A 57,671-nucleotide genomic window follows, 5' to 3' on the forward strand; every position below is an offset into this window, starting at 1 on the left:
CTGGTATCAAAGACTTCCGTAAGATGCTGGCACACTGTGAATCTGTCACGCCTATCCGTCGTACCGTTACCACAGAAGACGTGGGTAATGCTGCTGCATTCTTGTGCTCTAATCTGGCTGGCGGTATTACTGGTGAGATCCTGCATGTTGATGGTGGGTTTAGCATCGCAGCCATGAATGAACTGGAATTGAAATAATTTCGGTAATTTGTTGATATAAAGAAATAAGTTCAGAGGGGGTATTATCTCTGAACTTATCTCTTCTTTCCTATTACTACAGCCGCAAGGAGAAATATTCTATTATAGTTTCCGTATGAGGGTACTATAATATCAATCAACAAATTGTTGTCATGATCAACCCTTCTATTGACTTCCTGCTGCAATATATTCTGTCATTATTGTATGATTCACAGCATATTTTGTCTGCCATGCTTTCGGATTGATCAAATAATGTTGCCGGAAACGTTTAGAAAAATGGCTTGGACTGGAATAACCTACCGCTGTAGCAACTTCAATAACACTCATCCCTTTTTTCAATAAATCTTCTGCTGTGGTCATACGAACATTTTCCAGATATTGATGGAAGGTACGAAAAACAACCGCTCGGAACCCCTCTTTTAATTTCCGCTCATTCAAACCTACTGCTCTTGATAATGATTTTATTGTCCAGGGATAATGATAATCGCTATTAATTATTTTTATTGCATTGTAAACAGCACGACGCTGTAAGTTGTTAATTGCATTATATTGGCAATCATAAACTTGAGCCGTCACACACGCGAGAATTTCTAACGCTTTTGCCTTTAAATAAACCTTGCGGACGTTACCATTTAATTGACATTCTTCTATTTGATTGACTATCTGCATAAATGGCGGATGAATAGGACCAGCCATCATTAATACGTTACTATAACTAACATTTTTTTCAAAACTAGTGGCTAATTTGGTAAAAGATGGCAATTCCTGAGATTCAATTTCGTTCAGAGAAAAACGAATGTCGAGAATATGCCATTTTCCACTACCAAAGAAATTCATACCTCGTGTTTTTTTAGGTGAATAGAAAAATATCATTGTTCCCGGATTAATATCTAAAATATCCCCGTTTTCAATCGCCATTTTTCCCTTCCCACTTAGAATAAAAGCAATTGATACCGTTGGCGGTCCTTCACAATATTCTGTTAAATCTTTGTTAAGGTCGAGACGAATACGGTTTATATGAATTCCGTCAGATAATTCCTCCGTGAGTAATGGAGGATTTATATTATTTTCCACCATCGGTGGATGTGTGTAATTGCAATGACCAGCAGTGAAAATGCACAATTTCTCGCTATAAATCGTCTTCATGAGATCCCCTGTAAAATTAGCATCAGATTCCATTTCAAAAGCTATTTCCACAATAAAAACAGTATATTGTGCGTGCTAAATTCATTATACTTTTATTTTATATATACACATAATGTAAATATCACGCAATTTATCATTAATGATAATTATTATCAATAGTACTTATCGCGCTACTTTTGTCCCTATCCCGTTAGCCCTATTTCTCTACTCCCGTTAGTCTCCCTGATAAACTTTTTCGTTTTACCATACCTGATTTTTGTAAAACATGATTTGAAAGGGCATAACGAGTACTTATATGAAAAAAAAATATGCTAAAGCGTCTGTCTTATGTTGCTTAATTACACCCGTAGCCTGGGCGGAACATGCTTCTGAAGCGAAAAAAGATATTTTGATCGTGACGGCTAACAAACAGAAAGAAGCATTAAATAAAATTAATGGCAGCATTTTGGTTAAAACTGGCGAAGAACTTGAGCAAGCGGGAATTACCCAAGTGCAGGATCTTGAACGTGCTTTCCCTGGTTTACAAATTCGATCTCGCGGTAACCGAACCTATTCGGCAACAACAATTCGGGGTATCAGTTCACCTGATTATTATTCACCTTCTGTTCGAATTTATGTTGATGGTGTGCCGCAGGATCACCAATTCCTAACTCAAGAATTAATTAATGTAGAACGCGTAGAATTATTACGTGGACCTCAAGGCACTTTATACGGAGGAAACGCCCAAGCGGGAGTTATCAATATTGTTACCCGTTCCCCTAAAGAAGGCCCCTGGCTTAACTTGTCTGGTCATTATTCTAAATTGAAGCAAGGTGGTTCATTCAGCGGATCAACGCCCCTTATCGAAGGCATTCTTTATGGCAGTACGAGCCTACGCTGGGTAAAAGAACCAGGGCAAATTGATGCACCAAATCGTAAAAGCATTGACTCCAGTAAAACTTGGTTAGGTAAAGGCCAACTGACATTCGCACCAGATGATTCACCTTTCAGTGCTGAACTTAGCTTTGCTCACGAAGATCTCAATTCACATGAAGAGCTTTATTTAACCGACGAGCAATTCTGCCGGAAAGAGTACAATGACCCTATTCCTGATTTAAAACGGCGAGTCAACAGTTATGCACTGAAGGCTGAATATGATTTCGGTAACAGTACATTAACCAGTGTCACTTCCTATCAGGATCGCGATATTTTCCGTAATTTCATCGGAGGGAAATGGAAAGAGAAACACCATGCCACCATCCAAGAATTGCGTTTAAATTCCAGCTATTCAAATGGAATAACCAGTGTTCTTGGCGGTTGGTTCTCAGATGAAAGTAGTAAACATCTGGTTGGTGCTTATCCTGGCTACTATAGCGATTCCCTAAACACAATTAAGACAAAATCACTGGCGCTGTTTAGTGAGGTTAAATTACCGCTGGCTTCTCAATGGGATCTGACCCTTGGCGGGCGTTTATCACATGAAAAATCGCAGATAACCTATTCAGGTCGTTCTGGCACGATGACAATCGACGCTTTTGATAATCAAGTTTCCAACAATGAATTTACACCTAAAGCGGCTTTGGGCTGGCAATTTACACCTGATACCCGTTTCTATGTTTCTGCCACTAAAGGTTATAAACCCGGCGGCTTCAATAACATTATTTCCTCTGCCGAGGATAGAAAACCTTACGATACCGAAATTTCAGACAATTATGAATTCGGCTGGAATAGCGCATTCTTTGATGATGCCGTGACATTAAACAGCGCGATTTATTATATCTATTCAAAAGACAAACAGATTTATGTTGGGCCCATTGGCATGCAATCTATTCGCAATGCCGGAAAAGCAGAAAGTAAAGGTATTGAACTGAGTAGCCAAATCAAGCCAATGCAGGGGCTCAGATTTTCTCTTGGTGGTAGCGTTGGTAAATCAAATTTCACTCATGCAACCGATACAATAACTGGCGTAAGTTACAATGGCAAACGTCTGCCTTATGCTCCAGATGTCATGCTTAATGCAGGTATCGACTATCTGATTAAACAGACATTCTTGCCAGGAAATCTCTATGTCAATGCTGGTGCCCGTCACTATTCAAAAAGCTACTTTGATGAAGCGAATACCCTTGAACAAAGGGCATATACTCTCTATGACGCCTCATTAAGTTTAGAGATGGCTCATGGTGTCAATATTAAACTTTATGGCGAAAACCTGGGCAATAAAAAGTACCGTGTTTCTAGTTTCTCGAAAGGTCATACGCTCAGTATGATGAGTAAGGGCTTGAATGTTGGGCTGGATGTGAGCATTGCATTATGACGCACAATATTTCAAATTCCCGTCATGTCTCGTTACTGCTTCTGACTTTGGCTGGTGTTTACACCATCCAAAGTACCATTGGTATGTTAACGTTACAAAGCATGCCTGCATTTCTGCGCAGTCATGGTGTAACACCGGATAAAATAGGATTACTTTATCTGCTAATGTTACCTTGGGCATGCAAATTCCTTTGGGCACCAATTGTAGAGCGTTACCGTAAATCAGGTTCAGGGGATACCAATCCCCGCCGCATCATGCTCTGCGGTAATATTTTAATTTTTCTTCTTTTCAGCTTAATGTCATTGGCAAAACCTGCCGAACATATGCCGTTAATTATCGCGGTACTATTTCTGATAACATTTTGCCTGACTGTCGTAGATACCACCACAGATGGTCAAGCCATTGATCGATTATCACCACAGCATCGCCCCTGGTGCAATGTGATGCAGGTTGGCGGCGGTTACCTGGGAGCCATTATCGGTAGTGGCCTGTTCTTATATCTGACCTCACTGTATGGATGGCACATTGGTGCAGGCGTATTAGCCATGGTGATTCTCTTGATGTCACTGCCTATTTTGTTTATCCGAAAAACGCAGGGGAAGAGAGAATCAGATGTTTCAAAGGCTACCGTTCCTCCATCCCTCAAGGGTGCATTTCGCCGTACTCCGGTTAAACAGGCACTGATTTTAATCCTGTTATGTATGATTGGTACACGCTTGTCACTCAGTATGCTCTCCCCATTCTTGGTCGATCGTGGAGTCGATTTAACTCAACTGGGCATTATTGCCGCCAGCGGTGGTGCATTAGCCGGATTATCAGGTGTCCTGTTTGGCGGTGTTCTGGTACGTAAATTAGGCGCCATGCAAACGCTACTGAGCTTTATGCTGCTTGAATGTATGGTGCTGATGGGGATTTTCTGGCTTGCCCAACAACCAGAATCCTCCGTATCTTTGCTTTCAGCCGCATATGTCTTCATCACGTTAATCACTGCGGCCAAATTTGTTGCCTTATACACTCAGATGATGTCTCTGGCAGCAAGCACTCAATCTGGTGTGGATTTTGCTTTGATGCAATCGGCAGACATGGGCATTGCGATCATCTGTTCAGTGGTCGGTGGGCTGATTGTTACCAAAGCGGGCTATTCTTCCCTTTTCGCTCTCGCATCGCTCTTCACCCTCGCTGGCCTATTCTGGACATTACGCAAATGCCACGATTTCCAAAAGGAAAACACCTATGTTCAGTAACGACTCATCTGTCCAGAATTCGCCAGAGCAACGTGCCGCTGATGCCGGTGTTCTTAAAGCATTGTGGAATATGATGCGCCCATACCGTGCTCTGAGTTATGTAGCTATTGCACTTGCCATTGTTTCCGCTGGCCTGCAAATTTTGCCGGCGGCGGTTGCCGGGTTAATTACTCAATCCATCTATGACGGGCAATATGACGCACTCCTGAGTTACGGCGTCATATTATTAAGCTCTACTTTTGCCGCAATGCTGACTTTCAGCGCTTCAACGTTTGTTTCTCATTTAATCGCCGCCGACGTTCAGGCTGATGTTCGGCGTAAGATCAGTAATAAATTGAAGTCCGTTCCTCTGGGCTTCTTTATGCTAACTGACAGTACTGAAATCAAAAAGATGATGTTAGATGACGTCGAACAGCTCGAAGATGGGATTGCTCACATTATTCCAGAAATGTCAGCAACCTTGTTCGGCCCGCTGATCGCGTTGAGCGTCATGTTGACTATCGATTGGCGACTGGCATTGGCTGCATTCGCTCCAACTCTAGGCGCTTGTCTACTGTTCATCTATATTCAGATGAAAGTTCAAACCACAACTCAGCGCTTTTACGCAGCCCAAAATCGCATTGCATCAACGATGGGAGAGGTTATCAATGCAATCCCCGTGGTAAAAACTTATTCAAGCGGCAATATTGCGCTACAGCGTGCCGAAGAAGCATTTACCGCTCTGACACGTATTATTGATGTTTGGGTCGAAAAAGTGCAGGTCAAATCCAGCCGTTTTTTTGTCCTATCCAGTGCCAATTTACTGTTTGTACTCCCTTTGGCAATCTGGTTATTTAACCAACAAGAAATCTCGATATTTGAATTTACCTTCTTTATTCTGGCTGCCATGGCGTTCGGCAATATTGCTTCCTCCATGTTCGCTGTAATGACCCGCTTGCAACAACAAGAAGCATTAATCACACGTTATCACTGGTTAATAAACCAACCTGAACTAGCACCATGTTCTCAAAGCCATCCACCTGTTGATAACAGTGTGACTTTGCATAATGTCAGTTTCTCCTATCAAAATGGGCAGGACAATGCCTTAAATAACATCTCCTTTTCCGTACCAGCTGGAAGCTCAATGGCTCTGGTAGGCGCCAGTGGTTCTGGTAAATCCACAGTAGCCAGTTTGATTGCTCGTCTTTGGGATCCACAACAAGGCAAAATTACTGTTGGTGGTGTTGATGTTCGCAATATGGATGAACTCACCCTGCGCAATAACATCTCTTTTGTTTTCCAGCGGGTATTCCTGTTCAACGATACGGTAGCTAATAACATACGTTTGGCCCGTCCTAATGCTTCCCAGGCTGAGGTTGAAGCCGCAGCTATCGCAGCTCAAGCACACCAATTTATTCAACAGTTACCACAGGGTTACAACACAGTACTGAACAACGGTATCAGCTTGTCTGTGGGAGAAAAGCAGCGTATCGCCGTTGCCGCCGCTATCCTGAAAAATGCGCCAATTCTTGTCTTGGATGAAGCGACCGCCTATGCCGATCCAGAGTGTGAAAAAGAGATGCAACAAGCACTCAATGCACTATGTCATACACAAACAGGGCAGAATAAGACAGTAATTGTTATTGCCCATCGCCTGCCAACCATTCGCCATCTTGATCAAATCGTGGTTTTGGATAAAGGACAAATCATTGAACAAGGCACCCATGATGAATTGATCACACAGCAAGGTGCCTATGCCAAACAGTGGGCTGCTTGGCGGGGAGAAAATACCGGAACAGGAGTAAATTATCATGGGGTTATTTAATCGTCTCCAGCAACATCTGTCCCCGAAACTGCAACGGGTTTGGTTCATTGGCTTGTTATATAAACAGCTTGATACCATTGCAATCATTGCTCAACTTGCCATCGCAGCTTGGGCTATCACACATCTGGGGGATCGTCATCTGAAAGAAAGTGACACTGATATGCTGCCGCTTATCACTCTAGTGTTATCGATTATTTTACTGTTGTTGCGGTTCACGTTTATGTCCCGCGCACTGCGTAAACTCACCATTGCCGCTTATGGATTGGGTATCGAGATCCGGCGCGCTCTGTTACAACGGCTTGTGAATATGTCGGTCGCGACAGTTCGAGGTTTAAGTGCCGGAAAAATAGCGCTGACATTATCCGAAGATGTGCAATGGCAAGAAAATCAGTCAGCCTATACTACCCCACAAATTACCTGTCAGATTATGATGCTGGCGCTCATTTATCTGGCTTTATTTTGGTTCGATTGGGTTGTAGCTGGCAGTACGCTGTTGGTATTGATGGTTGGATTACTTATTCTGGTCGCGATCCGTCAAAAACTCAATGAAATCTTGCGACGACGGGCCGCTATGATGGCTGGCGTATCTGAAGCGATTGTAGAATATGCACAAGGTATGGCCTTTATCCGTGCAGCGGCGGTGACCACAACAGTAGAACAACGCTTTAACCAAGAAATTGAACAATTGCGTATTGCATTCCGCCGAGGAGTCTTCAAAAGCATACCACTATTGAGTCTGTTCTACATCGTCATTGATACCAGTGTAGTTATAGGGATACTGGCTGGAGCCCTGCGCTTCCACGCGCCGGAAACGCTCACCCTTTCCGAAATGCTCATCACAATCCTACTGCTGTTTGCCACGATAACCCCCTTGCGCGGGATTATTCCCCTGCTCAATGTAACTGCATTAACACAAGTGGGAGAAACACATATTGTCGAGATCGAAGCGGTTGCAACGCAAGTTTCTGGGCTATTAGCCGCTCCTGCTCAATATGATGTTGAAGTTAACAACATCTCATTTAGTTATCCGGGTACTAGTCAACCCGCTATCCAAAACGTTTCATTCCATGCACCACAAGGCAGTATGACCGCCATTGTGGGACCTAGCGGCAGCGGTAAATCTACGCTGGCTTATTTATTGCTCTCTTTCTATCAGCTAGACAAAGGTGAAATTCGTCTGGGTGGAAATCTCATCCATCATTACCAGACTCAGGCACTGTATGACACTGTCACAATGGTATTTCAGGAAACCGCACTATTTCAGGATACTGTCGCAAATAATCTCCGTTTAGGGGATCCAAATGCCACTCAGTTGGAATTGGAGCAAGCGGCTCGTCTTGCCAATATTCACGACACAATTATGGCTCTGCCACAAGGATACGACACCCTTTTAGGTGTAGATGGCGGTACATTATCCGGCGGTGAACGCCAGCGTCTTGCCATTGCTCGCGCTATCTTAAAACAGTCTCCTGTTTTATTCCTGGATGAAGCAACCGCTTCACTAGATCCTGAAAATGAGCGATTGATACAAAAAGCATTTTATTCTCTTACCGAGAATAAAACTGTCTTTGTTATCGCTCATCGGCTAAGCACGATAACTCGTGCTGATCAGATATTGGTCATGGATCATGGAGCCCTGTGTGATAGTGGAACCCATAACGAATTACTACAACGTTGTCCCCTTTATCAATCTCTCTGGAAAAATCATCTTGGTTCAGAAGAGCATTGGCATTTACAGCCAAAACATTTATCCGAGACATCCATCTAGAAATATTCATTCCAATAAATTGGAACTCCGTTTATTGATTTATTAGGTAACTGCCATTTTTATAGGATTTCTTCATGCACATGGACTTTCCCTCCCCAGATTCACTGCGCCAGCTTATTTCTGATCTGTTTAACCAAAAAAATATTTTGGTGGATGATAACGACAATTTAATTCGCAACGGACTGGATTCAATGCAAATAATGGCATTGCTAAACCAATTCAGACGTCAAGGATATCACGTCACTCTGCGTGAGCTTTACCAAAATCCAACACTGCATACCTGGAGCCAGCTTCTGCGAAGCCATGCACCAGTCCCTCAAACCGTTTCTCAGGATACAATGCCACTGCCACAGATTGCAGATGCTCATCCATTCTCATTAACGGCAGTACAACACGCTTATTTTGTTGGGCGTTCACCAGAACAAACGTTAGGAGGAGTTGGTTGCCATTTGTATCACGAATTTGATGGTATTGGGCTGAAACCTGAACAACTGGAAGCAGCAATTCATGCTCTGATCCAGCGGCATCCAATGTTGCGTGTACAATTTTTGCCAGATGGTCGCCAACAAGGAGTGGCTCATGCGTACTGGCAAAAATTAACAGTTCACGATCTACGTAACCTAACAGCCAATGAACAGCAACAAGCTCTGACTAACATACGTGAACAACTAAGCCATCGGGTATTACAAGTTGAAAAAGGAGAAACTTTTGATATTCAACTTAGCCTATTCGGTGATAATCAGCATCGTCTGCATGCGAATATCGATTTGCTAATCATGGATGCCGCCAGTTTCAGCCTGTTCTTTACTGAACTGGCGGCATTAATTGCCAAACGTAATTTGCCAGATATATCCTCTGACTATGATTTTTGCAGTTATCTAACGCAATATCAGGCTCAATTTAAGCAAGCCAGACAAGAAGCCGAAGCATTCTGGCGTAATCGGTTAGATACCTTACCACTTGCACCTCAGCTTCCTCTGGCCAAAGATCCTGCTCTAATAAAAAATGTTCGGGTTCAGCGCAGACATTTCTGTTTATCACCTGAGCATTGGGAACATTTTAAATACCTCGCGCAGCAAAATGGCGTGACACCAACCATGGCATTGGCAACCGCATTTGCTGCTTTATTGTGTCGCTGGAGCAGTACGATACAAAACAGCACAACACAAGATAAGGCAACACAAGATAGCACCACGCACTTATTATTTAACCTAACGCTATTTGACAGAGCTCCGCTGCACCCTGCAGTTGATAACATCTTGGCAGATTTTACCAACATTCTATTGTTGGATATTCCCGGTGATAATTTACCGTTTTGCCAACTAGCTCAGAATGCACAAGCAACATTTGCTGAAGCATACGAACACCGTCATTGGTCTGGTGTAGAAGTACTGCGTGAGCTTAAAAAACGCGGCAACCACCCACACGGCGCACCAATTGTGTTCACCAGCAATTTAGGCCGACCTTTATATGGTGAGAATACCCACAATGTCCTGGGAAAACCAAGTTGGGGAATCTCACAGACACCTCAGGTATGGTTAGATTTTGTTGCTTTTGAACATGAAAGCACACTGAACATTCAGTGGGACAGTAATGATGAACTCTTTCCTGACGGTTTAATGGATACTTTATTCACTGTCTATCAAGGGCTTATTGAGAACCTGGCGGAAAACGCCGCACAGTGGAGCGAGAAACTCCCGGATTTGATGCCTGAGTCGCAATATCAGCTACGACATAAAATCAACAATACGGTTGAACCGCTACCAAACGCCTTGTTGCATGAAGGTGTGTTTACCCAAGCAGAGCGCACTCCCCATGCTGTTGCGTTGGTGACCCATCATAATGAAAAAATCAGTTATGGCGAACTCAGTCTGGCAGCCCGCCGATTAGCGGCCGTACTGCAAAAAATGTCGGTGATGCCGGGAGATCAGATTGCTATTAGCATGGAAAAAGGCATCGGACAAATCGTTGCTGTATTAGCTATCCTTTATGTTGGAGGTGTTTATGTTCCAATTCCGGTGGATCAACCATTAAACCGACGTCGTGCTATCTGCGAAAGTGCCGGCATCACTATCGTTGTCATTGATCCTAAACAACAACATCCAGATTGGTCACAAAATATATGCTGTATTTCCTGGCACCAAAATGACTCATTATTACCTTTGACTCACATGGCTAAACGTGCCGTAACCGATCCGGCCTATATCATTTATACCTCCGGTTCAACGGGTATACCCAAAGGGGTCGTCATCAGTCATCAAAGTGCATTAAATACCTGTCTGGACATCAACCGCCGTCACCAAGTTCAAAATTGTGATCGATTGCTGGCACTCTCCGCACTGCACTTCGACCTCTCTGTTTACGATATTTTTGGCATTCTCAGTGCCGGAGGAGCACTGGTACTCATTAATGAAGCACAACGCCGCGATCCATCAACCTGGGAAATGTTGATCGAACAACACAATATTACGTTGTGGAACAGTGTACCGGCACTGTTTGATATGTTGCTGACCTATTGTGAAGGAATGGAAGTCGATGCACCGAAAACGCTTCGTACCGTGATGCTATCCGGAGATTGGATCGGCTTGTCACTGCCTGAACGTTACCATGCATTCAATCCTGCAGGTGTACTCAGTGCCATGGGTGGAGCAACAGAAGCAGCGATCTGGTCAAATGAATATATCGTCAAAAAAGTTGATACACAGTGGTGTTCGATTCCTTATGGCTATCCCCTGGCTAACCAGCGTTACCGTGTCGTGGGTGAAGATGGCCGAGATTGTCCTGACTGGGTTGTCGGTGAACTTTGGATTGGTGGAGCCGGTGTCGCACTAGGCTATTTTAATGATGAAGAACGTACTATCGCTCAATTCGTCATCGATCAGGGAGAACGCTGGTATCGAACTGGTGATCTGGGTTGTTATCATCCCGAAGGCTGGCTGGAATTTATGGGACGCCGCGACAACCAGGTCAAAATTGGGGGATATCGCATTGAGCTAGGAGAAGTTGATGCTGCCCTTAATCAAGTAACCGGTATTCGTAAAGGCGTTGCTTTAACCAGTGGTGAAAAAGAAAAATCACTGGTGGCGTTCCTTGAATTGGAAGGCGATAGCTTATACCAACGCATAAATCGTGCCTCACAGTTACCGACAACCTACCGTGATCTGTTTCCTGCAATGCAGGCTATTATCGATAAAACAGATACAACTGATGACAACAGTGAACCTCAAGTTGCAACATTTTTGCTTGAACATCTGTCTCGTTACGGTATTACGTTTACTTCCCCCCAATCTCTCGCCAATTGCCTGAAAGATTACCAGCCCCAATCAGAATATCATGATTGGTTTGCCCGTATGCTGGCGTATCTTTGCCAATGCAATCTATTGGTTGAATCTGCACATCACGTATATCAGACTGAATTATTAACCTCAATATTCAATAACAAAGCTGAAACAGGATGTATTCCTGAGCGCTGGCATTCTACACTGCGTAGTATTCTGACCGGACAGCAAACCGCAGTCACATTGCTTGATGATCCGCAGTTCGCGCCGGAACAACAGCTCTTTGTATTGTCCGAAACTCAACAATGGTTGGCAGGTTTAAAACAGGTTATCGTTGCCCTTTCCCAACGGTTACAACGCCCTGTGACCGTGATGGAGTTCGATGCCCGCAGTGGTCTCTGTGCCCAGTGGCTGGCAGAACAGATTACCGATCAACATCTGTCCTATATCGGCTTTGAACGTTCTCAGGCACTCATTAACCAAATGCAAACTCGGTTAAGTGCTCACACGCATGTATCAGTGAAACGCTGGCCTGAGCAAATTCCTGAGTCGTTACAGCATCAGGCAGATATTATCTTGTTAAACAATGTATTACATCGAGAAAAAGATCCTGCAAACTGTATCAAGGCGTTGATGCCTTTAGCACAACCCGGTGCGTTGGTATTGGCAATAGAGTTGCACCACGCTTCATCTATCTCTCTGATTACCACTGAGTTACTCTCACCTCACGGTATTCAGCTACGCACTGCGTCACAATGGTTATCTCTTCTGCCACTACAGACAGAAACGCCAATTACCCTTGGCAACCTTAATGTGTTATTAATGCAAGCAAGTGACAACGTCTCCATACCTGATCGGGAAAAAATTAAGTCCATATTGGCACAATATTTGCCAAAATACATGATCCCACAACGCTTGCTTGTTATTCCTCATCTGCCTCTTACACCTAACGGAAAAATCGACCGTAACGCTCTGGCACAAAGCTTGCTGTCCACCACAAAAACCGAAACCGAGCCGCACCAGAATGACATGATTCTGTTGAATGCAGAGGAACAAACTGTTGCAGCCATTTGGCAACGTTTGTTGAATACTGAGCAGCCAGGCCGTAACAGCGACTTTTTCCAACTTGGCGGTGATAGCCTTTTGGCTACACGTCTGATCGGTGAATTGGCACAACAAGGCTTAAAAGGTGAACTAAGCCACCTTTTCCGTAACCCGCAATTAGCGGCATTTGCCGCGACACTTTCTCCTCTACTGGCTCCTCTGTCTGACATTTCATCAGATACCTATTTGATACCCAAAGAGCAAGATGAAGATAAATACCAACCTTTCCCACTGACCGAAGTTCAGCAGGCTTACCTGGTTGGGCGTCACCCTGGTTTTGCCCTGAGCGGTGTTGGTGCACATTTCTTTATTGAATACCGGATAGAACAACTAGATGTTCAACGCCTGAACCGAGTATTAAATCGCCTGATCCAGCGTCATCCGGTACTTAGAACGGTAGTTATTAATGGGCAACAACAAATATTGAAAGATGTCCCTTTCTTCTCAGTTAAACAGCACCAATTCACTGATATTACTGAAGCGGATTCATTACGTGAACGTTTGTCACATCAGGTATTAGATGCCGGACACTGGCCAGTGTTCGATTTTCAACTTGCGCAAGACAACAGCCCTGCATCCCGATTATTTGTCAGCCTGGATAATTTGCTATTAGATGGATTAAGCATGCAGATATTGCTGGCCGAATTAGAACAGCTATATCTCAACGAACAACACGAATTGCCACCATTGAACATCACATTCCGAGATTGTGTGTTACGTCAGCAACAAACGCCAGTGCATCAAAGTTCACTGCAATATTGGCAAGAACAGGTGAAAACATTACCACTGGCGCCACAATTGCCATTGCGTATTGTACCGGAAAACGTGCAATCCCCACATTTTGTACGTTATAGCGATCGGTTATCTGCACATGAATGGAAGCAATTGAAGCAATATGCTGCCCCACATCAGATAACACCTTCCGCGCTCTTGATTGCAGCTTATGCAACTGTTCTCTCGGCATTCAGCACCAGAGCGGCATTAACGCTTAATCTTACCCTGTTCGATCGTCCACACTGGCATGAGGACATCAATCGTATTCTGGGTGATTTTACTTCACTGTCACTTCTCGCCTGGTATCCAGAGAAAAATTGGTTATCAAGTGCACGGAGGGTACAACAACAGTTATGGCAGGATCTGGATCACCGCCATATTTCGGCGATCAGAGTAATGCGTGAGCTGGCACAAAATCGTGGCCCGGATGCAGCCACCATGCCTGTTGTTTTCACCAGTGCATTAGGAACTCATGAAGGGCAATTCCTTTCACGTTCATCATGGATGAAACCCGTTTGGGGCATCTCGCAAACGCCACAAATCTGGCTGGATAATCAGGTTTACGAATCTGACGATGAGCTTTGCCTGAATTGGGATGCGGTCGAAGCGTTATTTGAGCCACATCAGTTGCAAACCATGTTTAACAGCTATATTACGCTATTACGCACCCTCGCGGCACAACCAGAAAGCTGGCATTTAACGTTAGAACAACTGATGCCACGCCAGCAATGCCTGATGGTTGAAGATAACGCATCTGTTGTTATTGCATCATCACGCTCAGAAGGATGTGATCCACAGATATGCAATGAAATTCAACGTCTGTTTTTATCGGTAACCAATCACGCCATCAACGTTCAACAGAACTTTTTTGATGCCGGAGCCAATTCACTACAGCTAATTCAATTGCACGGCAAGTTACAACATGCAGGTTTTCACCATCTTGCTGTTACTGATTTATTCGCTTATCCAACTCCAGAAGCGCTCAGCTTACATTGCCGAAAAGATACTCAAGACGGAAATCAACCGTCGATTACTCTTCGTCAGCGTCAACAAAAAAAGCGTCTGCAACAACGGGAAAAACGTCATAAAGGAGCCGCACAATGACTGATTTAAAGCCTCACTACGATAATTGTGATCCCATCGCAGTGATTGGCCTTGCCTGCCGCTTTCCACAAGCACCAGATAGCGATACTTTCTGGCATAATCTGCAACAAGGGATTGAGTGTACTACCACACTTTCCCGCCAAACATTATTGGATGCAGGCATTCCACCTGAAGTTATTGATAGTGAAAACTTTGTCAATCAGGCAGCGATATTAGAGGGTGCAGAACAATTTGACGCCACACTGTTTGGCTATTCGCGTCAGGAAGCAGAAATGCTCGATCCTCAGCAACGCCTGTTTCTGCAAACAGCCTGGCATGCGCTTGAACATGCCGGCTATTCACCACGTAATGTGCGCCTGAAAACAGGCGTTTTCGCCAGTAGCCGAGTCAGCACCTGGCCTTCATGGTCACAATTCACTATGACCGATATCGGCAAAGTGAAAGGGCTACAGGCGCTAATGAGCAACGATAAAGATTATCTTGCAACGCGTACCGCCTATAAATTAAATCTGAAAGGTCCCGCACTGACAGTACAAACAGCCTGTTCAAGTTCACTGGTTGCCGTGCATATGGCTTGCGAAAACCTGCGTTCCGGTGAATGTGATATGGCGCTGGCTGGCGGTGTGGCGGTTTCTTTTCCACAAGAAAGCGGTTACTTGTATCAACCGGGAATGATCTTCTCACCTGATGGGCATTGCCGTCCCTTTGATAGTCAGGCAAACGGCACTTACGGTGGCAATGGCGTTGGTGTTGTTACGCTGAAACGTCTGAGCGATGCGTTACGCGATGGCGATCCTATCATGGCGGTATTACGGGGCAGTGCCATTAATAACGACGGCAATGAAAAAGTTGGTTTTACTGCTCCTTCGGTTAATGGTCAGCGCAGCGTGATTGCCGAAGCTCTACAACTGGCAGATGTCAGCATTGATGATATCGGAATGATTGAAGCACATGGCACAGGTACACCACTTGGCGATCCGATAGAAGTTGATGCGTTACGCAGCATATTCTCCGAACGTAGTGCGGTTGTACCGTCTTGTTACTTAGGTTCAGTGAAAAGCAACATAGGCCATCTCGATACTGCCGCGGGTATTGCCAGTTTGATTAAAACGGTTCTGTCAGTCTGGCATGGTTACATTCCACCAACTATCAATGTACAACACCCCAATCCGGCATTGCGGTTGGAAGAAAGCCCATTCAGGCTAGCAATACAAGGGCAACGTTGGACACAAGAATTACGTACTGCCGGCGTTTCTTCATTCGGTATTGGCGGCACCAACTGCCATATTGTGGTGCAATCATTGCCGAAAGAATTACAGCGTCACCGTGTCAATGATTCGCAAGCCCATGCACAAAACACGCCTTTGTTGCTCTCCGCAGCGTCTGAATCTTCACTGCGTCAATTGGCACAACGTTACGCAACTGTGCTTACCTCAGGAAACCATGCTGATTTGGCCATAACAGCCTTACAGGGGCGCGATCTTTCATTCCCCTGGCGTTTAGCATTGGCACTGACACCACAAAATACAGCAAAAAATGCTGCGAGCTTATCCGCCTTTGCAAGCCATAGTCCAGCACCGGACATTTTTAGCAGACAAGTCAAGGGTGAAAGCAAACAACTGTGGCAATTCAGCGGTCAGGGTTGTCAATGGCCTGGTATGGGAAAAGCAATGTATGACAGCTCTCCTGTTTTTTCCGCTATGTTGGATCGTTGTTGTGCCGCTTGTATTTCTGAGTTGACACTGCCATTAAAAGCAGTGATGTTCGGGGAACATGAAGCCGCATTAGCTACCACTGAATATGCACAACCAGCAATTGTGGCACATCAAATTGCGCTGGCAACACATTGGCGAGCACTTGGCTTAAAGCCAGATTACATATTGGGACACTCCGTCGGCGAATTCGCCGCTGTCGTTATTGCCGGGATTTTCACGCCAGAGCAAGTAATGCCGATGGTCGCAGTACGGGGCAAATTGATGCAAAAATGTGCCCAAGGGGGCGCAATGTTGGCCGTTTTTGCCAAAGAAGAAGATATTCTTCCCCTTACGCATTCACTGGCATTAGATTTAGCGGTTTGCAATGGTCCACAACACTGGATTTGGGCTGGCACAAAAACTGAAATTGATATACTGACACAACGTCTGGAACAGCAGCAGATCCGTTTCCAGCACCTTAACGTTGCCTGCGCAGCACATTCAGCCATGCTTGAGCCAATTCTGGAAGAATTTTCTCAGCGTTTTTCCCTGTATGGTAGCCAGCTCCAGCCTGTATCGGGCGAAATTCCGTTAATTTCAACCCTGACAGCAGATATTGCAACTACCGAGCAACTAGGTTCACCAGACTACTGGCGTCACCATATACGTCAAACGGTGCGTTACCATCAAGCGATTGAATTTGCCCGACAACAAGGTGTGGCATTATTCGTAGAATTTGGTGCTGATGCACAACTAACAGGGATCGGGCGACGTATCAGTTTGCCACATGAAACCTGGGTTGCCAGTACACATCGTCAAAGCACCCCAGAAATGGCTCAGCAAACAGCACTTATGCAACTTTACTGTGCTGGTGCACATCTTGATTGGCCGCGTCTTTTCCCGGTTGCCGGGGCAAAATGCCATGCTCCGCTCTATCCATTTGATAAACAGCATTATAGCTTCTCTGCCACCAATGCCAGGCAACAGAATCTTGTACAACATTCGGCCGATACTAATACTGGGATTGATATCAATTTCCTGCTCGATCCTGCCATTGAGCAAAATACCAATGCAACAATACTTCGAGCGTTGTATACCGATGCACTAATCTATCAATGTCATGGGCCCAAGACTGAACAAGGTTTCAGTGCCATTGACACGATTCGGGCTGGCCGACTGCAACCTTGCTGGCGCCCTTTGCTGGAACAACTATTGAACCATTGTGTTCAGCAAGGCTATTACCAACAAATTGTCGGGCCAACAATCAGTAAAATGTATCGCCCTCACCGTGCTCTGCCATATGCCAAACGCCGCTTATTGGAAGCAAATTTACTCACAGATTTCCCTGCATTGATCTATGCTGGCGAACGTTTATTCGCATTAATGAGTGATCGGGCTGATCTACCTCGCCAATTGGCAACAACGCCAACAACGAGAAAGTCATGGCTTCTTACACCACAGCCATGTCCTGATACTCACTATGTTCTGCATTGGCGCACCATAACTACTGTAGATAAACCAAATACTGCGGGTAAACCAAGATCTTCAACGACGTATACACTTCGTCTATCAACAGCGAATGACACAATTGCTCAACATTGGCGTCAGGCAGGCATTAACTTACAGCCGGAAAGCGGAAATACACTATTACTGCTCCAGGGTGATGATGTTGTTGAATTATGTGATCAGGTTACTAGCGAATTAAAGCGTGATGAAACAACATCATTAACCGTTATAACTTGCTGCGCGCAACCTGAAAGCACCTTATCAAAAGAGGACATCAATCCCGCTCAATACGCTGTCTGGGCACTGTTGCGGGTTGCGGTTGAAGAGTATCCCCATTGCCATATTCAGGCGATTGATATCGCTGATATCAATGATACCGATGCTTTGTTATTAGCACTCGGTTATCTGAATGAACAACATCGCTGGCTGAAAGTACGCGGAAATCAAGTCTCTGTGCCGATTTTACAGCGTCAGCCACTTATGCTATCGCAGCAACCAATGTCGATTCCCCATCAGGGTTGGCACATCGTTACCGGCGGTATGGGAGGGATCGGGCAAATTTCTATCCGTTGGTTGCTGTCTCAAGGCGCTCGTAAAATTGCTGTGTTTGCCCGCCGCAAACATGAGGACTGGGATGCTTTTGTCCAAGCGCTGTCACTGAGTGACGAATGCGAAATACGCTGGATTAACGTTGATGTCACTGACACATCAACTTTATTAAATGCCGTGCAATCACTGGCACAAGAAGATGGTATTGCAGGCGCGATTCATGCCGCCGGTATTGCTGATCACACTCCGCTGGCAAAACTTGATCGTCAACATCTGTCGCAAATGTTATGCGTAAAAGCCCAGAGCGCGTCAACATTGCAAACGGTACTTCAGCAACAAAAGGCACAATATCTGTTGCTTCATGCTTCCGCTGCTTCAATGCTAGGTGCTCAAGGACAAAGCGCTTATGCCATCGCCAACGCTTATCTGGAATCTTTGGCACTGACCGCAACCGATCCGTCGATGACAAATACATTGATGGTAAAAACGTTAGTCTGGGGTGTTTGGGGTGGCATTGGCATGGCCAGCGATCGGCGATTAGTGGAAAAACTAGCGCAAGATGGCATGTTACCATTCAGTGCCAATGAGGGAATCTGGCATCTCAATCAATCCCTGCGTACTGCTTCTCCTTGCTATCTGGCAATGCGGTTAGATGAGCGTCATCCTGGCATTTTACGGCGTTTGCAGGCTGACATCCCCCATACCACTACAACGCCGACATCTGCACTCTCTACTGATAACGCACTCTATCAGGATAGTAAACAACGGCTTCATTGGCTACGTCAGCATATTGCAACATTATTGCGCTTAGAACAGCCTGAACGTCTGGAGCCACAACAAGATCTATTACAATTTGGTTTGGATTCCCTACTGTTCCTTGAACTAAATACGGTGATCCACCAGCAATTTGGTTTCAGATTAACTGCTGAATTGTCCTATCAGAATATGACTCTGGAGGGGCTTAATGCGCTTATTGGCGACGCATTACCTGAACAAGCCTCTGTACCCACTCAACCTGAGATCATTATTGACAGAGTCCAACACCATGAACCATTTCCTCTGACGCCAATTCAGCACGCTTACTGGGTTGGTCGTACTCAGGCTATTGATTTTGGTGGTGTGGCGTGTCACGTTCTGTTTGAATGGGATCTGGCACTAAGCAGCTTTGATATCCCACGTTTTGAAAAGGCATGGAATGCCTTAATTCAGCGTCATGGCATGTTACGCATGATCGTTGATGAAGATGGCCAACAGAGAATTCTATCTGAAACGCCTTGGTATGTTTTATCACAGGATGATTTGCGAAAACTGAACGATACAACCTGCGAACAAGCTTTGGCTCAGCGTCGTCATACTCTTTCTTATCAAGTGCCGCCTGCGGAACAGTGGCCACTGTTTGAAGTCTCTGTTTCCCTGCTGCCGAATGAGCGTTGCCGCTTACATATGAACCTGGATCTGTTGCAGTTTGACGTACAGAGTTTCCGGATCATGATGGACGATCTACAACGAGCTTATCACCAGCAACAACCACTCGCTCCACAAATATTTACTTTCCGCGACTATGTGATGGCAGAACAAGCACAACGTGAAAGTAAAGAGTGGCGCGCATCATGGGCATACTGGCAGGAACAATTATTTTCATTACCTCCAGCGCCAAGATTACCATTGAACCCACAATTACCTCAGCGTAGCCAGCCACAATTCACAACTTATGAAGGCCGGCTGGCGCAATCTGACTGGCAAGTACTTAAACAAAGCTGGACAAAATGGGGAGTCACACCTTCCGCGGGTCTGCTCACACTATTTGCCCATACGCTTGAATGGTACAGTCGCCATCCGCTATTTACCCTCAACCTGACATTTTTTAATCGCCAGCCTTTCCATCCAGAGGTTCAAGAGCTGATTGGTGATTTTACCTCCGTCATGCTGATGGATTTTGATTTACGCAAAACGACCTCCCTGCGTGCCAGTATGGAAAAAACCCAGGCCTTGCTCTGGCAGCGACTAAGCCATAGTCATGTCAATGGGGTTGAAGTACTGCGGGAATTAGGTCGCCAGCAATCTGATGAAGCCCAAAACAGACAACTTCTGACGCCGGTCGTTTTCACCAGTATGTTGGGAATGGCACAAGATGGTATTGCAATAAAACAATCCATCACTCAATTACTGGGTGATCCAGTCTTTGTGCTGAGCCAAACGCCACAAGTCTGGCTGGATCACCAGGTCATGGAAGTGGATGGTGATATGCTGTTTAACTGGTATTGCATGGACGATGTACTGGAAGCGGGAGTCATTGAAGCACTATTTACTGCCTATAACGCGCTATTAGTACAAGTTGTACAAATTTTCCGCCATCCTGAACGTCTGGAGCATTATGATCTTCATACACCACCTGTCGGTCATACTCGTTATAAATTCTGGTCACAACACCCTGCATTGCATCAGGCTGAACAATATCTGCGTTCTCAGCCTGAAATACGATTAGCAGAAATTCAGCCGCGTCAGGACGATACTCAAAGTTATAATTTATGGTTGGTAGCAGAAGATAATTTGTCACTATCGTTGCCAAAATCATCGTTTTCAGAACCCTTGGTGATAAATACTGGAGTCTTACCGCTTCCTACGTTAGCGGAACAACAAGAATTTGAATGCTCTTGGCAATATATTGAGCAACAAGCGTTATTGGGTCTGGGCCAGACCTTACTGCGCCATAACCTGTTCACGTTTTCACAACAATACCACTCTCGTGAAGAGATTGAACAACGCTTACAACTGGCACCACGGTATCAACGCTTGCTTACCCAATGGCTGGAATTATTAAGTAAGCAAGGATTTATAGAAAAAATCGCTGGTGGATACCGTTGCCTGCAACCACTCAGCCAGATCCCTGCTCCTACCACAAAACTGGCTGATGCCATATGGTGCCAAACCATCAGCCGTTATGTTGCAACCTGTATCGACCAACATGACACCCTGCTTGCCGGGCGTGGAAATGCATTAGAACTGCTGTTTGCCGATAAACAAACTACAGCCAGCCTTTACAGCGAAAACCCTGCATTACGTTGCCTGAACCAGACTGCCGCTGAAATTGTCCGACAATTGAGCCAGACAGCCGAACATTTCACTGTGCTGGAAGTCGGCGCAGGCACAGGCGCCACATCAAAAACAGTGCTTAAACAGAATGCTCAATCCATTGAAAGTTATCACTTTACTGACGTTTCACCGCTATTTTTGGATGATGCTCGCCAGTCATTTAATCACTATGGCGAAACCGTAAAATTTGCTCTGTTCGACATTAATCGGCGTATTGATTTTAGCCAGCATCCTGAATCTGGTTATGACCTGATTATGGCAGTTAATGTCTTACATGATGCCATCCATCTAAGGAACACCTTGAAACGTCTGTCCCGGTTACTAAAAGCCGGTGGGTGGCTGCTGATTATTGAATCCACTAAGCGCGAAAGTGCTATGCAACTCGCCAGTGTCGGATTTATTGAAGGTATTAATGCCTGGGCCGATGATCGCGGTGATGATCAAGGTAATAGCGCATTGCTGGAGCTTGCAGACTGGCGTAACTGTCTGGAGAAATCCGGCTATCAGGTTTCACTGGAATGGCCAGGACAAGATGGGCCAGAATTGCATCAACAATTGATTCTGGCGCGATCCGAACAGCAAGCACGACTCAATGTTGGTGAAATCACGGCACAATTTTCTACCTTGCCTTACTCATTGCATATTCAACAGCAAGAGCAGTTACCATTGGCAGCATTACCAACAATGACCATGAAAGATAGCATAGCACAGTCGGTCACGGTGGAAGCTCGACAACCGGAAACAGCAGATGATCAACTTCGTGATATTGAACAGCAAGTCATTGAGCTCTGGAACTCACTGCTTCCTCAGACAATTCAACGTTACAGTGACTTTTTCCAAAGTGGTGGTGATAGCTTGATTGCTACCCGCATGGTGGTGCAACTACGTCGCCAGGGTTACGAACAAGCCAATCTTCAACAACTGTTTGAACAGCCTAAATTGAGTGAATTCTGTCGTACCCTGCGGGTTATTGGGACAAATTCAACAACACTGGTTAAACCACATCAAACAGAACCAGCATCAGAACAGATTCTGCCACTCACCGCTCTGCAATATGCTTATTGGTTGGGAGAGAGCCAATTGTTTCAGTTTGGCAATGGTATTGCTCACTTCTATGCCGAGCTAGCTATTGACGGGCTTGATCTTCCTCGTTTTACTGCCGCCTGGAACCAGGTGATAAGTCATCATGGGCAATTACGCGGTTACGTAAAAGAGGGGCAATATCATATTCTGCCAGAAGTGCCCTGCTATACGCCGACAATTATTGATTGTCGTGACATGACACAAGAGGAGTGCGAAACACAACTGAACAACGCCCGTAACACGTTGCGTACTCAAGGCGTTCCTAGCGACAACTGGCCGTTATTTGATTTGACGCTGTACCATACCGATGACCGGACACACTTATTACACCTGACAATTGACCTACTGGTCGCAGATGGCAAAAGTCTGACCTTAATCTTGCGTGACTTACACCATTGGTATCAGGAACCTGACTGGCAACCAGAACCATCGGCAATAACTATTACTGACTATATTCAGACACTGGAGAATGAGAAAACCGGAGAAGCCTGGCAACAAAGTCGGCAATACTGGCTTGATCGCTTACCTTCAATTCCTGATGCGCCAGTGTTACCACTGAAAGATCATCAGTCACAACTACTCGATCAGCAGTGCCTGACAGGATATATCAGCGCTCAACAATGGCAGCGCTTGCAACAACGAGCGGCAGAGCACCGGGTATCACCTTCACAAGTTATGCTCACGCTATTTGCCCATATTCTGTCGGTATGGAGCAACAGCGAACATTTCACTATCAATGTCCTGCATGGCAATCGTCTGTTAATGCCACAGCATTGCGATATGTTAGTCGGCAATCTATCTACCACATCACTGCTGGAAGTGGATTTACGCAATACCACCGGCTTCAGTGATGCAGTAAGCCGGATACAAAAACAATGGTTAGCTGATCTTCAACATGCGCTGTTTGATGGGCAATTGGTACTCAGGGAGAAAAATCAGCATCGCCACAACCTGAATGCCGGTATGCCGATCGTATTCAACGATACAACCGGTACTGCGGGCAAAGGGCCATCAGGGTTAGGGACACTGAATCTCTTTGGTGCGCAAACACCACATGTTTATCTCGACTGTATGTTAATTTCTGGCACAGAGGGTGGGGTCACCATACAGTGGGCAATCTTACCACAACTGTTCCAGCCTCAAGTTGCAGAAAACATGTTTGATCATTATCAAGCCAGTATCGTTGCACTGCTCGAACCGGATTACCAATGGAGTGCCCCACTTCCTGACTGGCTCCCGGCAAGTGATCGCACTTTGTGCCAGAACAGCAATGCGACAAAAAATATTTTTCCGCCTCATACACTTTGTTCGTTGATTGAACAAGCAGTAAATTGTTATCCACAACATATCGCCGTTGTCGATGCTTGTTGTCAGCTAGACTATCGCACTTTGTGGTCACAAAGCCTGACACTGGCGGTTCATCTGCAAGCACAAGAAAATCAGACTTCGCCTCTGGTTAGTGTGGTGATGGAAAAAGGCCGGGAACAGGTTATTGCAGTTATTGCCATTTTATTAGCAGGACGCGCTTATCTGCCTATTGATGCCAGCTATCCGCAACAACGAATTCATCAGCTATTAGCATTAGGGGAAGTTGATACCGTACTGACTCAACCTAAGTTCGCTCAACAGTTGAACTGGCCCGACAATATCCAGATCATCTCTCTGGATGAAACATTACTCAATAACTTGCCAACCACTAACAAACCGAGTTTATCCGTACGCCCTGAAGATCTGGCTTATGTCATCTTCACCTCAGGTTCTACCGGAACACCAAAAGGCGTAATGATTGATCATCAAAGCGCAGTCAATACTATTCTCGATATTAACCAGCGCATTGCACTCAGTGAGCACGATAGTGTACTGGCAATCTCAGAGTTAACCTTCGATCTCTCCGTTTATGACCTGTTCGGCACGCTAAGCTGTGGAGCAAAACTGGTAATGCCCGCTGCGGGTGATAATCGGCAGCCGGACAAGTTATTAACATGGTTACAACAAGAATCGGTGACTGTCTGGAACTCCGTTCCTGCATTTGTGCAACTGCTTGAGGAATATGCCCGTAGCTATCCCCATTCCCTACATAACCTGCGTTGGATATTGATGAGTGGTGACTGGATACCAACCAATTTGCCGGCCAAATTACATACGCTTCACCCTGAGTTAAACCTCCTTAGTTTAGGAGGTGCAACCGAAGCATCAATCTGGTCTATTGCTTATCCTATCGTACAAGTCGAACCAAATTGGCGCAGTATTCCATATGGTAAGCCTTTGTATAATCAGACTTTTTATGTGCTTAATACAGCACTTTCATCTTGCCCTGTTTGGGTAATCGGTGAGTTGTATATTGGTGGACAAGGGCTGGCACTGGGTTATTGGGCCGACGCTGAAAAAACGAAACATGCCTTTATCACACATCCTCAAACAGGTGAGCGACTTTACCGTACAGGTGACTTAGGACGCTGGCTTCCAGATGGGAATATCGAATTTCTGGGGCGCAATGATCACCAGATTAAAATCCGTGGCTACCGAATTGAGTTAGGCGAAATTGAGCACCTTTTATGTGAACATCCTGCGATACAACAAGCGTTAGTATTTGCTCATACAACGTCAACCGGCGCATTGCAACTAGTTGCGGGCTTACGTTTAACTGACAACGCGCCGCTATCCAGCGAACTTTTACCAATGCTGCCTCACTGGTTGCAGCAAACCTTACCGATTTGGATGTGTCCGCAGCGATTTATCATTCTCGATACAATACCTGTATCCGACAACGGTAAAATCGACAGACGCACATTAGTCACTCTGGTTGAAGAAACGCAAGAAGTTAATTCAATACCATCGACGGTGACTCTTAACACAACAGGACAAGCGGTATTAAGCCTTTGGGAATCGGTATTAGAGCAACAAGATATCAACGTACATGAGAGTTTCTTTACTCTTGGAGGAGATTCTCTGGCAGCAGTACGGTTAATGGTGAAAATCAACCAGACATTCAATCGCCAGTATCCACTCAGCCTGCTGCAAACTTACGATACGGTGCATTCATTAGCTGAATTTATTGAACATCAACCGGAAGATACCTACCAAGGGGTAATCTTAAACGAAGGAGGCACTGAAAAACCTGCTTTATTTATCGTCCATCCTATTGGTGGACATCTGCTGGGATATCGTCACTTGGCGGCTAATTTCGGCGATCAGCGCCTGATTGGGTTAGCATTTGCCCCAGATAACCTGAATACCGATAGACCTGCCGTTGCAGCGTTGGCGGCTGACTATATCAACCAAATCCGTAGTTTCCAGCCTAAAGGGCCTTATACACTGGCAGGTTGGTCTTTTGGCGGATTGGTAGCCTATGAAATGGCACATCAATTACGCACTGCGGGTGAAAATGTTTCTCATTGCATCCTGATTGATAGTTTCGCACCAAACGTACGCCCTGATCTGATTTTAGATAATACATTTTGCCACCGTCATTTCCTGCTCGATTTGCAGGGGCAATTCCCAGAGTTGGCGCTGGATAATCGCACTATTGCGGCTAATACCGAGACATTCCTGCAAACACTGCATGAGGCCCTGCCACAATCTGCAAATATTGACAGTTCTCTGACTGAACTCTACACCATATGGCGCCATAATCTGCGTGCATTGCTTGATTACTGTCCACCACGGACTTCACAGCCTTTCGTCCTTATCCGGGCTGCACAGGCGTTACCTGATTTTATGGATTATCTCGACCCAACAACAATCACCTCAATGGAGCTCGGCTGGCAAGTTTTCGGGCCCGTCAATGTGACACAACTTGATGGTAATCACTACAGCTTATTCCAACACAAACATGTCAGCTCTCTGGTTATTTGTCTGAAAAACATCCTGAATTCAACCCTAACTATTGAGCCAGTTAAGGAGAACATATGATAAAGCCACGGCGGGTTCTAATTGTCGGTGCCAAATTTGGCGAACTGTACCTTAATGCATTCCTGCAACCTCGGCCAGATCTGGAGCTGGCCGGTATTCTGGCGCAAGGAAGTCCTCGTTCGCAGCAACTGGCCCGTGATTTCAATGTGCCACTATTTCGTTCATTGGATGAATTGCCGGACGATATTGATATTGCCTGTGTGGTCATACGCGCAGAAATCATTGGTGGCAAAGGTGATCAATTAACCCAAGCATTATTGGCACGAGGTATTTCTGTTATTCAGGAACACCCCCTTGATGCAGACGCCATTAAACGGCACCAATCAGCCGCTGAAAAACAAGGGGCTATATTTTGGGTAAATAGTTTTTATAGCCAATGCCATGCTGGCAGAAGTTGGTTACATGCGGCGCATCAAATTAGCCAATTATCACAGCAACGTCCGATAAATGGCTATCTGACAACCAGCCGTCAGTTACTGTTTTCTGCTCTTGACCTGTTGCTACAAGCCTGTCATTGCCCTGAACAGATAGAAATAGCCTATGTGGGACAACGGAGTAATACATTTCATTGCTTTGAGCTGCGTTTGGCAGGGACAATCATCGCGTTAGACGTTCAATCCTATCTCGATCCGAAAGATCCCGATATGCATAACCTTGTCATGCACAAGATGACGCTGGTTTGGCCTGCGGGTTACCTGACGCAGGAAGCCAGTTATGGGCCGGTGATCTGGTCACCGGTTCTTCATGCCCCAAATCATCTGAATAGTAATCAGAGTCTCTATCTGACTGCCAGTCAACCGGATGGTACTTATCAACACCAAACAACATCACAAATTCTTTGTCCGGCAAGCAAAGACTGGATGACGGCATTTGAATGTGATGGTGCTGAAGGCGTGGCATTTTTACTTAGCACCTTAGGTTCTGTATTGAATGGTGCTCTCTGCCCTCCCGCCTTTAGTGACGACTATCAACGACGGTTGGCAAAATTGTGGCAACAAATTCTGCGTATGATGGGAGAGCCTATTACTCAGGATTTACAACCTCCAGTCTGGATTGATCCCACTCAATTGATGCTGACTACTGATGTTAATGATGATGTTAGTTAAGGAAGAATACTGATGAAATGGACACTCCCTGTACATCCAATGGTTCGCCCGTGCCTGACACCTCATGACGAACCCAAATACACTCTATTAATCTGCCCCTTTGCCGGGGGCAGCAGCAGTGCATTTCGCCAATGGTCTACTCTGGAAAATCAAGATATTGCCGTTTCGCTGGTGATTTATCCCGGACGTGACAACCGTATGAATGAACGTGCGGTCACCAGCATTGCACCATTAGCGCAATCACTTTCTGAGCTGCTCGTGTCACTCACACCTGCTCAGAGAGAAAACCTGATACTAGTCGGTCACAGCATGGGAGCTCAGGTCGCTTTTGAAACTTGCCAACGCCTTGAACAACATGATTGTTCTCCTAAGGCACTGGTGCTTTCGGGGTGTCATGCCCCCCATCTTCAATCCCGCCGTCAATTGAGTGGATTATCTGATCATGAATTTATTGAGCAACTCATTGATATTGGCGGTTGCAGCCCGATGTTACGCGAAGATCCCGGATTGCTGGCACTGTTTTTACCCATGCTACGTGCTGATTTCTGGGCTACGGAACATTATCATCAGGTTATTCCATCTGGATCAGTAAAACTGCAAACACCAACCTTGTTGCTTTATGGCAATGAAGACAAAGAGGCTTCTGCTCTGGAAGTTCAGCAGTGGCATCACTGGCTTGCCGGTGACATGCAAAACCTTTCGCATTGCTATCAAGAGATTGTCGGCAACCATTTTTATATCACGCAAAAACCTCAAAGTTTTCTTCGTCACATTACACAATTTATGCAATATGTTTATCCACAGGAGTTCGCATAATGGCATCTTATTCAATCCCAGGAAGAAATTTTACTATGACGCCAGACTATCTTTGGAATGGTAAAACCATAGACCAACAGCTTACCGGCTGGTCGAAAACCTGGGGGAATAAAACAGCGCTGATCTATCAAGAACAACATCTGACTTACCATGACCTCCATCAACTTGTGGAAAGGCTGGCAAGTGGGTTATCTCAGCGGGGAATACGTCATGGTGACAACGTCATGGTGCAATTGCCTAACTGCATCTCCTTTGTTGTCACCTGTTTTGCTCTGTTTAGATTAGGTGCTCATCCAGTATTATTAATGCCGACACAACGGGCCCATGATGTTCATGCACTTTGCCAGATTGCCCGTCCGGTGGCTTACATTATCCCTGATTGTATCCATGGTTTTGATTACCGAGAAATAGCACGGGAAGTGGCAACGTCTTGTCCTGAGATGAAACATATTATTGTTGATGGGGAAGCAGAAGAATTTACTGCTTTATCCTCCATTGATGGTGAACCACTCGATATCTCTGTTTCTGGACCATGTTACGGTGATATTGCTGTACTCCTGCTTTCCGGAGGAACAACAGGCACGCCGAAATTAATTCCACGCACTCACGATGCCTATACTTATGACTTTGTGCTATCAGCTCGCTTGTGCTCAATGAATACCGAAAGCGTTTATTTAGCAGTACTGCCTGTTGCACATAATTTCACCTTAGGCAGTCCCGGTATTCTGGGCACACTTTCTCAAGGAGGATGTGTCCTCTTAAGTAATACCGCCAGTTGTGATGAAGCCATGCCATTGATTAATCAGCATAAGGTGACACATACTGCGTTAGTTCCAGCGCTTGCACGACTCTGGGAACAGGCTCGTGACTGGGAACAAAGCGATCTTTCCTCTCTGCGTTGTTTACAAGTCGGTGGAGGCAGACTTACACCAGAACTGGCAAAACAGGTGATGACACGACTTGGTCCTTTGCAACAGGTATTTGGCACCGCAGAAGGATTACTTTGCTATACCCGACTGGATGATCCTTATGAGGTCATTATTAACACCCAAGGTCGCCCACTATCAGCAGAAGATGAGATAAAAATTGTTGACGCCAATCTGCAATCTGTCCCCTCCGGTGAAGTAGGCGAATTGATTACACGAGGCCCTTACACCATTACGGAATACTACCGCGCTGAACAACATAATACCATCACCTTCACCACTGACGGATTCTATCGTACCGGCGATTTGGTTCGTATGAGAACAGATGGCAACCTGATCGTTGAAGGACGCATTAAAGAGCAGATCAACCGTAGTGGCGAGAAAATTTCAACACAAGAAATTGAAACATTACTGTTGCAACATTCAAATATTGATGACGTAGTTGTTATCGCTGTTCCTGATGAACTCTTGGGTGAACGAATTTGCGCTTGCATACCAAAGAATATTAACCAACCAGAACCTATACAGATACAGTCATTTTTACATCAGAAAGGTGTTCAGCGCCATAAGGTCCCTGATCAATGGTTGTTTGTGGCATATTGGCCATTAACCACAGTAGGGAAAATAGACAAACGTCAGTTGGTACAGATGGCACAAACAGAACATACGAAACAAGCAGAAGAAAATAACAACCCAATGCAGCAATATCATGAACACACTATCGCTATTACCAGTACTCCATTAGATCTGGTCACTCATTTAATTGCAGATCTTACAGATAATAATACACAACCTTGTACCCTCTACGAGATCAAAGATGAATGGTCATTGGGGATTGGCTGTGCAGCCACTATAAGTGTAAATGTATCTGGACAATTGATTGATTCAAAAGGTAATCGACATCCATACGATATCAGTACGTTAAGCCAAAAACTTGAGCAGGTCCTCAACGACCTTTCTATCAAAGACTGGCGTGCTTATGGCAGAACATTGTTTGAGTTTTCTCATATGGCATATGAGATACCATTAGCTTCATCATTAGAACAACAAAATGAAGCATTAATAAAAATCACGGTTCCGCAGCATGAATTACGCATAATTCAAGGGCAAGTTCTGATACGAACACTTGAAGAAAATCAGCTCACTATATTGAGCGAAAAAATCAGACAAGCTGATCAAGTCGGTACACCAACTTTCCCATATACAAAAGAGCTGGAAATTATCAACACAGCAGACGCGGAAAAAAATTATCAAGATAACGTAGCGAATGTGGTTAAAGATATTGTCACAGGCCATTACCAAAAAGTGATCCTCTCACGCAAAGTTCAGCTTGGTTCAAATATTGACATGACACACAGTTACTGGTTGGGCCGTCAGGCTAATACCCCTGCCCGCTCTTTCTTCTTACGGGATGAAGAATTTTCTGCTTACGGTTTCAGCCCAGAAACCGTGGTTGAGGCAGATGGTACTGGTTGGGTCAATAGCCAACCATTGGCGGGCACAAGAGCATTGACACATGACAAAGATCAAGATCAAAAGCTGCGGGCAGATTTACTTTCTGATACGAAAGAAATCGCTGAACACGCGGTGTCAGCCAAACTCGCATTAGAAGAATTGGCCCCGATTTGTCAGGCAGACACGCTTTGTGTATCAGAATTTATGGCTATTCGTGAACGTGGTTCGGTACAACATTTAGCATCACGCGTAAAAGGATTATTACAAACAGGAAAAAATCGTTGGGATGCATTCATTGCCTTATTCCCAGCAGTAACAGCTTCAGGGATACCGAAAAAAACTTCTTTACAAGCTATTTCACATTTTGAAAAAGAACCTCGTCGGCTTTATAGTGGTTGTGTCATGTTATTGGATAGCTCAGGTAAGTTAGACGCAGCACTGGTATTACGTTCTCTTTATCAGCATAAAGAACACTGTTGGCTACAGGCTGGTGCTGGACTGGTCAGAGATTCGAAGCCAGAAAGAGAATGGCAGGAAACCTGCGAAAAACTTGAGTGCATTATTAAATATGTTCGCGCGTATTCCAACAAAAAAGACTAAGAGTCTATTAAATAAGCCATAATGCTCTAGTAGCAATACCTCCGGGAAAGCCAGAGTCATATCTGGTTTTCCCAGGATGAGCATGAACAATACTGGCTGTTTTTATACTTAATCAATTTGCACGGCACTGAATTTATGGGTCGGGGTTACCATCTTGTCCTGAGCAGCTACAAGCTGTAACTCAAACTCTCCTCTTTTTTGCGTTTCCAGCATGACTTCATAAACTCCTGCGGTAACATGTTCCAACGCAGCCTGCAATGCTGAATTTGTTAAAGACGGGCTTTTCAGTAGGTTAACGAGGAATAAGCCGCTGGTTAAATCACCTATTCCAACGGGTTGACGTTCACCGGTATCGATCAATGGTCGGCTGATATGCCAGCTATTTTCTTTAGTTACCAGCAACATTTCGAAATTATCTTTTCGGTAGCCTGCACGACTAAGATGTTTAACCAAAACAATTTTAGGGCCTTTTTCACACAGTAAACGGGCTGCGGATATTGCTTGTTCTACCTCTTTGATTTCCCGCATAACCAGTGTTTCAAGCTCCAGTAAATTAGGGGCAATGATATCACTGACAGGTAACGCCTTTTCAGTAAGGAATTCGGCCACTCCCGGAGCAACAATGCATCCTTTTTCCGGATGTCCCATAACAGGATCACAGAAATACCATGCCTCAGGATTAGCTTGTTTAACCTGTTTCACGATATCAAGGATATAGTTTCCCTGCTCCGCCGAACCAATATAACCACTCAGTACGGCATTACAGGATGCTAATTTATTAATTTCACCAATTCCCTGCACAATTTCAGCCAGATGCTCCGGCGGCATCACACAACCACGCCATTGTGGATATTGAGTATGGTTAGAAAACTGAACCGTATTTAATGGCCATACGTTCACTCCCATACGACACATCGGAAAAACAGACGCGCTGTTTCCTGCGTGACCAAAAACAACATGAGACTGAATTGAAAGAATATTTTTCATGATAAGGCCTGGTTTATTATTTTAGGAGCGATGCTTAAAAACCATGTTTAAGAACCATAAGTGGCTTAACAGGCAGATATTTTAAGGGCAACAGTACGTTGCCCTTTAGTAACACTTTTATGGATTATTTCCAATTAATGAGGCAGTAATGTTTTTTACCACGGCGCAGTAAAGTATAACGTCCAAACAGACGGTCATTATCGGTAAACACATACATAGGCTCAGACTGTTTTTCACCATTAACGGAAACCGCATTGGAGCTGATCATGGTCCGCGCCTGCCCACGGGAAGGAACAAATTCAGCGGTCACCAAAGCCTGTTGCAAATCAGCATCCTTCTCAAGTTCAATTGCCGGCATACCATCCTGCGCTAATTGTGCAAAATCATCTTCGGTCAAATCGGCGACAGCGCCAGAGAACAAGCTTTCAGTAATGCGTTTCGCCGCAGTAAGACCCGCTTCACCATGTACCAGTCTGGTAACTTCTTCGGCCAGAACATACTGAGCTCGCGGAGCTTTACTGCTGTTCTTATCTTCTTCTTCCAATGCGTTGATTTTCTCAATGCTGATGAAAGTAAAAAATTTCAGGAAACGATACACATCAGCATCTGCTGTGTTAATCCAGAACTGATAAAATTTGTATGGGCTGGTTTTCTTAGGATCCAACCAAACTGCGCCACCTTCTGTTTTACCGAATTTGGTGCCATCAGATTTAGTAATCAGAGGTACTGTCAAACCAAATACTTGTTTCTGATGTAAACGGCGTGTCAAATCGATACCTGACGTAATATTGCCCCATTGGTCTGAACCACCGATCTGCAATTCAACACCGTATTTTCCATTCAGGTTAGCAAAATCATAAGATTGTAACAGGTTATAAGAAAACTCAGTGTACGAAATACCAACATCATCACGGTTCAGGCGCTGCTTCACCGCTTCTTTATTGATCATCTGGTTAACGGAAAAGTGCTTGCCTATATCACGCAGAAAAGTCAGTACATCCATTTCGCCAAACCATTCATAATTGTTGGCTAATTCTGCACCATTCTCACCTTCAAAATCGAGGAATGGTGAAACTTGTTTCCGAATTTTTTCAACCCACTCTTTGACAGTTTCTTCTGTATTTAATTTACGCTCCACAGCTTTAAAGCTCGGATCGCCAATCAGACCTGTCGCTCCACCGACTAACGCTATCGGCTTATGCCCTGCCAGTTGGAATCTTTTTAAACACAGCAAGGGAACCAGATGGCCCAAATGCAAGCTGTCAGCGGTAGGATCAAAGCCGCAATAGAGAGAGACCGGACTTTGCGCCAGTCTTTCCGCTAACGCCTCTTCATCCGTTACCTGGGCAATAAGGCCCCGCTCTTGCAGTTGTTTAATCAGGTTATTGCTAGACATCAATGACTCCATCGGTTTGTATTCTGTAGTTATACCCTTTGTCTTTCAAGTTGCAGGCTTTATCGATTATGTTCACTGATTGCTGCACTGCAACTTGCAACCTATTAGGCATATATAATTGTCACAATTTGCTATAAATCGCGCGCTATAGCATAAAACGCCAGTAATATAAGTGCCAGTATTAAAAATGGTAATTGGTACAGTTAAGGCGCCAAACGATCAATATGCCACTCATCTCCTTCACGTTGGTACAGAAAACGATCATGAAGACGACTAGCACCTCCCTGCCAAAACTCTACTGAATCAAACTCAACCCGGAATCCCCCCCAGAAACTGGGTAACGGCACTTCGCCATTCTGAAATTTCTGCTTAAGTTCTAAGAAGTTACTTTCTAAAATACTTCTGGCCGAAATACGAGAAGATTGTTGTGAAGCCCAAGCTGCAATCTGACTATCTTTCGGACGGCTGTGAAAATATTTCACCACTTCAACAGGTGATAAACGTTCAGCTTTTCCCAGGAAACTAACCTGTCGCTCAAGCTGATACCATGGGAAATGGAGACTGATACGGTTATTTTGAGCTAAATGTTTTGCCTTCCGACTGCCAAGATTGGTATAAAACACCAGACTACGGGTATCAAAGTGTTTTAATAAAACAATACGCTGATAAGGCTGACCATGCTCATCAACCGTCGCAATACACATTGCCGTTGGATCGCTGAGTTTGGCTTCACAGGCCTGTTTGAACCACAGTTCGAACAAATCCATCGGCTCTTTAGTAAGATCTTTCCGCCGTAATCCGCCACGCATATATTCGCGGCGCAATTCTGCTATATGAGTTTCATTATGCTCTGACATTTTTAGCTCTCGATTCCTGAATGAGTATCAGCATAACATTGTTATCTATCAGCAACAGGATAAATTGCTCCTAAAATCGTTGCCCTGTCGGCACCAGTTACTGATGGTAAGTTACCCGGCAGCCCAGACATTGTACGGAATGCCAACCAAGCGAATGCTAATGCTTCCATATCATCACCACTCAATCCATATTTATCTGTTGTAGCAACTTCAGTATCAGGCAACAAAGCAGACAATCGATGCATGATGAACGGATTTCTGGCACCACCACCACAAACCAACAAACGTTCACAACCATCATTCAGTAATACCTGCTCGGCAATACTAACTGCTGTCAGTTCAGCTAGAGTGGCTTGCACATCCTCTGGTTTGACATCAGGAAAATCAACCAATTGTTTTTCCAACCATACCATATTGAAGTATTCACGCCCCGTACTTTTCGGCGCAGTACGTGCGAAGTAAGGATCAGACAACATTTTCTGTAGTAAATCCTCGTTGACGTTCCCTTCATCCGCCCATTGTGCATCTTTATCATAAGGCAGTTGTTTATGACGCCATGTCCAGGCATCCATCAGCATATTCCCCGGCCCGGTATCGTATCCTTTGACAGCAGAATTTGGCAGAAGCGCAGAGATATTGGCAATACCACCAATATTAAGAATCACACGCCTTTCTGCCGGATGCCCAAGTACCGCCATATGGAATGCGGGAACTAAAGGTGCTCCCTGACCACCATACGCCATATCGCGGCGGCGAAAATCTCCTACAGTTGTAATGCCCGTTAATGCTGCTACACGGTTATTATCACCGATTTGTATGGTAAAAGGTTTTTCGCCGTCCGGTTCATGCCATACAGTCTGACCATGACACCCAATCGCTGTAATATCATTTGCAGTTAACCCGGCTTTATCTAATAATCCTTTTACTGATTCAGCAAAAAGCGTCCCCAGTTCATAATCAAGCTGCCCAACTATTGATAATGTTGTCTGCTGCCCCTGACAAATAGAAAGTAATTTTTGTTTAAGTTCCTGAGGAAATGGATGGCTATAACTTTCCTGCTGTGTAACCGCCTTATCACTAATCTCTGCTAAAATAACATCAACCCCATCCATGCTGGTGCCCGACATCACGCCAATATAACGTCCTGACTTCATAAATATTCTCCTATTTAAAGAATGGATTACATTTGTAAATAAATTCCGTGTAACTATAAAACACATTGATTTGGACTATATATGCTTAACAAGCAATATAAGAGATAAAATCTGAGTTTTGGAGGACTCTTCACAAAACATGCTAAACTTTTGGTCAGGAATTATTCCTATTGGAGTTCATCGAGAAATTTATTATATATTTAGAGATAAGCCATTAGTGTATAGAATAAGTAACTCGCAAAATTATTATGCTTGTTACTGACCATAGTAGCTGAATGCTTGGTTGTAGGTTTATTATCAGTTTTCCCCCGTAGCATTAAAATTAGGAGTAACTATGTTCAAACGTTTCCTGGTTGGTGCAGTTGTAGTGACAACATTATCCGGATGTGCTGACATGGGAGCACTTTCCAGCGACACCTACTCGATTGGTCAAGCCAAACAAATTCAAAACGTTGCCTATGGCACTATTCTGTCCGTCCGCCCGGTGACTATTAAAGGTGGTCAGTCTGGTGACCCGAATGTACTGGGTCTGATTGGTGGAGCTGTTTTAGGTGGATTATTAGGAAATACCATTGGTGGTGGTTCTGGTCAAAAGCTTGCAACAGCCGCAGGTGCTATCGCTGGTGGAATGGCAGGTCAAGGAATTGAAGGTGTTCTCGATAAAACAAAAGGTGTTGAATTGGAAATTCGTACTGATAGCGGAAGGAATATCGTTGTGGTACAGAAGCTGGATCAGGTTGTATTCAATAAAGGGCAACGAGTTAAAATCGTCGATAGTGGCGACTCGACAACGGTATCACCTATTTAACATTGTTCAATGTATATTTAAACAGAAAATCGCGGAACTAAATCTTGGTAATCCGTGATTTTCTGTTTATCGATTGATTTTTATATTACCTGTTTATGTAATTGGTTAATATTTTTTTCGATTTTTTTTATTACAGAAGCAAGCAGAATTAGCTCATCATGAGTAATTCCCTCCAAAATTTCTTTCCTCGTCAAACCAATAACACTATCCACTTCTTTGATAAAATTTTCCGATTCTTCGGTTAATTTGATTCTTTTGGCACGCCGGTCATTAGCACATGTGTGCCTTGTAATGAGTTTTTTTTCTTCTAATTGATCTAAAGTTCTTACCAAGGACGGTTGTTCGATACCAATAGCTTTCGCAAGTTGTATCTGTGACTGCTCCGGTGGTAACAGACTAATATTATACAGAGTAACCCAATGTGTTTGAGTTAATTTCAACGGCTTCAAACGATGATCAATTAAAGCGCGCCAAACACGAACTAAACGTGCCAGGTCTGATCCCAATGTCAATTCCAATTACCCCTCCTTATAATTAGAGACTCATATAACATCAATGAATTATCCAATCAGTTTATTCATATGAATAATGGATACGCATCCTATATCACGCTCACATAAGTAGAGTCAGATATTTCGCTAATTACTTAATTTAGTGTCGCGTTGGCGTGTTACTTACGTTTCACAAACAAAAATAAAGTTGACATCTTCGTTGCCCTAAAAAGCGAAGTTTTACGGCACATCGAATAAAATCGCGCATTAATCCACCAACGATATAAACTGTATAAAATAATCCTTCAACTAAACTATTAAAATTTTAAATATCAACGAAACAAATACAAACTCTAAAAAATAGATACAGCACCACTCGGCTAAAGTTCTATAAGAATAACCGCCATCCAAATACTAATCTATATATTTTTACATTAATATCATTTTTCTCTTACAGTTACAGCCAATAAAAAGACAAAAATCATTAAAAACAATAAGATAAATAATTAGCGTGATTATTGTTCAATAATTGATTATTTGATAAGAAAATTTTACCGAAAGACTTTAATTAGTCAACTGTTGTAATATTTTTTAATGACCTATATCAAATAAAAGACATGTAATATGAATAAAATATCATTTTATTACAGTAAAGCTTCCTAACCTTATGGGAAATATGAAATATTATTCATATAAACAATTTTCATTAACAGTTAAGACAGAAAATCAAAATAATCCAAGCTGTTTTGATGGTTCACCTTCATCATGTTCTTTATTCCTTCTCATTCGCAGATATCTATCACGACATAACCGCAATACTTCTCTTTTTTGTCCATCTGATAATTTCATCCACATAAATCGCTCCTCCCTACTGCGATAACATCCCCGACAGAAACCACGAGTATCAGATTCACAAATCCCTTTACAAGGGTTCGGAATAGCAAAAAACTCTAATTGCTCAGCCATGTCATCCTCCTGTACTCAGAGTTACCTAAATAATATCTATGACAGAATTGCAACATTACCCAGATTAAGTTCAAGCCAAATATTGAACTACAAAAATAGTAATGATTAGAAACAAAATAGATGAAAGGACGAATTGAATTACTTTATCTTTACCATATATAGTTAATCAAACATATGCAGTCAGAGCGCAAAATTTCACCACTACGTTATTTCGCGATATCGCCATTTGATTATAAGACCATAAATTCAAGAGGTAATCATGCGTCTACTTCATACAATGATCCGTGTTGGCAATATGCAACGCTCGATTGATTTTTATACTAAAGTGATGGGTATGCGTCTACTTCGTACTAGTGAAAATCCAGAGTATAAATATTCCCTCGCTTTTGTAGGTTATACCGATGAAAGTCAAGGTGCTGTCATCGAACTGACCTATAATTGGGGAGTTGAAAACTACGAAATGGGAACCGCATTCGGTCATATCGCCTTAGGCGTTGATGATGTTGTAGCAACTTGTGAACGTATCAAACTTGCTGGCGGGAAAGTCACTCGCGAAGCAGGGCCAGTTAAAGGTGGAACAACTATTATTGCTTTTGTTGAAGATCCTGACGGCTATAAGATCGAGTTAATCGAAAACAAAAGTGCCACCAGTGCATTAGGGCGTTAATTATTCTTCTCTACAAAAGGGCATCTTGCATGCCCTTCATTTCTCAACTGGATAAATATTACTTCTGCAAGACAACGTAAATTTTGTCATAATATCCGCTATCCTGAAGTTAAGAACAAAATCAGATGTCTAATACAAAAGATCAAAACATACTAAGCGGACGTTTTCGTGGCTATTATCCCGTTGTCATTGATGTAGAAACTGCTGGTTTTAATGCACGGACAGATGCTTTACTCGAAATCGCTGCAATTACTTTAAAAATGGATGAAGAAGGTTGGCTGGCACCTGCTGATACGCTACATTTCCACATTGAGCCCTTTGAAGGAGCCAACCTTGACCCGGCAGCTTTAGCATTTACAGGTATCGACCCTACCAACCCATTACGGGGAGCTGTCAGTGAATATACAGCGTTACATGCTATTTTCAAAATGATCCGCAAAGGCATGAAAGACAGTCATTGCAACCGCGCAATTATAGTTGCCCACAACGCCAGTTTTGATCACAATTTTGTTATGGCGGCAGCAGAACGCTCTGGTTTAAAACGCAATCCATTTCACCCTTTTGCCACTTTTGATACTGCCGCATTAAGTGGATTAGTGCTAGGCCAGACAATTCTGGCTAAAGCTTGTATTACAGCAGAAATACCTTTTGATAGTAATCAGGCACATAGTGCTCTGTATGATACAGACCGGACTGCCCTGCTTTTCTGCGAATTGGTTAATCGCTGGAAACGGCTTGGTGGTTGGCCGTTGGCTGTGCCAGATCACAATAATGAAACCTGATAAACTGAGCGCCTTAAGATAGGCGCTCAGTTTATAACTCTATAACGATTATCACCCCATACCTGTTGCCACAACCTAACATTGCCATGGAATATTACCGTCAATAAATATGATTATTCATGCTAATTGTGTATGGGGCTTTGTTGATTCAAAACTTTACTGAGACAACAAATTACTGACTGTCTTCCTGCTCACGGTATTTATCCGCAGTCTCTTTGAGCAGAACCTGTAATTCACCACGTTGATACATTTCAATCAGAATGTCACATCCCCCAATTAACTCACCTTCAACCCAAAGCTGAGGGAATGTTGGCCAGTTTGCATATTTAGGCAACTCTGCGCGGATATCAGGGTTTTGCAGAATATCTACATAGGCAAAACGTTCACCACAAGCAGACAAAGCTTGAACTGCCTGAGCAGAAAAACCACAGCTTGGCAGTTTTGGTGAACCTTTCATATACAGCAGGATTGGGTTTTCTTGAATCTGGCGTTCGATTTTCTCAATTGTCGTCATTTTTACTTCCTTAAACGGCAGGCGCTGTTTATCAGCATCAGAAAAGATTGATTCAGAATACCACTTTCTGATGCTGATTTGCTACCGTGAACACACTCCTGCAAATTTTTTGTTCTGAACAATAGGTTGTAACTAGTTGATATTTTCATCCTTAATAAATATTAAAATCAGTAAAATTGAATGCTTCTACGTCAAATCGCCACTAAATAACATCATTTCCCCTGTTATTTAGCAGAAAAATTGTTAAGATAATTACCAAACAAAATAGCAACATGATAATAAGCTAAAATTTGCTCTATCCATGATTAATACGCTACAAGTCATGGTTTATAAAGCCAAAAACCCGATATTAAAAGGAGTATGCAATGTCTTTTGAATTACCAGCATTACCTTATGCTAAAGATGCCTTAGAACCTCACATCTCAGCAGAAACTCTGGAATATCATTACGGTAAACACCACAACGCTTACGTTGTAAACCTGAATAATCTGATTAAAGATACTGGGTTTGCCGGAAAATCACTGGAAGAAATTATCAAATCCTCTGAAGGTGGTATCTTTAATAACGCAGCACAAGTCTGGAACCACACCTTCTATTGGCATAGCCTGTCACCAAATGGTGGTGGTGAACCAACTGGTAAAGTTGCAGAAGCCATCAATAATTCTTTCGGTTCTTTTGCTGAGTTTAAACAGCAATTTACTGATGCCGCACTGAAAAACTTCGGTTCTGGCTGGACATGGCTGGTTAAGAAAACCGACGGCAGTCTGGCTATCGTCAATACCTCCAACGCAGCAACTCCATTGACTGGTGAAGATAAACCAGTTCTGACAGTTGACGTTTGGGAACATGCCTATTACATCGATTACCGCAATGCACGTCCTCAATATCTGGAGCATTTCTGGGCTCTGGTTAACTGGAAATTTGTGGAAGAAAATCTGGCTTAATTAATTCACCAGTTAAAATGACAAGGGTAAGTTTTTCCGATTCAACACACTTAATTTCATTTAGTAAGTGCCCTTTGAGTAGTGAAAAACTTACCTTTACTTGCCTTAAAGTAAAACAGACAGCATTTCACCTTGATATTGTTTCCCGACCTTGATTAGATCAGGCAAAGTCCCCCCAGAAAAACAATCATGATTAATGCACTACAGGCAGTCAATAATCCCAATTTCAGATCTGTATCCATAAGCCATCCTCACCATGAAAATTAAGACTCAGCGACACCATAAATTTTGTTTGGCTATTTACCTCAGAGGTTAAAAAAACCACACTGTGATATTTAATGCATATACTTTATAGCATTGATTACTACTTTCACTTTTGCGCTAGATCAGACAAAATTCAGGGTTTATCGCTAAATTGTTGTCAGTTATCTTCCTATATATAAATATAATACTGGCAAATGATTAACAAAGATCTATATCCAGATGAAGGGTATACAAATTTAGACCTAAGGTCAGGAGTCCTTTTTATCATGGCAACGATTAAAGATGTGGCCAAACGCGCTGGTGTTTCAACCACAACCGTATCCCATGTTATCAATAAAACCCGTTTCGTCGCCGAAGATACAAAGGCCACAGTGTGGGCTGCCATTAAAGAACTGAATTATTCCCCCAGTGCTGTTGCCCGTAGCTTGAAGGTTAATCACACCAAATCTATCGGATTACTGGCAACATCAAGTGAAGCACCTTATTTCGCTGAAATCATAGAGTCTGTCGAAAATAGTTGTTATAGCAAAGGTTATACTTTGATTTTATGTAATTCCCATAACAATCTCGACAAACAAAAAGCTTATCTCGCTATGCTGGCACAAAAACGCGTTGATGGTTTACTGGTTATGTGTTCTGAATATCCTCAACAACTGTTGGGAATGCTGGAAGACTATCGCAACATCCCCATGGTAGTCATGGATTGGGGTGAGGCCAGAGGGGATTTCACTGATGCAATTATCGATAATGCTTTCCATGGTGGTTATTTGGCCGGTCGATATCTGATTGAACGTGGTCACCGTGATATTGCTGCTATTCCCGGATCATTAGCCAGAAATACCGGAGGCGGACGTCATCAAGGTTTCCTCAAGGCGTTGAAAGAAGCCAATATCACTATTCGGGAAGAATGGATTGTTCAGGGGGATTTTGAGCCTGAATCCGGTTATCAGGCGATGTATAAGATCTTAAGCCAAAAACACCGCCCTACGGCCGTGTTTTGTGGAGGAGATGTCATGGCAATGGGGGCGATCTGTGCTGCTGATGAGATGGGGTTACGTGTTCCACAAGATATCTCTGTCATTGGTTATGACAATATTCGCAATGCCCGTTATTTTACACCAGCGCTGACAACGATTCATCAGCCTAAAGAGCGTCTGGGGCAGATGGCTTTTTCCACGTTACTTGATAGGATCATTAATAAACGTGAAGATGCACAAACTATCGAAGTCCATCCGCGCCTTGTTGAACGGCGCTCTGTTGCAGATGGCCCTTTCATTGATTATCGTCGTTAACAATTAATCCTCTTGTAGCCATTCAGCGTTGAGTGTTGCACTATCTCCAAGATAATCAAGCAACCAGCTTAATGCAGGTGAATGGCTTTTTTGCGACCATGTCAGGCAACATGGGCTATCAGGTAATGGTTGCTCAAGTTCAAGCAAGCTGAGTTTTCCTTGACGAATGAGCGGCAAAGCACGATGTGTGGGCACCATTCCCACACACAGTCCATCCATCAGGCAAGCCAACCCCGCATTCCAATCAGGAACAACTAACCGCCGTTGATTATCCAAAGCCCATGTATTACGTTTGGGCAAATTGCGTGAAGTATCTTCAAGGCACAAGCTAGGATAAGCCCTCAATTGGTCATCATTTAATCTTTCTGTTATAGAGGTTAACGCATGCTCAGGACTGGCAACACATAACCACGGCATGAACCCCATATCCCTGAAACTATACCGTTCCCCGACCGGAGAAGCGCGAGTGGCGCCAATAGCAACATCAACGCGCCCATCCACCAGCGCATCCCATACCCCATTAAAAACCTCAGGATAAATAAATAACTCGATATCCGGAAAATGGCGGTAAAAATCCAGAATAAGCTGGCGTGTCCGTTCTGGTTTCACCACTTGATCAACAGCGATACTGAGTTGCCCACGCCAACCATTCGCCACTTGCTGGCATTGATGACGAGTATGATACATTTTTTTGATAACAGAACGCGCTTCCTTTACGAAGATAGCCCCTGCCCCGGTTAATTCCACATCGCGATGACGACGTTCAAATAAAGGCACTGCCAACCATTCTTCAAGTTGTTTTATTGTATAACTGATGGCAGAAGGTACGCGGTGAAGCTCTGATGCTGCTGCACTGAAACTTCCTGTTCTGGCTACAGCATCAACAACTTCCAGAGAATATTCAGACCACATATTTCTTCCTTTTAATTTTTTTCACAGCATTATGCAAATAATACCGTTTCACAAGCAAAAATTACGCCATATAAAATAAACCGTATATTCTCTTATCAATTATCACATCGATTTATTGACACAATGACTACAAATAAAAATTCCATACCATTTATGCTTTATCTCGCTGGCCTAAGTATGCTTGGCTACTTAGCTATTGATATGTATCTGCCCGCTTTTGATGCCATGGCAAAAGACTTAGGTACATCAGAAGGGGCTATTAGTGCAAGCCTCAGCGTTTTTCTTGCTGGTTTTGCAGTTGCTCAGCTTTTATGGGGACAATTGTCTGATCGTCTGGGAAGAAAACCTGTTCTGCTTATCGGCTTGTCTCTGTTTTGTCTTAGCTGTTTAGGAATGCTTTGGATAACAGATGCAACTCAATTACTTATTCTGAGATTTATTCAAGCTGTGGGTGTCTGTTCTGCTGCTGTTTCCTGGCAAGCTCTAGTCGTTGATAGGTATGACTCTGAACGCACAAAACGTGTTTTTGCCATGATTATGCCACTGGTCGCACTTTCCCCTGCCCTTGCCCCTTTACTCGGTGCATGGTTATTGTCACATACAGGTTGGAGAACTATTTTTCTTGTTTTAATGGCTGTCACACTAGTTCTGCTTGTACCCACATTTTTACTGGCAAGTAAACGCGCACCTATTATTGACACCAACATTAATGAAAATAAAGTTTCTTTCTTCACCTTATTGAAGTCTTCAACCTTCAGCGGAAATGTGTTGATTTATGCTTCCTGTAGTGCTGGTTTTTTTGCCTGGCTAACGGGTTCACCAACGATTCTTATCAATATGGGTTATGATGCCACAGATATTGGCTTAAGCTATATTCCACAAACTTTGGCATTTATGCTCGGTGGATATGGTTGCCGCATTTTATTGGAAAAAGTCAAAAGTGAAACCATATTTCCAATTTTGCTGATAGGCTATGCTGTAAGCATGGTACTCATCTATTTAATTGCCCGAATTTATCCTTCTTTCATGCTTATTCTTATTCCTTTCTGTTTTATGGCCGTCATGAATGGTGCTTCTTACCCTATTGCTGTGGCAAATGCACTTTCTGTTTACCCAAAAGACGGCGGTAAAGCGGCCGCATTACAAAATGCTTTACAGTTGGGTCTTTGCTTTATTGCCAGCATGTTTGTTGCTACGTTTATGAAAAACCCGCTTCTGTCTACTACAACAGTGATGGTTTCGACCATTATCCCAATGATAATAGGTTATTGTTTACAAAAGAAAAAAGTAAACGATAATCATTAGTCATATATTTAAAAATTACGCCGAAAGATAATAACTAAGAATATTCTCATATAAAGGCCATACCATAATATGGCCTTTAAATTATTGTTTAAATATTATTTCACTCATATACTCATACAGATTCATTATTCTAAAAAACTCGGAATTTGAGGTTTCTAAAGGCAATGAAGCTCTCTTTAATTTCAGGATGAATTGGCATCTCTGCCTTTGAAACATTTTCTGCTTAATTTCAAGTCAATCCATTTTTGTTTTAGGATAATAAATAACCTATCACAAAGATATACCTCAAAATTCCATCAAACAAATGTTGGAGAGTCTATGAGTTCATCTTTCGTTGAAGGAAAAAAAACCATTACTGACCAGTGGCATAGGATCGCCAATGACTTGCTTCAAGAAGCGGATGTTGAAATCAACGGCAAGCGTCCTTTTGATATACAAGTCAAAAACCCTGATTTCTATAAAAGAGTGTTAAAACAAGGCTCTTTGGGATTGGGTGAAAGTTATATGGATGGTTGGTGGGATTGTGAACGTTTGGACATATTCTTTTATAAAGTCTTAAGAGCGGGCCTGGAACATAGCATCCCTAAAAATATCAAAGATATCTTGAAGGTTATTGCCTCCCGCGTGTTTAATTTACAATCTCCCAAACGAGCTTGGATCGTGGGTGAAGAGCATTATGATTTAGGTAATGACTTATTCACGCTCATGCTTGATCCCTACATGCAATATTCCTGTGGTTACTGGAAAGATGCAAATACTCTGGAAGAAGCTCAATCTAATAAGCTCCGGTTAATTTGCGAAAAACTACAGTTATCACCGGGCATGACTCTTTTGGATATCGGATGTGGATGGGGTGGGTTGGCCGCCTATGCTGCCAAACACTATAATGTCTCCGTTACTGGTGTTACCATTTCTGTAGAGCAACAGAAATACGCTCAAGACCGCTGTAAAGATCTGGATGTTAAAATCATCCTTGAAGATTATCGTGACCTGAATCTACAGTTTGACAGAATTGTTTCCGTTGGCATGTTTGAACACGTTGGCTATAAAAATTACGCCAATTATTTCGATATAGTACGTAAGAACCTGAAACCTGATGGGCTTTTCTTACTTCATACTATTGGTTCCAATCAAGATAAAATCAATGTCGATGCATGGATCAGCAAATATATTTTCCCTAATGGCCACTTACCATCAATTGCAAAGATCGCCAAAGCCAGCACTGGAAAGTTCGTTATGGAAGATTGGCATAACTTTGGGGCTGATTATGATCGTACCCTGATGGCATGGTATGAACGTTTTATCAAGAACTGGAGTAAGATAGAAAATAACTACAGCCCTCGTTTCAAACGAATGTTCAGCTATTATCTGAATGCCTGCGCTGGCGCATTCCGTGCCAGAGATATTCAACTATGGCAAGTTATGTTCAGCCCGCATGGAATTGAAAATGGGCTGAGAGTTCCTCGATGATATTGTTTACAACAGCTTTCTAAAGCTGTTGAAAAGCTACAGTGAATACCTCTGTAGCTTTTTTCATTAATATTTTTAATATAAGCAACGTTAACTACTCTTCCAATTGGGATAATACTCTTTCCTGTTCTTTTTGCGCCATGAACCGTTCAACAGTATCTACAATTGCTTGTGTCTGTGGGTCAATTTCAATATTTACTTTTTGACCAATGCGTTTTTTGCCCAGTGTCGTACGTTCCAACGTTTCTGGAATCAAATGAACACAGAAACGATTATGCACGACATCTCCAATCGTCAGGCTGATCCCATCAATACCAACAAAACCTTTATGCAGGATATATTTCATTAACTGCTTATCATAAATACGGAACCATATTTCATGGTTATTTTCCGAAGTAAAAATTTTAGCAATTTCAGCCGTTGTGATGACATGACCGGACATCAAATGCCCACCAATTTCATCACCAAATTTTGCTGCTCTTTCCAAATTTACTAAATCGCCAACTTTAAGCTCACCGAGATTAGTCAAACGCAGTGTCTCTTTCATCAAATCGAAACTAATCAAATCGCCATCTATTTTGGTGACAGTCAAACAACAGCCATTATGGGAAACGGAAGCTCCCGTTTCAATTTCGGGTAATAATTCAGCCGGAAATTTAACTATATGAGTCCGAAAGTGTGTTTTTTCTTCAATAGCAACTATAGGCGCTTTTCCCTGGACAATGCCTGTAAACATGGGAAACCTCTTTCATCGTTTTGCATGATAAGTTAGTGTAACGTACTCATCTCTTTTAGACACTATTTCGGTTGAGAGTTATTTTCGATTTGGTATAAATATCGTGCAATGATTGGTTTAATAAAATGAGTCCTATACAATACTTGAGTTAACAAGAGATTACTTTTCAAACAACTTCGTTTGCTCGCAGAAATATTCCTTGTTCTTCTAATTAATTTTTAAACAAAAAAGGTGTAGTACGTGCAGAAATATTTAAATGAAGCGCGTAGTTTGCTCGCTCTGGGGATCCCCGTCATCATCGCTCAATTTTCACAAACTGCGATGGGTTTTGTAGATACAGTTATGGCTGGTAAAGCCGGCGCAATCGAGATGTCTGCGGTTGCTATCGGGACATCAATTTGGCTGCCAGCGATTCTGTTTGGTCAAGGCTTGTTGATGGCCTTAACACCAATCGTTGCGCATATGAATGGCTCAGGCCAGAGAAAAAATGTCGCCAGCCAAATCCAACAAGGTTTTTGGCTGGCAACGTTCTTGGCTATTTTCATTATTACAATTTTGTATAACTGCCGCTTCATTATAGAAGCGCAACATAATGTGGATCCTATTCTGGCACAAAAAGCTGTAGATTTTATTCACGCTATTATGTGGGGAGCGCCTGGTTGTCTGTACTACCAGGTTTTACGCAGTCAGTGTGAAGGGCTGTCAAAAACCAAACCAGCAATGGTTATTGGTATCTTAGGATTATTGGTTAATATCCCCGTCAACTACATTTTCATTTACGGTAAATTCGGTGCTCCGGAACTTGGTGGTGTGGGTTGTGGTGTTGCGACAGCAGCCGTTTACTGGGTAATGTTCCTGTTACTACTTGCATATGTCAAACACTCACCTTCTCAGAAAGATATCCATACGTTTGATAATTTTACCCGTCCTAACTGGCATGCTCAAAAACGCATTACTCTGCTTGGCTTGCCCATCGCTCTGGCTATGTTCTTTGAGGTTACGTTATTTGCTGTTGTATCCCTACTGATCTCTCCTCTCGGCGTAATTGCCGTTGCAGGGCATCAAATTTCTCTCAATTTCAGCTCATTGATGTTTATGTTCCCGTTGTCATTTGGCATAGCGGCAACTATCCGTGTAGGTTATAACCTTGGGCAGAAATCAACCGAAGGCGCTAAAATATCAGCTTATACCAGCCTTGTTGTTGGCTTGGTAGTTGCGTGTATAACAGCAACCTTCACGATTCTATTCCGTGAACCAATTGCAATCATGTACAACAATAATTCTGAAGTTGTCACTTTGGCATCTCATTTGATGCTGTTTGCAGCTATCTATCAGCTTTCTGATTCAGTTCAGGTGATTGGTTCCGGGGTATTGCGCGGATATAAAGATACACGTTCTATTTTCTTTATTACTTTCATCGCATATTGGGGTTTCGGATTACCTAGTGGTTATATACTAGCATTAACCAACTATGTGACTGAACCAATGGGGCCACAGGGTTTCTGGATTGGATTTATTATCGGATTAACTGTAGCGGCAATCATGATGGGTAGCCGGATTTGGTGGTTACAAAAACAACCTGATCATACTGTTCTGGCATATTCTACTCGTTAATTCAGTGTATTAGATTATCATCTCAAGGGGAAAAAGTTATAAATTCACACTGATAGATGTAAATGCGAGCAATCGAACACGAATTTACATTTTTCCCCTTGCCAGACAGCTCAGTGATCGTTAATATTCGTCCCCGTTGTCAGCCACTGAAATTTAGATTGCGTCCGTAGCTCAGTTGGTTAGAGCACCACCTTGACATGGTGGGGGTCGGTGGTTCGAGTCCACTCGGACGCACCAAATATCCGGTTGACAAAAAATTCAGTTTTACGTGCGTCCGTAGCTCAGTTGGTTAGAGCACCACCTTGACATGGTGGGGGTCGGTGGTTCGAGTCCACTCGGACGCACCATACCTTTATGGTTATCCTCTATTCTTTTTTCACTTTTAACCCTCTTCATTTGTAATCTGGTTATTCTGTTTATTAGTTGTCACATTTGGTACTGATTGGCCCATACTTATTCTCATCCCCAACCGAAATACAACTATCCAATTCGATACTATTGCACAACAACTTACTGATTTTCCTAACTTGTATGTGAGTATTTTTTGTTCCTTTAACATAAATCTTTTCGAGAACTCTTTTTTTAATTCATTTCACAGAAATTAGTCTCTATAATACGCATTGTCATATGTTGAATGGTTTCAGCCAATTGATTTACCGAACTCAGAAAAGTTACAAATGATTAATCGTTCCAAGTCCACATGTCCATACATGCCTGGCTTCATGAAAAGCAACCATTTGACATTTTCTGCCACCCGTTTTCTATTATGTTGCGCAACTAACAATGCCAAATGACACTGGCTTATAATGTCAATGGTTGGTGATTCACTCTTTTTAATTCATAAAAACCAGTAGATAGATTGTCATGAAAAAAACCAAAATTGTTTGTACTATCGGACCAAAAACTGAATCCGAGGAAAAACTAACCGAACTGCTTAACTCAGGCATGAATGTTATGCGCCTGAATTTTTCTCACGGTGACTACGAAGAACATGGTCAACGTATTAAAAATCTTCGTGCAGTTACTGCAAAAACCGGCAAAAAAGCAGCTATCTTACTGGACACCAAAGGCCCTGAAATCCGAACTATGAAGTTGGAAGGTGGTAATGATGTTTCTCTAACGTCTGGTCAGACTTTCACTTTCACAACAGATCAATCCGTCATCGGTAATAAAGAATGTGTTGCCGTAACCTATCCAGGTTTACCAGCGGATTTATCTGTGGGTAATACAGTATTGGTTGACGATGGCCTGATTGCTATGGCAGTAAAAAGTATCACCGAAACTGAGGTCATTTGTGAAGTGTTGAATAACGGTGACTTAGGTGAAAACAAAGGCGTCAATCTGCCAAATGTTTCTATCAACCTGCCTGCACTGGCAGGAAAAGACAAGCAAGACCTTATCTTTGGTTGTGAGCAAGGTGTTGATTTTATCGCAGCATCTTTCATTCGTAAGCGTTCTGATGTTCTGGAAATCCGCGAACATTTAAAAGCCCACGGTGGCGAACACATCCAAATCATTTCCAAAATTGAAAATCAGGAAGGTCTGAATAATTTTGATGAAATTCTGGAAGCTTCAGACGGCATCATGGTTGCCCGTGGTGATTTGGGTGTTGAGATCCCTGTAGAAGAAGTGATTTTTGCGCAGAAAATGATGATAGAAAAATGTAATTCTGCACGCAAAGTTGTCATCACTGCGACTCAAATGCTGGATTCCATGATCAAAAATCCACGCCCTACCCGTGCTGAAGCAGGCGACGTTGCCAATGCAATCTTGGATGGTACTGACGCAGTGATGCTTTCCGGCGAAAGTGCTAAAGGGAAATACCCTGTTGAAGCCGTCTCCATTATGGCAACCATCTGTGAACGTACAGATCGTGTCATGGGGAGCCGAATCGAAAATACCAAAACTCAGAAGTTGCGTGTTACCGAAGCGGTTTGCCGTGGAGCGGTAGAAATTGCCGAAAAATTGGAATCACCTCTGATTGTTGTGGCGACTTATGGTGGTAAGTCTGCAAGATCTATTCGTAAATACTTCCCTCATGCTCCTATTCTTGCACTGACTACCAATGAAATTACTGCTCGTCAGTTGTTACTAGTTAAAGGTGTTTCTACGCAAGTTGTCAAAGAAATTGCTTCTACTGATGATTTCTACCGTATTGGTAAAGAAGCGGCATTAGCCAGCGGTATGGCAAGCAAAGGAGATATAGTTGTGTTGGTATCCGGTGCATTAGTACCAAGCGGTACAACAAATACTTCTTCTGTTCATGTACTGTAATTATTTTTGAAAACAAGACAAGCTGCCCAATTAATGAGCAGCTTGTCAAGCAAAAATAACTCCTGCCTTTTAGCCACACCTCAATAATAAACAAACGTTCACACTGAAATAATTCAAAACATTGAGCATAAAAAATACTCCGTTTATTTTAAAACCATTTATACTAATACTGATCTCATTTACTAGATTTGCAGATATTGGTCGCTAATTTTTTGACAAAATAGGCAAAATGGATCTTTTTTATTTATTACAGCCAAGCAGTAAAAACTGGAAGATACATCACGTAATGTTTAAGATTTTTCTGATTTAATTATTCATCGCACTACTGTTTTATTGCGATTATCTAAAAATTATTAACTTTTTTTAGAATAAAAAACAGTATAATTGGTTTCTTTAGACAAAAATTTATTCTCTTTCCAAAAAAGTTTGTGTAATAATTAGATAGCTACTTGGAGATTAACTTAATCTAGAGGGTATTGTGATGAATCGTACTAAAGTTGTACTTGGCACAGTAATTCTTGCTTCTATTATGTTAGCGGGTTGTACAAACCCACCTAAAGTTGATCAGCTTTCCTCTCAGGTTCAAACTCTGGGTTCAAAAGTTGACCAACTGAGCAATGAAGTTAGCTCAATGCGTTCTGATGTACAAACAGCGAGAGACGAAGCCTCTCGTGCGAATCAACGTCTTGATAATCAAGTTCGTTCCTATAAAAAATAAACTTGTAGCATATTCAAGAATGGCGTACTTGGTAAGTACGCCATTTTTTATGTTCCCTATTCACTGTTTCGGTTAGGATTTAGTTTGATAAATTGGAGCAGGCTGGCTCAACGGTGGTAATTTAACGGGCTGAATATTGAGAGTAGCTTCTTCACGTTCTTCCATCAAACTTGGGAGTTCTCTTTCCTCCTTACCGGATGAAATAGTTCCCTTGTTGACTACCACAGGCAGTCCAGAACGACGAATTATCGCCTGATCCACCAAGACAGCATTCGTATTACTGTTTTCAATAAACTTTAATAACCCTTCTGTACGCTTAATCGGTATTGTTTGAGGATCATCAGCATCTGTCTTTGAAAGTGGTTGATGAACCTCAACATAGCGTTTGCCATCTGGTTCTACCGCATATTTGATTGGTTCATTAATAATCTGAACACGGGTTCCCTTCGGAACATTATAAAATAGTGCCTCAATATCATCAGGACGCAAACGGATACACCCCGAACTGACTCGCATACCAATACCAAAATTCGCATTAGTACCATGTATCAGATATTCTCCACGCCCTGCTGCCAAACGCAGAGCAAAATCACCCATCGGGTTGTCCGGGCCTGCAGGTATTACCGCCGGCAAGATAATACCGCGACTTGCATAATCTTTACGGATATTAGCAGTAGGTGTCCATGTCGGATGTTTAATTAACTGGCTAACCGATGTCGTCATTGTTGGTGTATTGCGCCCAAGCTGCCCAATTCCAATTGGGTAAACAATGACATGATCCTTTCCTTTTGGAAAATAATAAAGTCTCAGTTCAGCAAGATTAATGACAATCCCCTGACGAGGGACATTGGGAAGTAACATCTGTGACGGAATAATGAGTTTTGTACCAGGTTTGGGGAGATAAGGATCAACACCAGGATTGGCTTCCAGCATAGCCAGCAAACCTATTTGGTATTTGGCGGCAATGGCTTCCAACGGGAGACCATCATCAGGTACGACATAGATGGAGTTCTCACCAATCAGGCGACTGTTAGCCGGTGGCAATGGATATTCCACTGCATAAGCTAGATTAGCTGCCCCACAGAACGACAACATGCCGATCAAGAAAGTACTGATAAAAGTCAAAAATCGCTTCATACACACTTCCTCAATGTTATTTGAATGCCAGTGGTTAATTAATAGCCTATTCTGGGAGACTATTCTATTCCCTTTGCCACAATCAAAGCCAAAGCTAAATTTGAACAGTATTCAGACTACAACGCATCTTACAACTGATGGCAACGTAATTACACCAGACTAACATATCAATAGTCAAAACCTGCCGTAAAACAAGCTATGTTTTATTTTCAGCTATATTCAGAATGAATTGGCTGAAATCAACCAAATATTCAGATAAACCCCAAAAGTTCCTGCCAACAAATATCAACAGGAACTTAAATTAATCAACTTACGTTATAATATATTGAATATTAAGATAAAATAGCCGTAGTCAGGCGGGATGTACAACATAATTGCTGTTGTCCATTATAGATATCAATTTGCCAGACCTGATGAGTACGCCCAAGATGGATTGGTTTGCAGATCCCTTTAACTATGCCCTTACGCACCGCTTTTATATGGTTAGCATTAATTTCTACCCCCACAACCTTTTGTTCACCTTCAGAGCAAAGATAACCTGCAAGGGAGCCAAGTGTCTCAGCTAACACCACTGATGCTCCACCATGCAAGATGCCAAATGGTTGTTTAGTTCGTTGGTCAACAGGCATTGTTCCTTCAATAAAATCATCTCCAAGCTGAGTAATTTCTATTCCAAGATGATCCAAAATACAATCAATACCCAATTGATTTAACATGTTTACATCTGGATGACGTTTCCAAATCACTGCATTATCTCCAATAAAGCTTGTAATGGGTGTTTAAGTCCTTTTCCTTCTACGCGTTTCACCTGACTACGACATGAATATCCAGTACTGAGGCAATTTTCCAAAGCTAAATTATTCAGTACAGGCGCCCATGAAAGTCTGTAAATGCCAATCGAATTATCAAGGTTCTTTTTCTCATGACCATATGTGCCTGCCATACCACAACATCCCACATTGATGTTGTTTAATTTACAGCCAAAATGGTGGAAAATATCAATCCATTGTTTACCACTATTAGGTAACGCTGTCACTTCTGTACAATGCCCCAATAAATACCAATCATGACTGGATGTTACCTTGTCACGTTTTCCTTTTGAGGCAATTTCCGGCAACACGTTCACCAGCCATTCATGAACCAATTGAACGTTAAAATTCCCCCGCCGTTCACCCAGAATATCTTTGTATTCATCCCGGTAACACAGAACCAACGCAGGATCAACACCAACCATAGGAATATCCAGTTGTGCGACCCGTTTCAGAAAATCAGCCGTTTTCCCGGCAGTTTTGGCAAATTTATTTAAAAATCCTTTAACATGTTGTGCTTTTCCATTCGGAGAAAATGGTAACAACACTGGCTGATATCCCAACTTCTCGATCAGTCGTACAAAATCAGTGACAACTTTTGCATCGTGATAACTGGTGAAAGGATCCTGGACGATAAGTACATGCTGCTTACGTTGGGTTGTAGATAACATTTCGAGCTGTTCTAATGTTGTCCGGGTTGCATAATGACTGGCGAGTTGCTGCTGTAATGTTGGATAGGAAAGCTGTGGCAAATCAACCATACCAATAGTATGTTGACTGAGTTTTTGTACCCATGGCTGCCGCAAGAAGAAGTTAAAGACCCTAGGAGCCTTTGCCATTAACGGGGTACTGCTTTCTACATTGGCAACAATATGATCACGCAACGGACGTAAATAACGGCTGTGATACAGAGCCAAAAACCGGGAACGAAATGATGGTACATCAATCTTAATCGGACATTGTGTCGAACAGGCTTTACATGCCAGACACCCCGACATCGCCTCTTTGACTTCATGGGAAAAATCATACTCTCCCCACCATGCTTTCCAGCTATGACGCGTTTTCTCAATCAATCCACGTAAGCTTACTCCATGTGAACCGGATCGGGCCTGATCAAATCCTTGTTCTAATAACTTAGGTTCAACGCCTTGCTCCGTCAGAAGCCGCAACCACTCCCTGACAAGGGTTGCTCTACCTTTAGGTGAGTGAATGCGATGCTGGCTGATTTTCATTGAAGGGCACATTGGGCTTTTTACGTCAAAGTTGAAGCACAGGCCATTACCATTACATTCCATTGCTCCACGGAATGTGTTTCTGACATTAACCGGAATAATTCTGTCATAAGTGCCACGCTTAGTGGCATCGACCTGCATCATCGGGGCATCTATTCCCATTGGCGGGCAGATTTTTCCCGGATTCAACCTGTTGTGTGGATCAAATGCCGCTTTAACCCGACGTAATTCATCGTACAAGGCTTCACCAAAAAAAGCCTGACTATACTCTGCCCGAAAACCTTTGCCATGCTCTCCCCATAACAACCCGCCATATTTAGCCGTCAAGCGAACTATCTCATCGGAAATCTGCTTCATAAGAATTTCCTGCTGAGGATCGCACATATCTAATGCCGGCCGAACATGTAAAACGCCCGCATCCACATGACCAAACATGCCATAATCAAGCTGATGGCTATCAAGAAGCTGACGAAATTCGACAATATAATCAGCAAGATGTTCAGGTGGTACACAAGTATCTTCAACAAACGGAATAGGTTTAGCTGCACCTTTACTGTTACCTAACAATCCAACAGATTTTTTCCGCATGGCATAAATGCGTTCAATATCATCCAAATGGTGGCAAGTCTGATAACCGATAACACCTGCCTGATTGTTTGCCATTAATTCATCAAGGCGCAAGCAGAGAGCGTTAACCTGCTGATCAATTTGCTGTTCCTCATCTCCGCTGAATTCAACAATATTTAAGCCTTGCATATCTCTGTCTGGAACATCAGCAATCAATTCTTTCACTGAATGCCAAATAATATCTTCACGTGCGAGGTTGAGAACTTTTGAGTCCACTGTTTCAACAGAAAGCGCTTTGGCTTCAACCATAAACGGAGCATTGCGCAGGGCTGAATCGAAAGAATCATATTTTACATTCACGAGCCGCCTGACTTTCGGCAATGGTGTAATATCCAATGTTGCTTCGGTAATAAAGGCCAGAGTACCTTCAGATCCCGTTAATATGCGTGTCAAGTCAAATGACTGCATATCATCACTATAAACATGACGCAAATCATAACCTGTCAAAAATCGATTGAGTTTTGGGAACTTTTCAACAATTAATTCCCGTTGCTCACGACAGCGTTCAAGTACCGTTTTATAGACATGGCCGATAACCGATTTCTCTTCCGCAATCGATTCTGCCAGTGTTGTACTCATAGGGCGGGTATCAAGCATTTCTCCCCCCAGTAAAACAGCACGGACACCAAGTACATGATCTGACGTTTTACCATATACTAACGATCCCTGACCGGATGCGTCGGTATTGATCATGCCGCCTAATGTGGCGCGGTTACTGGTTGATAATTCAGGAGAGAAAAAATAACCGAAAGGTTTTAGGTATTGGTTGAGTTGATCCTTAATAACACCTGCTTCAACTTTAACCCAGCCTTGTTCTGGATTAATTTCCAGAATCCTTTTCATATACCGGGACATATCTACAACAATACCATTGTTGAGGGCCTGGCCATTCGTACCAGTTCCCCCACCTCGGGGGGTGAATGTCAGAGAATGGAAGCGTTCTTCTCCTGCAATCCTTGCCAACAATGCAACATCGGCACTGGAACGCGGAAAGATAACCGCTTGTGGTAACAACTGATAAATACTATTATCTGTCGCCATAGTCAGTCTATCTGCGTAATTGCTGGCAGTATCACCTGTAAAACCAGTATCCTTCAATACAGTCAAATATTCCTTTACCAGTTCACTGACTTGGGGGGCTTGTGGTATACGTGGGATCATTGGCTCATTGCCCCTTTTTCTAATAAGTGTCCACATTGCTTTATTTATATACTACCTTAACAATCAATTCAGACTGGGATCTGAATAGATAGTTTTTCAACGATATCACAATATTTAACAATTTTGAGCAATCTGTGAAATAACGTTATATTTATTTACCATTGTTGATTCTGACAATATTATCAATTGCCGAGAGAAATCATTTCATGGAAAAATCGCAACCACGTCACGATTTACCCAAACTGCTATTTGTACTGTTCTTCATTTTACTACTCATTACGACCAGCTTTTGGGTTTTGAGTCCATTTATTTTAGGATTCATCTGGTCAGGAATGGTGGTTATCGCAACTTGGCCACTAATGGAAAAAATACAACAACATTTATGGGGAAAGCGCTGGATCGCGGTTTCCGTCATGACATTAATATTGATTTTATTATTTGTTATTCCTATTGCCTTACTGGTTGGCAGCTTGCTGGAAAACAGCGCACCACTAATTACATGGGCAAAATCTCCAGCCAATATACACCTGCCTCAATTGGAATGGCTCAATAAAATCCCAGTCATTGGCAATGACTTATATATTAAATGGCAAGACACTCTTGCTGAAGGCAGTAACATGCTTCTGGCCAAAATTCCGCCTTACATTGGTAAAGCAGCAACATGGTTTTTTGCTCAAGCCGCCAATGCAGGCCGTTTTCTGTTCCACCTAGCACTGATGGTACTGTTCAGTGTCCTGCTTTATTGGAAAGGTGAACACGTTATGCTAGGCATTCGCCATTTCGCTATCCGGCTGGCAGGTAAACGTGGTGATGCTGTCGTGCTACTGGCTGCTCGTTCCATTCGTGCTGTTGCTTTAGGTGTGGTCGTTACAGCACTCGTACAAGCTATCGCTGGTGGAATTGGGTTAGCAATCGCAGGTATTCCTTATGCCATGATCCTAACAGTCATAATGTTTGTACTCTGTGTTGCTCAATTAGGCCCTTTACTCGTCCTTATCCCATCCATTGTTTGGCTTTATTGGACAGGAGAAACAACCTGGGGAACTATTTTAGTTGTCTGGAGTTTAATTCTGGTCACAATGGATGGGGTTCTTCGTCCTTT

At 43.1% G+C, this 57,671-nt stretch carries 33 protein-coding genes, 2 tRNA genes and 2 pseudogenes (2 of these 37 only partly in view); 24 read left to right on the forward strand and 13 right to left on the reverse strand.

Features of this window, described 5'->3' with window-relative positions:
* Positions 1 to 197 carry the 3' end of an enoyl-ACP reductase FabI gene (fabI, locus tag Xind_RS01135; protein WP_187649290.1) on the forward strand. 592 nt of this gene lie to the left of the window's left edge, so 197 of the gene's 789 nt are visible here — the last part of the coding sequence; its start codon lies off the left edge, out of view; it ends in the stop codon at positions 195 to 197.
* 165 nt (positions 198 to 362) lie between these two features.
* On the opposite strand, the gene Xind_RS01140 is transcribed toward fabI, so the two are convergent.
* Positions 363 to 1,343: a helix-turn-helix transcriptional regulator gene (locus Xind_RS01140; RefSeq protein WP_187649291.1), complete on the reverse strand. Its 981-nt coding sequence runs from the start codon at positions 1,341 to 1,343 to the stop codon at positions 363 to 365.
* A 295-nt stretch (positions 1,344 to 1,638) separates the two neighbouring features.
* Here Xind_RS01140 and Xind_RS01145 point away from each other — a divergent pair, with 295 nt between their 5' ends.
* From Xind_RS01145 to Xind_RS23765, 10 genes and pseudogenes are all read left to right on the forward strand, one after another.
* Entirely contained in the window at positions 1,639 to 3,636 is a 1,998-nt protein-coding gene (locus Xind_RS01145; protein ID WP_187649292.1) for a TonB-dependent receptor, read from the forward strand.
* Entirely contained in the window at positions 3,633 to 4,880 is a 1,248-nt protein-coding gene (locus Xind_RS01150; RefSeq protein ID WP_187649293.1) for an MFS transporter, read from the forward strand. The genes Xind_RS01145 and Xind_RS01150 overlap by 4 nt, the downstream gene beginning before the upstream one ends.
* Positions 4,870 to 6,684 carry an ABC transporter ATP-binding protein gene (locus tag Xind_RS01155; RefSeq protein ID WP_187649294.1) on the forward strand — a complete coding sequence of 605 codons (1,815 nt, stop codon included), beginning with the start codon at positions 4,870 to 4,872 and terminating at the stop codon, positions 6,682 to 6,684. The genes Xind_RS01150 and Xind_RS01155 overlap by 11 nt, the downstream gene beginning before the upstream one ends.
* Positions 6,671 to 8,452: an ABC transporter ATP-binding protein gene (locus Xind_RS01160; RefSeq protein ID WP_187649295.1), complete on the forward strand. Its 1,782-nt coding sequence runs from the start codon at positions 6,671 to 6,673 to the stop codon at positions 8,450 to 8,452. The genes Xind_RS01155 and Xind_RS01160 overlap by 14 nt, the downstream gene beginning before the upstream one ends.
* Before the next feature lie 74 nt (positions 8,453 to 8,526).
* Entirely contained in the window at positions 8,527 to 14,712 is a 6,186-nt protein-coding gene (locus Xind_RS01165; RefSeq protein ID WP_187649296.1) for a non-ribosomal peptide synthetase, read from the forward strand.
* On the forward strand, positions 14,709 to 26,549 hold the full coding sequence (locus Xind_RS01170; RefSeq protein WP_187649297.1) for a non-ribosomal peptide synthetase/type I polyketide synthase: 11,841 nt from the start codon (positions 14,709 to 14,711) through the stop codon (positions 26,547 to 26,549). The genes Xind_RS01165 and Xind_RS01170 overlap by 4 nt, the downstream gene beginning before the upstream one ends.
* Positions 26,546 to 27,655 (forward strand): Gfo/Idh/MocA family oxidoreductase, encoded by a 1,110-nt coding sequence (locus Xind_RS01175; RefSeq protein ID WP_187649298.1) that lies wholly within the window; start codon positions 26,546 to 26,548, stop codon positions 27,653 to 27,655. The genes Xind_RS01170 and Xind_RS01175 overlap by 4 nt, the downstream gene beginning before the upstream one ends.
* A gap of 39 nt (positions 27,656 to 27,694) precedes the next feature.
* The gene (locus Xind_RS01180) at positions 27,695 to 28,471 is read left to right on the forward strand and encodes a thioesterase II family protein (protein WP_047681460.1); all 777 of its coding nucleotides are present in this window, start codon (positions 27,695 to 27,697) and stop codon (positions 28,469 to 28,471) included.
* A 35-nt stretch (positions 28,472 to 28,506) separates the two neighbouring features.
* Positions 28,507 to 30,078 (forward strand): annotated as a pseudogene (locus Xind_RS23760) ((2,3-dihydroxybenzoyl)adenylate synthase); the annotation flags it as partial.
* Positions 30,079 to 30,162: 84 nt separating this feature from the next.
* A pseudogene (locus tag Xind_RS23765) lies at positions 30,163 to 31,452 on the forward strand (salicylate synthase); the annotation flags it as partial.
* Positions 31,453 to 31,560: 108 nt separating this feature from the next.
* Here Xind_RS23765 and pdxY read toward each other — a convergent pair.
* The 4 genes from pdxY to anmK form a co-directional block, all read right to left on the reverse strand.
* The gene (gene pdxY, locus Xind_RS01190; protein ID WP_047681405.1) at positions 31,561 to 32,439 is read right to left on the reverse strand and encodes a pyridoxal kinase PdxY; all 879 of its coding nucleotides are present in this window, start codon (positions 32,437 to 32,439) and stop codon (positions 31,561 to 31,563) included.
* Between the two features lie 124 nt (positions 32,440 to 32,563).
* Positions 32,564 to 33,835 carry a tyrosine--tRNA ligase gene (tyrS, locus tag Xind_RS01195; protein WP_047681408.1) on the reverse strand — a complete coding sequence of 424 codons (1,272 nt, stop codon included), beginning with the start codon at positions 33,833 to 33,835 and terminating at the stop codon, positions 32,564 to 32,566.
* A gap of 203 nt (positions 33,836 to 34,038) precedes the next feature.
* The gene (pdxH, locus tag Xind_RS01200) at positions 34,039 to 34,692 is read right to left on the reverse strand and encodes a pyridoxamine 5'-phosphate oxidase (RefSeq protein WP_187649300.1); all 654 of its coding nucleotides are present in this window, start codon (positions 34,690 to 34,692) and stop codon (positions 34,039 to 34,041) included.
* A 41-nt stretch (positions 34,693 to 34,733) separates the two neighbouring features.
* Entirely contained in the window at positions 34,734 to 35,846 is a 1,113-nt protein-coding gene (gene anmK, locus Xind_RS01205) for an anhydro-N-acetylmuramic acid kinase (RefSeq protein WP_187649301.1), read from the reverse strand.
* Between the two features lie 334 nt (positions 35,847 to 36,180).
* Here anmK and Xind_RS01210 point away from each other — a divergent pair, with 334 nt between their 5' ends.
* Positions 36,181 to 36,654: an outer membrane lipoprotein gene (locus tag Xind_RS01210; protein ID WP_047681417.1), complete on the forward strand. Its 474-nt coding sequence runs from the start codon at positions 36,181 to 36,183 to the stop codon at positions 36,652 to 36,654.
* Positions 36,655 to 36,734: 80 nt separating this feature from the next.
* Here Xind_RS01210 and slyA read toward each other — a convergent pair whose 3' ends face one another.
* On the reverse strand, positions 36,735 to 37,172 hold the full coding sequence (gene slyA / locus Xind_RS01215) for a transcriptional regulator SlyA (protein WP_047681420.1): 438 nt from the start codon (positions 37,170 to 37,172) through the stop codon (positions 36,735 to 36,737).
* A 699-nt stretch (positions 37,173 to 37,871) separates the two neighbouring features.
* The gene (locus Xind_RS01220) at positions 37,872 to 38,111 is read right to left on the reverse strand and encodes a DUF1289 domain-containing protein (RefSeq protein WP_047681423.1); all 240 of its coding nucleotides are present in this window, start codon (positions 38,109 to 38,111) and stop codon (positions 37,872 to 37,874) included.
* 259 nt (positions 38,112 to 38,370) lie between these two features.
* Here Xind_RS01220 and gloA point away from each other — a divergent pair, with 259 nt between their 5' ends.
* Entirely contained in the window at positions 38,371 to 38,778 is a 408-nt protein-coding gene (gene gloA / locus Xind_RS01225; protein WP_187649302.1) for a lactoylglutathione lyase, read from the forward strand.
* Positions 38,779 to 38,903: 125 nt separating this feature from the next.
* On the forward strand, positions 38,904 to 39,560 hold the full coding sequence (gene rnt, locus Xind_RS01230; RefSeq protein WP_187649303.1) for a ribonuclease T: 657 nt from the start codon (positions 38,904 to 38,906) through the stop codon (positions 39,558 to 39,560).
* Between the two features lie 172 nt (positions 39,561 to 39,732).
* Here rnt and Xind_RS01235 read toward each other — a convergent pair whose 3' ends face one another.
* Positions 39,733 to 40,074 (reverse strand): Grx4 family monothiol glutaredoxin, encoded by a 342-nt coding sequence (locus tag Xind_RS01235; protein WP_047681431.1) that lies wholly within the window; start codon positions 40,072 to 40,074, stop codon positions 39,733 to 39,735.
* Between the two features lie 365 nt (positions 40,075 to 40,439).
* Between Xind_RS01235 and sodB the strand changes: the two genes are divergently transcribed.
* A complete protein-coding gene (gene sodB, locus Xind_RS01240; protein WP_047681434.1) occupies positions 40,440 to 41,018 on the forward strand; it encodes a superoxide dismutase [Fe] in 579 nt (192 codons plus the stop codon).
* Positions 41,019 to 41,548: 530 nt separating this feature from the next.
* Positions 41,549 to 42,574, forward strand: coding sequence for an HTH-type transcriptional repressor PurR (gene purR / locus Xind_RS01245; protein WP_047681436.1), 1,026 nt, complete (start codon positions 41,549 to 41,551; stop codon positions 42,572 to 42,574).
* Positions 42,575 to 42,577: 3 nt separating this feature from the next.
* On the opposite strand, the gene punR is transcribed toward purR, so the two are convergent.
* A complete protein-coding gene (gene punR, locus Xind_RS01250) occupies positions 42,578 to 43,486 on the reverse strand; it encodes a DNA-binding transcriptional activator PunR (protein ID WP_047681439.1) in 909 nt (302 codons plus the stop codon).
* 123 nt (positions 43,487 to 43,609) lie between these two features.
* Between punR and punC the strand changes: the two genes are divergently transcribed.
* Both punC and cfa read left to right on the forward strand, forming a co-directional pair.
* Positions 43,610 to 44,791: a purine nucleoside transporter PunC gene (gene punC / locus Xind_RS01255; protein ID WP_047681442.1), complete on the forward strand. Its 1,182-nt coding sequence runs from the start codon at positions 43,610 to 43,612 to the stop codon at positions 44,789 to 44,791.
* 318 nt (positions 44,792 to 45,109) lie between these two features.
* The gene (gene cfa, locus Xind_RS01260) at positions 45,110 to 46,261 is read left to right on the forward strand and encodes a cyclopropane fatty acyl phospholipid synthase (RefSeq protein ID WP_047681445.1); all 1,152 of its coding nucleotides are present in this window, start codon (positions 45,110 to 45,112) and stop codon (positions 46,259 to 46,261) included.
* A gap of 94 nt (positions 46,262 to 46,355) precedes the next feature.
* Here cfa and Xind_RS01265 read toward each other — a convergent pair whose 3' ends face one another.
* Positions 46,356 to 46,997, reverse strand: coding sequence for a riboflavin synthase (locus Xind_RS01265; RefSeq protein WP_047681448.1), 642 nt, complete (start codon positions 46,995 to 46,997; stop codon positions 46,356 to 46,358).
* 240 nt (positions 46,998 to 47,237) lie between these two features.
* Here Xind_RS01265 and Xind_RS01270 point away from each other — a divergent pair, with 240 nt between their 5' ends.
* From Xind_RS01270 to Xind_RS01290, 5 genes are all read left to right on the forward strand, one after another.
* On the forward strand, positions 47,238 to 48,611 hold the full coding sequence (locus Xind_RS01270; protein ID WP_047681451.1) for an MATE family efflux transporter: 1,374 nt from the start codon (positions 47,238 to 47,240) through the stop codon (positions 48,609 to 48,611).
* A gap of 160 nt (positions 48,612 to 48,771) precedes the next feature.
* Positions 48,772 to 48,848 (forward strand) — tRNA-Val (locus Xind_RS01275).
* 33 nt (positions 48,849 to 48,881) lie between these two features.
* Positions 48,882 to 48,958 (forward strand) — tRNA-Val (locus Xind_RS01280).
* Between the two features lie 517 nt (positions 48,959 to 49,475).
* Positions 49,476 to 50,885 carry a pyruvate kinase PykF gene (pykF, locus tag Xind_RS01285; RefSeq protein WP_047680122.1) on the forward strand — a complete coding sequence of 470 codons (1,410 nt, stop codon included), beginning with the start codon at positions 49,476 to 49,478 and terminating at the stop codon, positions 50,883 to 50,885.
* 481 nt (positions 50,886 to 51,366) lie between these two features.
* Complete coding sequence (locus Xind_RS01290; protein WP_047680124.1) at positions 51,367 to 51,603, forward strand: major outer membrane lipoprotein; 237 nt, start codon at positions 51,367 to 51,369, stop codon at positions 51,601 to 51,603.
* Positions 51,604 to 51,675: 72 nt separating this feature from the next.
* Here the strand turns inward: Xind_RS01290 and Xind_RS01295 are convergent, their stop codons facing one another.
* The 3 genes from Xind_RS01295 to ydiJ form a co-directional block, all read right to left on the reverse strand.
* Complete coding sequence (locus Xind_RS01295) at positions 51,676 to 52,740, reverse strand: L,D-transpeptidase family protein (protein WP_047680126.1); 1,065 nt, start codon at positions 52,738 to 52,740, stop codon at positions 51,676 to 51,678.
* Positions 52,741 to 53,072: 332 nt separating this feature from the next.
* Complete coding sequence (locus tag Xind_RS01300; protein ID WP_187649304.1) at positions 53,073 to 53,486, reverse strand: hotdog fold thioesterase; 414 nt, start codon at positions 53,484 to 53,486, stop codon at positions 53,073 to 53,075.
* Positions 53,483 to 56,569 (reverse strand): D-2-hydroxyglutarate dehydrogenase YdiJ, encoded by a 3,087-nt coding sequence (ydiJ, locus tag Xind_RS01305; RefSeq protein ID WP_187649305.1) that lies wholly within the window; start codon positions 56,567 to 56,569, stop codon positions 53,483 to 53,485. The genes Xind_RS01300 and ydiJ overlap by 4 nt, the downstream gene beginning before the upstream one ends.
* Before the next feature lie 206 nt (positions 56,570 to 56,775).
* On the opposite strand from ydiJ, the gene ydiK reads away from it, so the two are divergent.
* Positions 56,776 to 57,671: the 5' portion of an AI-2E family transporter YdiK gene (gene ydiK, locus Xind_RS01310; protein ID WP_047680135.1), read on the forward strand. The gene runs 214 nt beyond the window's last position; only the first 896 of its 1,110 coding nucleotides appear in the window; the start codon lies at positions 56,776 to 56,778; its stop codon lies beyond the right edge, outside the window.

The organism is Xenorhabdus indica (assembly GCF_014467235.1).
Lineage (GTDB): Bacteria > Pseudomonadota > Gammaproteobacteria > Enterobacterales > Enterobacteriaceae > Xenorhabdus > Xenorhabdus indica.

Coding starts and splice junctions, on each gene's coding strand:
- Xind_RS01165 (WP_187649296.1), top strand. CDS start 8,527: ATGCACATGGACTTTCCCTCCCCAGATTCACTGCGCCAGCTTATTTCT.
- Xind_RS01145 (WP_187649292.1), top strand. CDS start 1,639: ATGAAAAAAAAATATGCTAAAGCGTCTGTCTTATGTTGCTTAATTACA.
- tyrS (WP_047681408.1), bottom strand. CDS start 33,835: ATGTCTAGCAATAACCTGATTAAACAACTGCAAGAGCGGGGCCTTATT.
- punR (WP_047681439.1), bottom strand. CDS start 43,486: ATGTGGTCTGAATATTCTCTGGAAGTTGTTGATGCTGTAGCCAGAACA.
- Xind_RS01220 (WP_047681423.1), bottom strand. CDS start 38,111: ATGGCTGAGCAATTAGAGTTTTTTGCTATTCCGAACCCTTGTAAAGGG.
- cfa (WP_047681445.1), top strand. CDS start 45,110: ATGAGTTCATCTTTCGTTGAAGGAAAAAAAACCATTACTGACCAGTGG.
- Xind_RS01295 (WP_047680126.1), bottom strand. CDS start 52,740: ATGAAGCGATTTTTGACTTTTATCAGTACTTTCTTGATCGGCATGTTG.
- pykF (WP_047680122.1), top strand. CDS start 49,476: ATGAAAAAAACCAAAATTGTTTGTACTATCGGACCAAAAACTGAATCC.
- Xind_RS01180 (WP_047681460.1), top strand. CDS start 27,695: ATGGTTCGCCCGTGCCTGACACCTCATGACGAACCCAAATACACTCTA.
- pdxY (WP_047681405.1), bottom strand. CDS start 32,439: ATGAAAAATATTCTTTCAATTCAGTCTCATGTTGTTTTTGGTCACGCA.
- punC (WP_047681442.1), top strand. CDS start 43,610: ATGACTACAAATAAAAATTCCATACCATTTATGCTTTATCTCGCTGGC.
- Xind_RS01290 (WP_047680124.1), top strand. CDS start 51,367: ATGAATCGTACTAAAGTTGTACTTGGCACAGTAATTCTTGCTTCTATT.
- Xind_RS01150 (WP_187649293.1), top strand. CDS start 3,633: ATGACGCACAATATTTCAAATTCCCGTCATGTCTCGTTACTGCTTCTG.
- Xind_RS01175 (WP_187649298.1), top strand. CDS start 26,546: ATGATAAAGCCACGGCGGGTTCTAATTGTCGGTGCCAAATTTGGCGAA.
- Xind_RS01140 (WP_187649291.1), bottom strand. CDS start 1,343: ATGAAGACGATTTATAGCGAGAAATTGTGCATTTTCACTGCTGGTCAT.
- Xind_RS01210 (WP_047681417.1), top strand. CDS start 36,181: ATGTTCAAACGTTTCCTGGTTGGTGCAGTTGTAGTGACAACATTATCC.
- sodB (WP_047681434.1), top strand. CDS start 40,440: ATGTCTTTTGAATTACCAGCATTACCTTATGCTAAAGATGCCTTAGAA.
- gloA (WP_187649302.1), top strand. CDS start 38,371: ATGCGTCTACTTCATACAATGATCCGTGTTGGCAATATGCAACGCTCG.
- Xind_RS01160 (WP_187649295.1), top strand. CDS start 6,671: ATGGGGTTATTTAATCGTCTCCAGCAACATCTGTCCCCGAAACTGCAA.
- Xind_RS01170 (WP_187649297.1), top strand. CDS start 14,709: ATGACTGATTTAAAGCCTCACTACGATAATTGTGATCCCATCGCAGTG.
- Xind_RS01155 (WP_187649294.1), top strand. CDS start 4,870: ATGTTCAGTAACGACTCATCTGTCCAGAATTCGCCAGAGCAACGTGCC.
- rnt (WP_187649303.1), top strand. CDS start 38,904: ATGTCTAATACAAAAGATCAAAACATACTAAGCGGACGTTTTCGTGGC.
- purR (WP_047681436.1), top strand. CDS start 41,549: ATGGCAACGATTAAAGATGTGGCCAAACGCGCTGGTGTTTCAACCACA.
- anmK (WP_187649301.1), bottom strand. CDS start 35,846: ATGAAGTCAGGACGTTATATTGGCGTGATGTCGGGCACCAGCATGGAT.
- pdxH (WP_187649300.1), bottom strand. CDS start 34,692: ATGTCAGAGCATAATGAAACTCATATAGCAGAATTGCGCCGCGAATAT.
- Xind_RS01235 (WP_047681431.1), bottom strand. CDS start 40,074: ATGACGACAATTGAGAAAATCGAACGCCAGATTCAAGAAAACCCAATC.
- Xind_RS01265 (WP_047681448.1), bottom strand. CDS start 46,997: ATGTTTACAGGCATTGTCCAGGGAAAAGCGCCTATAGTTGCTATTGAA.
- ydiJ (WP_187649305.1), bottom strand. CDS start 56,569: ATGATCCCACGTATACCACAAGCCCCCCAAGTCAGTGAACTGGTAAAG.